This is a genomic window from Bradyrhizobium sp. AZCC 2289 (assembly GCF_036924615.1).
Lineage (GTDB): Bacteria > Pseudomonadota > Alphaproteobacteria > Rhizobiales > Xanthobacteraceae > Bradyrhizobium.
In genome coordinates this window covers 508,088-563,938 of sequence record NZ_JAZHRY010000001.1, presented here as the reverse complement: position 1 = coordinate 563,938, position 55,851 = coordinate 508,088, and the positions used below count along the sequence as shown (strand labels likewise).

General features: G+C 61.3%; 54 protein-coding genes, 1 tRNA gene and 3 pseudogenes (2 of these 58 only partly in view). 31 read left to right on the top strand and 27 right to left on the bottom strand.

The window, feature by feature from the left end:
* Together V1289_RS02960 and V1289_RS02955 are read right to left on the bottom strand one after the other, a co-directional pair.
* Positions 1-99: the 5' end (the start) of an alpha-E domain-containing protein gene (locus V1289_RS02960; RefSeq protein WP_334395559.1), read on the bottom strand. It extends 846 nt beyond the left edge of the window; 99 of the gene's 945 nt are visible here — the first part of the coding sequence; it begins with the start codon at positions 97-99; its stop codon lies beyond the left edge, outside the window.
* Positions 100-115: 16 nt separating this feature from the next.
* The gene (locus V1289_RS02955; RefSeq protein WP_334395558.1) at positions 116-1,534 is read right to left on the bottom strand and encodes a circularly permuted type 2 ATP-grasp protein; all 1,419 of its coding nucleotides are present in this window, start codon (positions 1,532-1,534) and stop codon (positions 116-118) included.
* 225 nt (positions 1,535-1,759) lie between these two features.
* On the opposite strand from V1289_RS02955, the gene V1289_RS02950 reads away from it, so the two are divergent.
* From V1289_RS02950 to V1289_RS02940, 3 genes are all read left to right on the top strand, one after another.
* Positions 1,760-2,497, top strand: coding sequence for a competence/damage-inducible protein A (locus tag V1289_RS02950; protein WP_334395557.1), 738 nt, complete (start codon positions 1,760-1,762; stop codon positions 2,495-2,497).
* 40 nt (positions 2,498-2,537) lie between these two features.
* Positions 2,538-3,068, top strand: a complete 531-nt coding sequence (gene gpt / locus V1289_RS02945) for a xanthine phosphoribosyltransferase (protein WP_334395556.1) — start codon at positions 2,538-2,540, stop codon at positions 3,066-3,068.
* Between the two features lie 146 nt (positions 3,069-3,214).
* Complete coding sequence (locus tag V1289_RS02940) at positions 3,215-3,832, top strand: hypothetical protein (RefSeq protein WP_334395555.1); 618 nt, start codon at positions 3,215-3,217, stop codon at positions 3,830-3,832.
* 201 nt (positions 3,833-4,033) lie between these two features.
* Here the strand turns inward: V1289_RS02940 and V1289_RS02935 are convergent, their stop codons facing one another.
* The 3 genes from V1289_RS02935 to V1289_RS02925 form a co-directional block, all read right to left on the bottom strand.
* Complete coding sequence (locus V1289_RS02935; protein ID WP_334395554.1) at positions 4,034-5,233, bottom strand: MBL fold metallo-hydrolase; 1,200 nt, start codon at positions 5,231-5,233, stop codon at positions 4,034-4,036.
* A gap of 104 nt (positions 5,234-5,337) precedes the next feature.
* Positions 5,338-5,859, bottom strand: coding sequence for a Cache 3/Cache 2 fusion domain-containing protein (locus V1289_RS02930; protein ID WP_334395553.1), 522 nt, complete (start codon positions 5,857-5,859; stop codon positions 5,338-5,340).
* Between the two features lie 1,028 nt (positions 5,860-6,887).
* Complete coding sequence (locus tag V1289_RS02925; protein WP_309177916.1) at positions 6,888-7,910, bottom strand: methionine synthase; 1,023 nt, start codon at positions 7,908-7,910, stop codon at positions 6,888-6,890.
* Between the two features lie 123 nt (positions 7,911-8,033).
* Between V1289_RS02925 and V1289_RS02920 the strand changes: the two genes are divergently transcribed.
* The 3 genes from V1289_RS02920 to V1289_RS02910 all read left to right on the top strand — a co-directional run bounded on the left by V1289_RS02920 (position 8,034) and on the right by V1289_RS02910 (position 10,467).
* Positions 8,034-8,735 carry a glutathione S-transferase N-terminal domain-containing protein gene (locus V1289_RS02920; protein ID WP_334395552.1) on the top strand — a complete coding sequence of 234 codons (702 nt, stop codon included), beginning with the start codon at positions 8,034-8,036 and terminating at the stop codon, positions 8,733-8,735.
* A gap of 143 nt (positions 8,736-8,878) precedes the next feature.
* Positions 8,879-9,493: a 2-hydroxychromene-2-carboxylate isomerase gene (locus V1289_RS02915; protein ID WP_334395551.1), complete on the top strand. Its 615-nt coding sequence runs from the start codon at positions 8,879-8,881 to the stop codon at positions 9,491-9,493.
* Positions 9,493-10,467: an NADPH:quinone oxidoreductase family protein gene (locus tag V1289_RS02910; RefSeq protein WP_334395550.1), complete on the top strand. Its 975-nt coding sequence runs from the start codon at positions 9,493-9,495 to the stop codon at positions 10,465-10,467. The genes V1289_RS02915 and V1289_RS02910 overlap by 1 nt, the downstream gene beginning before the upstream one ends.
* A gap of 120 nt (positions 10,468-10,587) precedes the next feature.
* Here the strand turns inward: V1289_RS02910 and V1289_RS02905 are convergent, their stop codons facing one another.
* The 8 genes from V1289_RS02905 to V1289_RS02870 form a co-directional block, all read right to left on the bottom strand.
* On the bottom strand, positions 10,588-11,478 hold the full coding sequence (locus tag V1289_RS02905; protein ID WP_334395549.1) for a crotonase/enoyl-CoA hydratase family protein: 891 nt from the start codon (positions 11,476-11,478) through the stop codon (positions 10,588-10,590).
* 156 nt (positions 11,479-11,634) lie between these two features.
* A complete protein-coding gene (locus V1289_RS02900; protein ID WP_334395548.1) occupies positions 11,635-13,056 on the bottom strand; it encodes an amidase in 1,422 nt (473 codons plus the stop codon).
* Complete coding sequence (locus tag V1289_RS02895; RefSeq protein ID WP_334395547.1) at positions 13,049-14,221, bottom strand: M20 aminoacylase family protein; 1,173 nt, start codon at positions 14,219-14,221, stop codon at positions 13,049-13,051. The genes V1289_RS02900 and V1289_RS02895 overlap by 8 nt, the downstream gene beginning before the upstream one ends.
* Positions 14,222-14,227: 6 nt before the next feature.
* Positions 14,228-15,751: a M81 family metallopeptidase gene (locus V1289_RS02890; RefSeq protein WP_334395546.1), complete on the bottom strand. Its 1,524-nt coding sequence runs from the start codon at positions 15,749-15,751 to the stop codon at positions 14,228-14,230.
* Positions 15,752-15,889: 138 nt separating this feature from the next.
* Positions 15,890-17,533, bottom strand: coding sequence for an ABC transporter ATP-binding protein (locus tag V1289_RS02885; protein WP_334395545.1), 1,644 nt, complete (start codon positions 17,531-17,533; stop codon positions 15,890-15,892).
* Positions 17,534-17,678: 145 nt separating this feature from the next.
* Positions 17,679-18,569 carry an ABC transporter permease gene (locus tag V1289_RS02880; protein WP_309177907.1) on the bottom strand — a complete coding sequence of 297 codons (891 nt, stop codon included), beginning with the start codon at positions 18,567-18,569 and terminating at the stop codon, positions 17,679-17,681.
* A 14-nt stretch (positions 18,570-18,583) separates the two neighbouring features.
* Positions 18,584-19,525, bottom strand: a complete 942-nt coding sequence (locus tag V1289_RS02875; RefSeq protein WP_074275140.1) for an ABC transporter permease — start codon at positions 19,523-19,525, stop codon at positions 18,584-18,586.
* Positions 19,526-19,777: 252 nt separating this feature from the next.
* Positions 19,778-20,911, bottom strand: coding sequence for a M20/M25/M40 family metallo-hydrolase (locus tag V1289_RS02870; protein ID WP_334395544.1), 1,134 nt, complete (start codon positions 20,909-20,911; stop codon positions 19,778-19,780).
* Positions 20,912-21,177: 266 nt separating this feature from the next.
* On the opposite strand from V1289_RS02870, the gene V1289_RS02865 reads away from it, so the two are divergent.
* The 4 genes from V1289_RS02865 to V1289_RS02850 all read left to right on the top strand — a co-directional run bounded on the left by V1289_RS02865 (position 21,178) and on the right by V1289_RS02850 (position 24,440).
* Positions 21,178-22,782 (top strand): ABC transporter substrate-binding protein, encoded by a 1,605-nt coding sequence (locus V1289_RS02865; protein WP_334395543.1) that lies wholly within the window; start codon positions 21,178-21,180, stop codon positions 22,780-22,782.
* A 163-nt stretch (positions 22,783-22,945) separates the two neighbouring features.
* Positions 22,946-23,269: an ArsR/SmtB family transcription factor gene (locus tag V1289_RS02860; RefSeq protein ID WP_309177904.1), complete on the top strand. Its 324-nt coding sequence runs from the start codon at positions 22,946-22,948 to the stop codon at positions 23,267-23,269.
* Positions 23,266-23,751: an SRPBCC family protein gene (locus V1289_RS02855; protein WP_334395542.1), complete on the top strand. Its 486-nt coding sequence runs from the start codon at positions 23,266-23,268 to the stop codon at positions 23,749-23,751. Before V1289_RS02860 ends, V1289_RS02855 begins: the two co-directional genes overlap by 4 nt.
* A 29-nt stretch (positions 23,752-23,780) precedes the next feature.
* Positions 23,781-24,440, top strand: coding sequence for a glutathione S-transferase family protein (locus tag V1289_RS02850; protein WP_334395541.1), 660 nt, complete (start codon positions 23,781-23,783; stop codon positions 24,438-24,440).
* Positions 24,441-24,487: 47 nt separating this feature from the next.
* Here the strand turns inward: V1289_RS02850 and V1289_RS02845 are convergent, their stop codons facing one another.
* The 3 genes from V1289_RS02845 to V1289_RS02835 form a co-directional block, all read right to left on the bottom strand.
* Positions 24,488-24,922 carry an alpha/beta fold hydrolase gene (locus V1289_RS02845; RefSeq protein WP_334395540.1) on the bottom strand — a complete coding sequence of 145 codons (435 nt, stop codon included), beginning with the start codon at positions 24,920-24,922 and terminating at the stop codon, positions 24,488-24,490.
* Positions 24,919-25,350, bottom strand: coding sequence for an alpha/beta fold hydrolase (locus V1289_RS02840; RefSeq protein WP_334395539.1), 432 nt, complete (start codon positions 25,348-25,350; stop codon positions 24,919-24,921). Before V1289_RS02840 ends, V1289_RS02845 begins: the two co-directional genes overlap by 4 nt.
* A 163-nt stretch (positions 25,351-25,513) precedes the next feature.
* Entirely contained in the window at positions 25,514-25,750 is a 237-nt protein-coding gene (locus V1289_RS02835; protein ID WP_334395538.1) for a PepSY domain-containing protein, read from the bottom strand.
* A gap of 799 nt (positions 25,751-26,549) precedes the next feature.
* Between V1289_RS02835 and V1289_RS02830 the strand changes: the two genes are divergently transcribed.
* Complete coding sequence (locus V1289_RS02830) at positions 26,550-28,817, top strand: family 16 glycoside hydrolase (RefSeq protein ID WP_334395537.1); 2,268 nt, start codon at positions 26,550-26,552, stop codon at positions 28,815-28,817.
* A complete protein-coding gene (locus V1289_RS02825; RefSeq protein ID WP_334395536.1) occupies positions 28,814-29,119 on the top strand; it encodes a hypothetical protein in 306 nt (101 codons plus the stop codon). The genes V1289_RS02830 and V1289_RS02825 overlap by 4 nt, the downstream gene beginning before the upstream one ends.
* Before the next feature lie 113 nt (positions 29,120-29,232).
* On the opposite strand, the gene V1289_RS02820 is transcribed toward V1289_RS02825, so the two are convergent.
* The 3 genes from V1289_RS02820 to V1289_RS02810 form a co-directional block, all read right to left on the bottom strand.
* Complete coding sequence (locus tag V1289_RS02820; RefSeq protein WP_334395535.1) at positions 29,233-29,406, bottom strand: hypothetical protein; 174 nt, start codon at positions 29,404-29,406, stop codon at positions 29,233-29,235.
* Between the two features lie 235 nt (positions 29,407-29,641).
* Complete coding sequence (locus tag V1289_RS02815) at positions 29,642-30,193, bottom strand: TMEM175 family protein (protein ID WP_334407241.1); 552 nt, start codon at positions 30,191-30,193, stop codon at positions 29,642-29,644.
* A 217-nt stretch (positions 30,194-30,410) separates the two neighbouring features.
* Positions 30,411-30,497 (bottom strand) — tRNA-Leu (locus tag V1289_RS02810).
* 667 nt (positions 30,498-31,164) lie between these two features.
* On the opposite strand from V1289_RS02810, the gene V1289_RS02805 reads away from it, so the two are divergent.
* Together V1289_RS02805 and V1289_RS02800 are read left to right on the top strand one after the other, a co-directional pair.
* Positions 31,165-31,380, top strand: a complete 216-nt coding sequence (locus tag V1289_RS02805) for a hypothetical protein (protein WP_334395534.1) — start codon at positions 31,165-31,167, stop codon at positions 31,378-31,380.
* A complete protein-coding gene (locus tag V1289_RS02800) occupies positions 31,370-33,445 on the top strand; it encodes a recombinase family protein (RefSeq protein ID WP_334395533.1) in 2,076 nt (691 codons plus the stop codon). Before V1289_RS02805 ends, V1289_RS02800 begins: the two co-directional genes overlap by 11 nt.
* A gap of 11 nt (positions 33,446-33,456) precedes the next feature.
* On the opposite strand, the gene V1289_RS02795 is transcribed toward V1289_RS02800, so the two are convergent.
* From V1289_RS02795 to V1289_RS02780, 4 genes are all read right to left on the bottom strand, one after another.
* The gene (locus V1289_RS02795; protein ID WP_334395532.1) at positions 33,457-34,023 is read right to left on the bottom strand and encodes an integrase core domain-containing protein; all 567 of its coding nucleotides are present in this window, start codon (positions 34,021-34,023) and stop codon (positions 33,457-33,459) included.
* Positions 34,024-34,580: 557 nt separating this feature from the next.
* Positions 34,581-35,321 (bottom strand): hypothetical protein, encoded by a 741-nt coding sequence (locus V1289_RS02790; protein WP_334395531.1) that lies wholly within the window; start codon positions 35,319-35,321, stop codon positions 34,581-34,583.
* 566 nt (positions 35,322-35,887) lie between these two features.
* On the bottom strand, positions 35,888-36,244 hold the full coding sequence (locus V1289_RS02785) for a hypothetical protein (RefSeq protein WP_334395530.1): 357 nt from the start codon (positions 36,242-36,244) through the stop codon (positions 35,888-35,890).
* 211 nt (positions 36,245-36,455) lie between these two features.
* Positions 36,456-36,599: a hypothetical protein gene (locus tag V1289_RS02780; RefSeq protein WP_334395529.1), complete on the bottom strand. Its 144-nt coding sequence runs from the start codon at positions 36,597-36,599 to the stop codon at positions 36,456-36,458.
* A 449-nt stretch (positions 36,600-37,048) separates the two neighbouring features.
* Here V1289_RS02780 and grxD point away from each other — a divergent pair, with 449 nt between their 5' ends.
* Both grxD and fabF read left to right on the top strand, forming a co-directional pair.
* A complete protein-coding gene (gene grxD / locus V1289_RS02775) occupies positions 37,049-37,384 on the top strand; it encodes a Grx4 family monothiol glutaredoxin (RefSeq protein WP_334395528.1) in 336 nt (111 codons plus the stop codon).
* A 182-nt stretch (positions 37,385-37,566) separates the two neighbouring features.
* On the top strand, positions 37,567-38,829 hold the full coding sequence (gene fabF, locus V1289_RS02770) for a beta-ketoacyl-ACP synthase II (RefSeq protein ID WP_334395527.1): 1,263 nt from the start codon (positions 37,567-37,569) through the stop codon (positions 38,827-38,829).
* Between the two features lie 61 nt (positions 38,830-38,890).
* Here fabF and V1289_RS02765 read toward each other — a convergent pair whose 3' ends face one another.
* Entirely contained in the window at positions 38,891-39,262 is a 372-nt protein-coding gene (locus V1289_RS02765; RefSeq protein ID WP_334395526.1) for a winged helix-turn-helix transcriptional regulator, read from the bottom strand.
* 356 nt (positions 39,263-39,618) lie between these two features.
* Between V1289_RS02765 and V1289_RS02760 the strand changes: the two genes are divergently transcribed.
* The 13 genes and pseudogenes from V1289_RS02760 (at position 39,619) to V1289_RS02705 (ending at position 53,027) form a co-directional block, all read left to right on the top strand.
* A complete protein-coding gene (locus V1289_RS02760) occupies positions 39,619-40,149 on the top strand; it encodes a TetR/AcrR family transcriptional regulator (protein WP_334395525.1) in 531 nt (176 codons plus the stop codon).
* 768 nt (positions 40,150-40,917) lie between these two features.
* Positions 40,918-41,331 (top strand): RrF2 family transcriptional regulator, encoded by a 414-nt coding sequence (locus tag V1289_RS02755; protein ID WP_334395524.1) that lies wholly within the window; start codon positions 40,918-40,920, stop codon positions 41,329-41,331.
* Between the two features lie 54 nt (positions 41,332-41,385).
* On the top strand, positions 41,386-42,147 hold the full coding sequence (locus tag V1289_RS02750) for an SDR family oxidoreductase (RefSeq protein WP_334407240.1): 762 nt from the start codon (positions 41,386-41,388) through the stop codon (positions 42,145-42,147).
* Between the two features lie 178 nt (positions 42,148-42,325).
* Positions 42,326-43,825, top strand: a complete 1,500-nt coding sequence (locus tag V1289_RS02745; RefSeq protein WP_334395523.1) for an MFS transporter — start codon at positions 42,326-42,328, stop codon at positions 43,823-43,825.
* Positions 43,826-44,031: 206 nt separating this feature from the next.
* Positions 44,032-45,054: a zinc-dependent alcohol dehydrogenase family protein gene (locus V1289_RS02740; RefSeq protein WP_334395522.1), complete on the top strand. Its 1,023-nt coding sequence runs from the start codon at positions 44,032-44,034 to the stop codon at positions 45,052-45,054.
* Positions 45,055-45,181: 127 nt separating this feature from the next.
* Positions 45,182-45,379: pseudogene (locus V1289_RS49485) on the top strand (NAD(P)(+) transhydrogenase (Re/Si-specific) subunit beta); the annotation flags it as partial.
* A gap of 56 nt (positions 45,380-45,435) precedes the next feature.
* The gene (locus V1289_RS49480) at positions 45,436-45,849 is read left to right on the top strand and encodes an Rrf2 family transcriptional regulator (RefSeq protein ID WP_442895939.1); all 414 of its coding nucleotides are present in this window, start codon (positions 45,436-45,438) and stop codon (positions 45,847-45,849) included.
* Between the two features lie 242 nt (positions 45,850-46,091).
* Positions 46,092-46,859, top strand: a complete 768-nt coding sequence (locus tag V1289_RS02730) for an enoyl-CoA hydratase/isomerase family protein (RefSeq protein WP_334395521.1) — start codon at positions 46,092-46,094, stop codon at positions 46,857-46,859.
* 2 nt (positions 46,860-46,861) lie between these two features.
* The gene (locus V1289_RS02725) at positions 46,862-47,884 is read left to right on the top strand and encodes a CaiB/BaiF CoA transferase family protein (protein ID WP_334395520.1); all 1,023 of its coding nucleotides are present in this window, start codon (positions 46,862-46,864) and stop codon (positions 47,882-47,884) included.
* Between the two features lie 378 nt (positions 47,885-48,262).
* Positions 48,263-49,252, top strand: a complete 990-nt coding sequence (locus V1289_RS02720; protein ID WP_334395519.1) for a zinc-dependent alcohol dehydrogenase family protein — start codon at positions 48,263-48,265, stop codon at positions 49,250-49,252.
* A 148-nt stretch (positions 49,253-49,400) separates the two neighbouring features.
* Positions 49,401-50,162 (top strand): glucose 1-dehydrogenase, encoded by a 762-nt coding sequence (locus V1289_RS02715; protein ID WP_334407239.1) that lies wholly within the window; start codon positions 49,401-49,403, stop codon positions 50,160-50,162.
* A 190-nt stretch (positions 50,163-50,352) separates the two neighbouring features.
* The gene (locus V1289_RS02710; protein ID WP_334395518.1) at positions 50,353-51,420 is read left to right on the top strand and encodes a glutathione S-transferase C-terminal domain-containing protein; all 1,068 of its coding nucleotides are present in this window, start codon (positions 50,353-50,355) and stop codon (positions 51,418-51,420) included.
* A 32-nt stretch (positions 51,421-51,452) separates the two neighbouring features.
* Positions 51,453-53,027 carry an AMP-binding protein gene (locus V1289_RS02705; protein ID WP_334395517.1) on the top strand — a complete coding sequence of 525 codons (1,575 nt, stop codon included), beginning with the start codon at positions 51,453-51,455 and terminating at the stop codon, positions 53,025-53,027.
* 554 nt (positions 53,028-53,581) lie between these two features.
* On the opposite strand, the pseudogene V1289_RS02700 reads toward V1289_RS02705, so the two are convergent.
* Positions 53,582-53,956, bottom strand: a pseudogene (locus tag V1289_RS02700) (transposase); the annotation flags it as partial.
* Here V1289_RS02700 and V1289_RS02695 point away from each other — a divergent pair.
* Positions 53,841-54,251 (top strand): annotated as a pseudogene (locus V1289_RS02695) (alpha/beta fold hydrolase); the annotation flags it as partial. The pseudogenes V1289_RS02700 and V1289_RS02695 overlap by 116 nt on opposite strands.
* A 328-nt stretch (positions 54,252-54,579) precedes the next feature.
* A complete protein-coding gene (locus tag V1289_RS02690) occupies positions 54,580-55,122 on the top strand; it encodes an adenylate/guanylate cyclase domain-containing protein (RefSeq protein ID WP_334395516.1) in 543 nt (180 codons plus the stop codon).
* Positions 55,123-55,202: 80 nt separating this feature from the next.
* On the opposite strand, the gene V1289_RS02685 is transcribed toward V1289_RS02690, so the two are convergent.
* Entirely contained in the window at positions 55,203-55,490 is a 288-nt protein-coding gene (locus tag V1289_RS02685) for a DUF1330 domain-containing protein (RefSeq protein ID WP_334395515.1), read from the bottom strand.
* A 171-nt stretch (positions 55,491-55,661) separates the two neighbouring features.
* A protein-coding gene (locus V1289_RS02680; RefSeq protein WP_334395514.1) for a hypothetical protein crosses the window boundary here: on the bottom strand, positions 55,662-55,851 show its 3' portion. The gene runs 80 nt beyond the window's last position; 190 of the gene's 270 nt are visible here — the last part of the coding sequence; the start codon falls outside the window, past its right edge; it ends in the stop codon at positions 55,662-55,664.

The window sequence follows — 55,851 nt, the reverse complement described above, 5'->3', positions numbered from 1 at the left end:
GGTGACGCGCAGGGTCGCGTCGATGGTGCGCGCCAGATATTCCGCCCGCTCGACATAGCGGGCCAGCCAGTACAGGTTTTCGGCGGTGCGCGACAGCATGCGAGGGTCTTGCTCTCTATTCGTCCAGAATCCAGGTGTCCTTGGTGCCGCCGCCCTGGCTGGAATTGACCACCAGCGAACCTTCCTTCAGCGCCACGCGGGTCAGCCCGCCCGGCACGATGGTGACGTGGTTGCTGCCGGTCAGGACGAACGGACGAAGGTCGACATGGCGCGGCGCGAGGCCCGACGCGGTGCAGGTCGGGCAGGTCGACAGCGCCAGCGTCGGCTGGGCGATGAATCCTTCCGGCTCGCGCTTCAATTTATCGCGGAACGCCTCGATCGTCGCCTTGGTGGCGGCCGGCCCGATCAGCATGCCGTAGCCGCCCGAGCCGTGCACTTCCTTGACCACGAGTTCGCTTAAGTTGTCGAGCACATAGGCGAGATCCTGCGGCTCGCGGCAGCGAAAGGTCTGCACGTTCTTCAGGATCGGTTCTTCGCCGAGATAGAATTTCACGACGTCCGGCATGTAGGAATAGATCGCCTTGTCGTCGGCGATGCCGGTGCCGACCGCGTTGGCGAGCGTGATATTGCCGGCCGCATAGGCCGACATCAGCCCGGGCACGCCGAGTGCGGAATCCGGGCGGAAGGTCAGTGGATCGAGGAAGTCGTCATCGACCCGGCGGTAGATGACGTCGACCCGTTTGAGGCCTTCGGTGGTCCGCATGAACACCTCATCGTTCTTGACCATGAGGTCGCGGCCCTCGACCAGCTCGATGCCGAGCTTGTCGGCCAAAAACGAGTGCTCGTAATAGGCGGAATTGTAGACGCCGGGCGTCATCAGCGCCACCGTCGGCTCGGCCGAGGCGCTGAGCGGCGCCACCGACCGCAATGCCGCCAGCAATTCATCCGGATATTTCTCCACCGGTGCGACGCGGTGGCGGGCGAACAGATCCGGAAACAGCCGCATCATGATTTCGCGGTTTTCCAGCATGTAGGACACGCCGGACGGCGTCCGCGCATTGTCCTCCAGCACGATGAAGTTGTCGGCGTCGACCCGGATGATGTCGATGCCGGCGATGTGGACATAGACGTCGTGCGGTACGTTCTGGCCGTTCATCTCCGGCCGGAACACCGGGTTCTGGAAGATCAGGTCTTCCGGGATGATATTGGCGCGCAGGATATCGCGGTCGTGGTAGATGTCGCGCAGGAACATGTTGAGCGCGCTGACCCGCTGCTTCAGGCCCTTCTCGAGCAGGGTCCATTCCTTCGCCGACAGGATCCTTGGGATTACGTCGAACGGGATCAGCCGTTCCTGGGCTTCGGCATCGCCATAGACGGCGAAGGTGATGCCGATCCGGCGGAACAGCAGCTCCGCTTCCTGGCGGCGATATTCGAGCGCGTCCGGCGGCGTCTCCTTCAGCCAGCGGGAGAGCTCCTGGTAGGCCGAGCGGAGGTCACCGCCGAGGCCGTTCATCTCATCGAACGCAACTGCCATAAATCCCGACTGCCCTTGGACGCCATACGACACAGTGCATGACTTAACGGGATGGTAGCAAGGCCCGGGCCAGCGGGATATGCATTGGCTAAGGGCATTTGCTATGGGTGTTTTGCGGTGCTGCCCGAAAAACCGGCTGCAGGGTGCTTGTTTCGGCAGCAAAACCCCGTGACTTCAAGGCGTTGGCCCGGCAAGGTCGCGTGCAAAGGGTGAGGAAAAGAAACTATGAGTGAGATCGTCACGGCGGGAATTCTGGTCATCGGTGACGAGATCCTGTCCGGCCGGACCAAGGACAAGAACATCGGTTTTATCGCCGAATATCTGACCAATATCGGGATCGACCTCAAGGAAGTCCGCGTCGTCGCCGACGACGAGGCCGATATCATCGCCGCCCTTGATGCGCTGCGGCATCGCTACAATTACGTCTTTACCACCGGCGGCATCGGGCCGACCCATGACGACATTACTGCCGACAGCGTCGCGAAAGCGTTCGGCGTCGGCATCGACCATCACCCCGAAGTGGTGGCGCGGTTTCGCGAGCGCTGGACCGAACAGGATTTGAACGAGGCGCGGCTGCGCATGGCCCGCGTTCCCGACGGTGCCGAGCTGATCCAGAGCGCGACCATTCTCGCGCCCGGCTTCAAGCTCGGCAATGTCATCGTCATGGCCGGTATCCCCTCGATCATGCAGGCGATGATGGATATCGTCGCGCCCCGGCTGAAGTCGGGGGTTCGGATGCTGTCGGAATCGGTCCGCGCCAATGCGCGGGAAGGCGACATCGGCGGGCCCTTGCGGGAAATCGCCAATGCGCATCCCGACACCATCATCGGCAGCTATCCGTTCCAGGACGAACACAAGAAACCGAACACCAATCTCGTCGTCCGCTCGCGCGATCCCGAAAAGCTCGCCGCCGCGATGGCGGCGGTGAAGGAGATGCTGGCGGGATTGAACGTTACCCGGTAACGGGGACGGCGACGGGGTTCTAAAAATGCAGGAGGAGATGATGGCGGCAGATGCTCCGGAACTGAGCGCGGAGGAGCGGGCGGGCAAGGCTTTCCCGGTCTCATGGGACCAGTTTCACCGGGATTGCCGGGCGCTGACCTGGCGGCTCAACGAGGTCGGACCGTTTCATGCGGTCATTGCCATCACCCGCGGTGGCCTCGTGCCGGCGGCGATCGTCGCGCGCGAACTCGGCGTGCGCATCATCGATACCGTCTGCATCGCGAGCTACGACCACACCAAGCAGGGCGACCTGAAGGTGCTGAAGGGCATTTCGGCCGACACCGCGTCGCTCGGCGGCGGCACCGGCAAGGGACTGTTGATCGTCGACGATCTCGTCGACACCGGCAAGACCGGGCGGCTGGTCCGCGACATGATGCCGGACGCGCATTTCGCCACCGTCTACGCCAAGCCGAAAGGCCGGCCGCTGGTCGACACCTTCATCACCGAAGTGTCGCAGGACACCTGGATCTTCTTCCCGTGGGATACCGCGCTCTCATTCCAGCCCCCGATCCGCGGCGACAGCGCGGCGTAGCCGTCATTGCGAGCCACCGGGTCGCGCGAATGCGCACCCGATGATAAACTCCGCGAAGCAATCCATCGCGCGGCAAAGAAAGTGTGGATTGCTTCGTCGCTGACGCTCCTCGCAATGACGCCTATTGCGAACAGTCAGGCTCGCACATGCCGCTGCAAAACCGGGTCACTCCCTCAGGCGACATCATCGCCACGCCACATCGCGGCCTGTTCACCGGCAATCGCGGCATCATCCATGACCCCGCGACCAAGACGCTACTGAAAAAGCGCTGGTCCACGCCAACGTGGATTACCTGCGTCTGCGAATTCAGGGGATGGCGGCGCAAGGTGATGGGCGGCCGAAGCTGGACCGAACTGTTCTTCCTCGACGAGGCGACCGCGTTTGCGGCCGGACACCGCCCCTGCTTCTTCTGCCGCCGCGCCGACGCCAACCGCTTTCGCGCGGCATGGGAGCAAGGCAACGGTGTTGCAAAGGTTCTCGCACGCGACATGGACGCCGTGCTGCATCGGGAGCGGCTGGATCGCGGCAGGAAGCGGCTGCATCCGCTGCCAATGCCGGTGAGGCAATTGCCTGAGGGGGCGATGGTGGAGGCGGGAGACGAGAGTTATCTGATCGTGCAGGGAAGGGCGCTGCAATGGTCACCGGCCGGCTATCGCGAGGTGGAGTGCGCGATCGAGCATGCGATGCTGCTGACGCCGCCATCGACATTGCGGGCACTGGCGGCAGGGTATCGGCCGGTGCTGCATCCGAGCGCGAGTCCATAGCGACAGGGTAGTCAGCGAGCACAATCTACCAAGCGGAAGCGGGAACGCATGGTCGCCCGCAGAGACCATGAGCCAGGGCCTAAACCGAATAAATTGAAAAGCGTCGGCGGACGTCCGTTCTGGAGCGTATTCCGGACTCACGCCGGACATCGCGCGAGGTCCGAAAAGTGCCAGCAACGGATATAAAAGTTGAGGCTCTGCTCACGCCTCGAAAACCAAGCGAGTTCCCGTGTACGAGCGTATGAGCTTCGTCGGCATCGCAGCGCGCGCGATTTCGTAGAAAGGTTCGCCCGTACAATGCAGCGGAACCACGTAAGTCGGATCGAGTTCCTGGAGTGCCTTGACCGTATCTCGAACGTATTCCTCTTGATAGGGCGCGAGATGGAAGCCCCCGATCACCGCATGAATTTTTTCCACGCCGGAGGCGGCTTGAGCCTGCCTGATCGCATTGACCACGCCGCGATGGCTGCACGAAGTCAGCACGACAAGCCCGCGTCCTTTCAGATTGAATGCCGTCGCGATCTCGTGCTGAAATTGATCCGGGACGACCGGCGCACTGCGTTCCGCCTCGCTGAGGCGCTCGGGATAACAGCCGACGCCCCGGTCGAAGCCGACGGTCATTGCACTCGGTGACAGTACTTTCTCGAAGCTCTTCTGGCCGATCTGCCCTGTCGTCACGGCGTGATCGACGACCAACGCTGGTCGCTCCGTGTAGGTGACGGCGATGTCGGCTTCTTCGAGCGCTTTGCGGTCGATAACGCCGAAGCTGCCGCGCACCGGCGGGCCAGTCCACTCGCGTGCGCAAAAGCATCCTTCGCCACCGACAAACAACGGCAGCTTGGGCTTTAGCTTGCCACTGTGCGCCTGCAAGAAACCAACGAGACCGCCAAAGTGGTCCTGGTGCCCGTGGCTCAGCACAAGTGCGTCGACGGCCGTGGGATCAACACCAAGCAGATTCGTGTTGTTGAGAAGGGCTTCCGGCGTGAAACCGAAATCAACCAGGATATTGCGCGCCTCGTTGCCGCGTTGCGACTCGACATGCATCGCAAGACCGAATTCGCTGACCAGCGTTCTGCGCGGCGGCTTCTCGCTGAGGCCCCAGCCAAAGTGCTGGACATCAAGGTTGGGCAGTTTCCTGCTCGGAGCGACAGCAAACTGATAGCTATCGATCACTATCCGAACCGCGACGCGGTCAAGCTCAGGCAATGATCCAGTGACGGCCTCGGCCCTCACCGGCTTCGAGCCTGCGAGGAGCGTAGCAAGCATCCCACTTAAGATACTGGCACCGCCGCCGCAGAGAAATTCTCGTCGTCCAACCTCGTCGCAGAAAAACTGCCGCCGAGGCACCCGAGGGCCTGCTTGCAACAGCGCAATTGAAGCAGAGGTCAAATCAATAGCCATTGTTAGCTCCCGTTCCTGTCAACAACGAGGCCATAAACAGAAGGTGCGGGACCGCTCCGGGCAGCAAACTCCGCGCCTTAGCGGTCATGCAAACTGTGACTCGGCTAGTTCTTCAAGTATCCGACGTAATAGACGCCGATGACGTTGCCGCTTGCATCGCGGATTGGTTCATAGCCGGTTACGTAAGGCTTCCCTAGGATATCGGCCTCTCCGTAATACCTTTCGCCCTTCAAAATAGCCGCGATGGCTTTACCCTTTGGGTCGAGAATGGTGCCTATTGCCCGCGACCCGTCATCCTTCCTGACATTGGTTGCCACACGAACGAACTCGTCGCCGCTCTTGACAAAGATAGTGGCCGTCCCACCGGCTTCCTTCTGCACCTCGTCGACCAGCACGAAGTTGTTATTCATCTTGGTCGCACCAAAATGTAAGGCAGGGACAATCTTCCCGACGACTTCCTCTTGCCCGTTGACAGTGGGCGTACCCAGTGTCGAAGCCTTCGACTTGAGGAGTTGCATCGCAACCTGGACATTCTCGGCGGCTTCAGCGAACACTCGCGCGGGGAACTGAATCGAAAAACCAGCAGCGAAGCCCAACAGTAACAGTGCGAGCAGGGACTTCTTCATGGTTACCTCCCATTGGCCTCACAGCATCTCGATGTGAAGACTATCGGGCGAGGAGGCCCATTTCGGCGATTGTAGTGGACGCCTCTTTTTTTCGCGTGCTTGTCAACGATCGCCGTCGAAGCACGCCGTCAAGAGGCTCCCGTAATGTCGGTCAGGGGTACTGCCGCGTTTCTTTATCCGATATGTCGCAGCCACTGTATGGATCACATCCGACCCACAAACGGAATGAGGCCCAATGTCTCAGTTGGGTCATTCGCGTCACTTTGACCTTGGACCAGCCACTTCCAGTCTACCCTGATCAACGGACGTCGTCAGATCGATCCTGCAGGTCTGGTTGGTACGGCAACTCGGTTGCGCGAAAACGTTGATTTTTTCAGCCGGATCAACGTGATTTGCCCTGTCCAGTCTGCCTTGAAAAAATATTCCGCTATGCGCGTCGGGCAAATCAAAACTATAAGCTGCGCCGTCCTGTCCCGGGAAGAGGGGCGTTGGCCATCGTCACGAACGTTGGGACGGGATGCGGTGGACGCAGCGGCGTCGTGTGTGAAGATCGATTGCAGGGCGGGGCTTCCCGTGAGCGATCGTCATCACGCCAGACGAGCGACGCCAAAGCGTACGGCAAAACCGTGTGGTCCTGGCACCCGTTGCTGGTGCTAAATTTGGGAGGCGTGTCGGCCCAACCGGGTGCGGACACGCCGTTAATCCTCCGATGACGGTGACAAGACGAATTCGTCGCCGGGGAGCGCGGCATAAGCCGTAAAACCATTGCGCAGGGACGCCGGAATGCTCCGACTGTACCTGTATGCTCGTGTGCGTTTTCCCTGTGCACTTTGCACGCGAGACCGCGGGTGCAGCAAGCACCCGGCGTTCCCTGCGCCCTCGATCGGGCGGAAGAATTTTCAACGACTCGGGCGCATTGCGCGGCGAGGGCGTGGACTCATATTTATGCACCGTCATTGCGAGCCACCGGGGCGGCGCTTTGCGCCGACCCGGTGGCTCGCAATGACGGTCTGATAAGTGCGGCGCCTTCACCCCAGCCTTTCGCGCGCCAGCTTCGCGCCGGCACCCAGCGCCATCAGCTTGGCTTCCGCGATATCCCGGCGCATCGGCGCCATGCCGCAATTCGTGGTCGCGACGATGTTGCTCTTCGGCACGAATTTGGACACCGCGTCGATCACCTTGACGACGTCTTCCGCGGTCTCGACCGTGTCGCTGGCGACGTCGATCACGCCGGCCTGGACGATCTTGCCGGGGAGCAGCGCGAGCAGATCGAGCGGGACGTGCGAATTGCGGCATTCGATCGCGACCTGCTGGATCGGGCTCTTCGCAATTGCCGGAAAGATATCTTCGTACTGCCGCCACTCGGCGCCCAGCGTTTGTTTCCAGTCGGTGTTTGCTTTGATGCCGTAGCCGTAGCAGATGTGCACGGCGGTGGCGCAGGTCAGCCCTTCCGCGGCGCGCTCCAGCGCCTTGATGCCCCAGTCCGAAACCTCGTCCATGTAGACGTTGAAGGCGGGCTCATCGAACTGGATCATGTCGACGCCGTCGGCCTGCAACGCCCTGGCTTCCTCGTTGAGCAATTCGGCAAAGGCGAACGCCATCTTGACCCGGTCGCCGTAATATTTGTCGGCGATGGTATCGATGATGGTCATCGGGCCGGGCAGGGTGAATTTCAGCTTGTGTGTGGTGTGGGTGCGGGCGATTCGAGCCTCGTCGGCATGGACGCGGCCCTTCAGCGTCAGGGGGGCGACCACCTGCGGCACCATCGCCTTGTAGCGATCCTTGCGGATGCCCATCTCGACCTTGTGGGCGAAATCGATGCCTTCGATCTTTTCCAGAAAGCCATGCACAAAGTGCTGGCGGGCCTGTTCGCCCTCGGTGACGATATCGACGCCGGCGTCTTCCTGCAGCTTGACCGCCAGCATGGTGGCATCGCGCTTGGCGCGGGCCAGTTCGGAGCCTGTGGACTTCCAAGGCGCCCAGAGCGTGTTGGGCTCGGCCAGCCATTCCGGCTTCGGCAGCGAGCCGGCGATCGTGGTTGGAAACAGCATTTTGGCCTCCCGGTCGGTTCTGATTGAGCGCCTGTCTGCCATGTCTTATGATCGAGGTACAGAACAACAAAAGTCGCCGTCGCCGGGCCTCGAGCCTGTCCCGGCGCGGCAGCAAGGGGAGCCATGATCAACCTGTATTACGCGCCGACGCCCAACGGCTGGAAAATCTCGATCATGCTGGAGGAACTCGGGCTTCCCTATACCGTCATCCCCGTCGATATCCGCGCCGGCGAACAATTTCGACCGGAATTTCTGGCGATCAGTCCGAATAATCGCATCCCGGCGATCGTGGATCGCGCGCCCGCCGATGGCGGCGAACCATTTTCGGTGTTCGAGACTGGCGCGATCCTGATTTACTTCGCCGAGAAGACCGGCCGGTTCCTGCCAAAGGACATGCGCGGGCGCTCGCAGGTCGTGCAATGGGTGATGTGGCAGATGGGCGGGCTCGGTCCGATGCTGGGCCAGCACGGCCATTTCGCGCTCTATGCGGCGGAAAAAATCCCCTACGCGATCGAGCGCTACCGCGACGAGGCGGCGCGACTCTACCGGGTGCTCGATACGCAATTGGGAAAAACCGGCGCTTACGTCGCCGGCGATTACTCGATCGCCGACATCGCCTGCTTCCCCTGGACCATGACGCACAAGGCGCAGGGCTTTACGCTGGACGGTTATCCGAACATCAAGCGCTGGTACGCCGTGGTCCGCGCCCGACATCAGGTGCAGGCGGGGCTGGCAATCGGGAAGTTCGTCAAGGAGCCGTTCGACGAGGAGGCGCGGAAGAACATGTTCGGACAGCGCGCGAAGGAGATGGCGAAGCAAAAATAACGGCTCGTCATTCCGGGACGCGCCACTTGGCGCGGGCCCGGAATCCATAACCACGATCGGGAGTATGGATTCCGGGCTCGCGCTGCGCGCGCCCCGGAATGACGAGAATCGCAAAGAGCAAAAGCCAAACAAAAGGAAACGCCATGATCGAATTCTTCTTCGACTGCTCCAGTCCCTGGACCTATCTCGCCTTCCACAACATCCAGCCGCTGGCCAAGGAGTTCGGCGCCGAGATGACCTGGCGGCCGATCCTGGTCGGCGGCATCTTCAACACCATCAATCCCAGCGTCTATGCCACGCGCGAAACGCCGGTGCCGGCGAAGCTGAACTACCAGAAAAAGGACATGGCGGATTGGGCGCGCTCCACTGGGCTAGCGATCAAAATGCGGCCGACCGTGTTTCCGGTGAACAGCGTCAAGGCGATGCGCGGATGCATTCATCTTGCGCCGGAGGGAAAGCTGGTCCCGTTCGCGCGTACGGTGTTCGAGATCTATTGGGGCGAGGACAAGGATATCTCGCAGGACGCGGTGCTGACGGAAGTTTGCCAGCGCGTCGGCGTCGATCCCCAAAAATTCTTCGCCGGGATTGGCGAGCAGGCGATCAAGGACCAGCTCAAGGCGAACACCGATGAAGTGATGGCGCGCGGCGGTTTTGGCTCGCCGACCATCTTCATCGACAAGACCGACATGTATTTCGGCAATGACCGCATGCCGCTGATCCGCGAGGCGCTCGCGCGGCGCAAAGAGCGGGCCGCCTGATGCCGAAGGCCGTCGTCTGCCGCGAGCTTGGGCCGCCCGAGCGTTTGCGACTGGAAAGCTTTGCCGCAGCGCCACTGGCGCCGGGGCAGGCGCGCGTCGCGATCCATGCCGCCGGGATCAACTTTCCCGACATCCTGATGGCCGCGGGCGAATATCAGCTCAAGCCGCCATTGCCGTTCACGCCGGGCGTGGAGGCCGCCGGCGACGTAGTCGAGGTTAACGACGCGAAGGGCGTCACTGTCGGTGACAGGGTCATCGTCAAGATGCGGCACGGCGCCTATGCCGACGAGGCTGTCGTGGTGCCATCGCAGCTCACGCCGCTGCCGTCGAGCTTCGACTACGCCGAGGGCGCGACGTTTCTGGCCGGCCACGGCACCGCCTATCACGCCCTGATCGATCGCGGCCAGCTTCAACCGGGCGAAGTGCTGCTGGTGCATGGCGCCGGTGGCGGTGTCGGGCTTGCGGCAGTGGAAATCGGCAAAATGCTCGGCGCCATTGTGATCGCGACGGCATCATCCGACGAGAAGTTGGCGGTCGCCAAGGCGAGGGGTGCCGATCATCTCGTGCGCTACGACCGGGAGCCGTTCCGCGATGCCGTCAAGCGCATCACCGACGGGCGCGGCGCGGATGTGGTGTTCGATCCCGTCGGCGGCGAGGTGTTCGAAAACTCGATGCGCTGCATCAACTGGGGCGCGCGGCTCCTGATCATCGGTTTTACCGGCGGCATCGGGCTGGCGCGCGCCAATCTGTTGATGATCAAGGGCGCCAGCGTGCTCGGCGTCCGCGCCGGCGAAGCCGTGCGGAAAAATCCGGCACTCGGGGAGGTGCGGATCAAGGCGCTGACGGAATGGGCGGAAGCCGGCAAGGTGCGGCCGAACATCTCGCACCGGCTGCCGCTGGAAGATTATGCGAAGGCGATGCGGCTGTTGCTGGAGCGCAAGGCAATCGGGCGGGTGGCGCTGGTGATGCGATGACTTCGTAGCGGTCATTCCGGGATGGTCCGAAGGACCAGACCCGGAATCTCGAGATTCTCAGGTGCGCAATTGCGCACCTAGTTCGATGCTTTGCATCGCTCCGGAATGACGGCTTCGCCGTCACTTATACCCGCGCTCTTTCCACCACGGGAAATAGTCCGGCATGTCGGCGGAAACCTTGTTCTTGAATTCGGCCGGGCGCTTTTCCAAAAACGACACCACGCCCTCCCTGACGTCCTCGGAGCGGCCGCGGGCGTAGATGCCGCGGCTGTCGACCTTGTGCGCTTCCATCGGATCGTCGGCGCCCAGCATGCGCCACATCATCTGACGGATCAGCGCTACCGAGACCGGCGCGGTCTTGGCGGCGATCTCCTTCGCCAGCGCACGCGCGGTCGGCAGCAATTCATCCGGCGGCACTACCTTGCTGACGAGACGGCCGGCCAGCGCCTCCTGCGCCGGGAAGACCCGGCCGGTGTAGCACCATTCCAGCGCCTGCGAGATGCCGACGATCCGTGGCAGGAACCAGCTCGAGGCCGCCTCCGGCACGATGCCGCGCTGGGAGAACACGAAGCCGAAGCGCGCCGCTTCGCTGGCGATGCGGATATCCATCGCCAGCTGCATGGTGACGCCGATGCCGACCGCCGGTCCGTTCACCGCCGCGATCACGGGCTTCAGGCATTTGAAGATGCGCAGCGTCACCTGGCCGCCGCCGTCGCGGACCTGGGGATCGCTGTAGTCGACAGCACCGCTGGCAAGCCGCTTCACCGGTCCGCGCCGCGCGTCGCGGTCGAACGTGTTGGCGCCGGAGGAAAGATCCGCGCCGGCGCAGAAACCGCGCCCGGCGCCGGTGACGATGATGGCGCGGACGTCGTCGTCCTTGTCGGCGGCATCGAAGGCGTCGATCAGTTCGGCCTGCATGGTGCCGTTGAAGGCGTTGAGCTTGTCGGGCCGGTTCAGCGTGATGGTCAGAATCTGCTCGGCGACCTCGTATTTGATCGTCTCATACGCCATGGGGTTGTTCCTCTGCGGTTATTGTTGATTTCACCTCGCCATTGCCGGGCAAAAGCGCGAAGCGCGTATTCGCATCAAATGACCCGGCAATCCATCTTTACAAAGAGGATGGATGCGCGGGTCAAGCCCGCGCATGACGAGCAGTGCGACGCCGCTCTACTTCTTCGGCGGCAACGGCCACGGCTTCTGCGGGCCCCGCAGGCCTTCGAACGTCTTCGCCATGCCGAGCACGCCGAGGTCGTCGAAACGGCGGCCGACGATCTGCACGCCGATCGGAAAGCCGCGTCTGTCGTAGCCGCCATTGATCGAGACGGCCGGGTTCTCCGACATGTTCCACGGCACGGTGTAGCAGATGTGCTCGAACGGCTTTGCGGGGTCGTTGATGGGGGCTGCGAATTCGGCGGGGAAATTCACCACCGGCGACACCGGCGACACGACGTAGTCGAGATCGCAGAACAGCTTTGCCGCCGCGGCCCGGATCGCCATCGTCATGTTGAAGCCCCGGATCACGTCGACGCCCGAAAGCTTCGCGCCGGCCTCGGCCCATTGGTAGATGTAGGGCAGCGCCTTGGCGCGCTGTTCCGGCGCGAGCCTGGACAGATCGTCCCACATCCGCGCGCGCCAGAAATTGTCGAGGCCGTCGAGCATCTCGCGCGTCAGTATGCCATCGACTTCGGTAATGACGGCGCCCGCCGACTCGAAGGCCTTGGCAGCCTTCACGGCGACGTCGCGGACTTCCTTCTCCAGCGGCTGGCCGACGCCGGGATCGAGCATCAACCCGATGCGCAGTTTGCGCGGCGACTTGTCCAGCGCCTTCCAGTTGATCTCATGCGCCGGCAGGCTCATGCCGTCGCGCCGGTCGGGCCGCGACAGCACACTCATCATCAGCGCCGCATCGTCGACGGTGCGGGTCATGGGGCCGGCGACGCGGCCGACATAAGGTGGATCGACCGGAACGCGCCCGAGGCTCGGCTTCAGCGCCACCAGGCCGCACCAGCAGGCCGGCAGCCGCACCGAGCCGCCGATATCGGTGCCGAGATGCAGCGGGCCGTAGCCGGCCGCACCCGCAGCACCCGCGCCGGAACTGGAGCCTCCGGGATTCTTGCTGACGTCCCAGGGATTGCGGGTGAGGGGATGGAAGCTCGACAGGCCGGATGACAACATGCCGTAATCCGGCATCGTGGTCTTGGAGAAGATCACAGCCCCTGCCTCGCGCAACCGCGCGGCCGGCGGCGCATCCCGCTCTGCGGGTACCAGCTTCACGCTGGCAGCGCCCAACGGCACCGGCTGGCCTTTGGTGGCGATATTGTCCTTGATCGTGACCGGCACGCCATCGAGCGTGCCCATCGGCTCGCCCTTCTGCCAGCGCTCGGTCGAGGCTTTTGCAGTGGCGCGGGCGCCCTCGGGATCGAACGCGTAGAGCGCCTTGATGTGCGGCTCCCACACCGCGATATGCGCCAGCACCTCTTCGAGCACTTCCGACGGCGAGAACTGCTTGGCGCGATAGCCCGCGATCAGGTCGACGGCGGAAAGGTCGTGCAGCGACGTGACGGCTTCTTCACGTTTCGTTTTATGCATGGGAACCTGCTGCCAGACGGGTTTCGATGATGCGGGCGAACATGCTGGCGCCGATCGGCAGGATCTTGTCGTCGAGCACGTAGCCGGGATTGTGCACCGGCACCGAACCGTCATGGCCGACCCAGAAATAGGCCCCGGGCACCCGCTGCATCATGTCGGCAAAATCCTCGCTGCCCATCTTCGGCTGCGTCCGGGTGATGACCTTTGCCGGGTCGACCACGGTGCGGGCCACGGCCTCGACCACCCTGGACTGCTCTTCCTGGTTGACCAGCACGCTGAACGTATCGCGGATATCGGCCACGATCTCGACCTGAAACGCCGCGGCCATGCCGGCGCAGATCGCGCGCATCCGCTCCCGGATCAGCGCGCGTACCTCGTCGGAGAAGGCGCGGACGGTGCCGCAGAGCTTCGCTTCGCCGGGAATGACATTATAGGCCGAGCCGGCATGGATCTGGGTTATCGACAACACGGCCGGTTCGTTGGGGCTGACGTTGCGGCTGACGATGGTCTGCAGCGCCTGGCCGAGCGTCATGGCAATGACGACCGCATCCTTGGAGCGCTCCGGCATCGCGCCGTGGGCGCCGTAGCCGTTGATGGTGATGTCGAAGAAGTCGGCGCCGGCCATTGCAGGGCCGGGCAGGATCCCGATTTCACCATGGTTCAGGTCGGGCGCGTTGTGCAGCCCGTAGATCTCGTCGCAGGGGAATTTATCGAACAGCCCGTCCTTGATCATGGCGCGGGCGCCGCCGAGGCCTTCTTCGGCGGGCTGGAAGATGAAATGCACGGTGCCGTCGAAATTTCTGGTCTCGGCGAGATAGCGCGCGGTGCCGAGCAGCATGGTGGTGTGGCCGTCATGGCCGCAGCCGTGGAAGCGGCCGGGAATGGTCGAACGCCAACGCAGGTTGGTGTTTTCCTCCATCGGCAGCGCGTCCATGTCGGCGCGCAGGCCGATGCGCTTAGCCCCACTGCCTTTGCCCTTGAGCACGCCGACCACGCCGGTGCCGCCGAGACCGCGATGCACCTCGATGCCCCATCCCTTCAGCTTGTCGGCGACGATGCCCGACGTGCGCACTTCCTCGAAACCGATCTCGGGATGCGCGTGCAGATCGCGGCGAATGGCGGTGAGTTCGTCGGCAAAGCCTTCGATGCGGTCGATATTGGGCATGTCTGTTTATCCGGTTGAGCTTGACTTGGCGGTGGGAACGAAGGGAGAGCCGTTCGGCTTGATGCGGATGCCCGGACGCAGCCGCGTCCAGGGAAGCGAGGCGGTATCGGCCGGCATCGCGCCCGGCGCGGCGCAGATCAGAAGCCGTTCGGCGATCGGTTCGAAATCGGCGCGGAAATGCACCGAGCTCTTGTTGACCAGGATCGATTGCTCAGTCGGTTCGATGCCGACATAGCGATACATCGACTGATCGGCGAGCTGCGCCTTGTGCGAACTCACGACCACCCTGACATCGCCGATCCGCAGGCAGGCCGATGGGCCCATGTCCATGTCGCGGCCGCCATAATAGGGACCGGGCGCCACGAATTGTCCGTCCGACAGCTTTTCGACGACGAAGGCATCCTTGTACGGCGCGTCGCCGGGAATGCCGGACTTGCCCCCGAGCGCCAGCGTCACCGTCGCGCCGACGCCCGCTGCATGCGCCGCTCTGGCCGATTGCGGATCGTAGATCACGCCGTGAGCCGCGCGCGTCGCCTTGTTGCGGACCAGCGCGCGGAGCATGCCGGTGGTGTCGGAATCGCCGCCGGCGCCGGGATTGTCCTGGGTGTCGGCGATGATGATCGGCTTGCTCGCGGTCCTGGCCAGCTCCATCGCGTGAAGCACGCCCTCGTCGGGCGTAAAGATACGGCCATCGAAATCGTCCTCATGGCCTTGGATCAGCGCGACCAGTTTGTCGGCAGCCGCATCGGCATCGGCCTGGGTCTTGCCATAGGCGAATATGCTCGGTCCGCAATCCCTGAAATCGGCGGCCGGAAAACCGGGCGCAAAGGACAGCGTCGGCACCGCGTCGTTCTCCAGTGCCGCCAGTTTTTCGTAAATGCCCTTGGTCGGCTGATCGTTGGTGCATTGCCAGCTGATCGGAATCAGGAAAGGCAATTGCCGGAAGGCCTTTGCGAAGCGCGCCTTCGTCTTCAGCATCAGCGCGAGATGCCTTGCGGAGGCGCGGCCGGTGTCGGCCATATCGACGTGCGGGTAGGTGCGATAGGCGATCAGTGCATCCGCATGTTCTACCATTTCGGGCGTCACATTGGCGTGCAAATCGAGACTGACGACCAGCGGCAGTTCCTTGCCGATTACCTTGCGCACGCGGGCGAGAATTTCGCCTTCGCCATCGTCGAGGTGCTCGGTCACCATCGCGCCGTGCAGGTCGAGATAGACCGCATCCAGCGGGCCGGCCGCCGCGATGCCGCCGACCATCTCCGCGACGATGCGCTCATAGGCATCTTTCGTGACATGGGCAGAGGGACTGGCGCCGCAGGAGATGGTCGGAACCAGTTCCCAGCCATTGGCCTCGGCGGCTTCGACAAAGCCAGCCAGTCCGACATTGATCTTGCGCATGACTTTGACGACATCGGGACCGTGCGCCATCGCCGGCCAGCCGCCACCATGGACGAAATCGTCATACGTCGCCTTCGTTGGCGCAAAAGTGTTGGTTTCGTGTAGAAAGCCGCCAACGGCGATGCGGGTCATCAATGAAGTCTCAGCCTGTGTTAGATGCGCGCGACGTTAGCCCCGTCATTGCGCGAAGCGCAAGCTGTGAAGCAATCCCGTTTTGCATGCCGCATGGGCGTCAGGATTAGTTCAGGCGGCGATAGCGGCGAGCGCTTCTCACTCCGCTGCAACCGCCGCCACCGGCCGGAAATTGGCAAAATCCCAGCCGCGACCGGGGGCGGCATCGAGCAGCGCGCGGGTGTAGGCCTGCTGCGGATGGGTCAGGACTTGCGCGGCCGGTCCCTGTTCCACGATGCGGCCGTGCTGCATCACGGCAACATCGTCGCAGATCTGCGCCGCGACGCGCAGGTCATGGGTGATGAACAACAGCGCGATGCCGAGCCGGATCTGGATTTCATCGAGCAGTTCGAGCACCTGCGCCTGCACGGAGACGTCGAGCGCGGAGACCGCTTCATCCGCCACCAGTACATGCGGGTCGAGCGCGAGTGCGCGCGCAATCGCAATGCGCTGGCGCTGGCCGCCGGAGAACTGGTGCGGGTAGCGCGAAACCGCGTCGGGCGGGAGATCGACCAGTTCGAGCAGCTCACGGGCTTTCGCCAGCGCGTCCGCGCGGGGCATGCCGTAATTGATCGGGCCTTCGGCGATGGTCTCGCCGATCGTGACGCGCGGATTGAGCGAGCGGTAGGGATCCTGAAAGATGATCTGGATGCGCTTGCGGTGCGGCTGCAACAGCCGGCGCGACAGGTCGGAGATTTCCCGTCCCGCAAGCCGCACGCCGCCGGAAGTCGGGTCGATCAGGCGGACGATGCAGCGCGCCACCGTCGATTTGCCGGAACCGCTTTCGCCGACGATGCCGAGCGTGCGGCCCTTGCGCAAGGTGAGCGTCACGTCCTTGGCGGCGGCGACCTCGCGCGCCTTGCCGAAGAAGGAGCGCTCGCGATAGACCTTGCCGAGCTCGTTGGCTTCCAGCACCACCGGTTCGGTGGTCTCCTCGCGCGGCGCGCGCGGCACCAGGCTCGGCACCGCCGACAACAGATTGCGGGTATATTCCATCGTGGGCGCCCGCAGGATGGCGTCGAGCGCGCCGGTTTCGACGAGCCGGCCGTGGCGCATCACCGCGACCCGATCGGCGATCTCCGCGACCACCCCCATGTCGTGGGTGATGAACAGCACCGCGGTGCCGTGTTCGCGTTGCAGGTCGCGGATCAGGGTCAGGATCTGCTTTTGCGTCGTGACGTCGAGCGCGGTGGTCGGCTCGTCCGCGATCAACAGTTTCGGCTCCAGCACCAGTGCCATCGCGATCATGATGCGCTGGCGCTGGCCGCCGGAAAGCCGATGCGGGTAGGAGGCAAAGATGCGCTCGACCTCGGGCAGCCGCACCTGTTCCATCATCGCCAGGATCTTCTGGCGCCGTGCCCGCGCGTCGAGATCGGTATGGACGCGCAACACCTCGTCGATCTGGAGGCCGACCGGAACGACCGGGTTGAGCGCGGTCATCGGCTCCTGAAAGATCATCGCCATGGTCGTGGCGCGCAGTTGCCGCAAGCGCCGGTCGCTGGCGCCAAGCAGCTGTTCGCCGACCAGCTTGACGCTGCCGCCGGAGGGGGCCAGCGCACCCTTCTGCAACAGCCCCATCACCGTCAGCGAGGTCACGGACTTGCCCGAGCCGCTTTCGCCGACCAGGCACAGCGTTTCGCCCTCGCTCACCCTGAGCGAGAGGCCGTCGATGATGCGGCTGCCGCCGGGTTTCTTGCCGAGGCCAACGACGAGATTGTCGATGTCGAGAACGATGTTGGTCATTCAGATCTCTCCGCCGTCATTGCGAGCCAATGGGTCGGCGCAAAGCGCCGCCCGATGAAAGGCTCCGCGAAGCAATCCATAGCGCCGCAGAACGGACAGATGGATTGCTTCGTCGCTGCGCTCCTCGCAATGACGGAGTAAATATTCACTTGCCGCTCTCCCGCTGTTTCATGCGGGGATCGAGCGCGTCGCGCGCGGCGTCGCCGATCAGATTGACGCTGAGGATCGCGATCGACAGCAGCAGGCCCGGCCAGAAAATCAGCGAAGGCTTGATCTGAAAATAGGCGCGTCCCTCGGCCATGATGTTGCCCCAGGTCGGCGTCTCTGGATTAATGCCGGCGCCGAGGAACGACAGGATCGCCTCGGTAAGAATGGCCGACGCGGCTACATAGGTGCCTTGCACGATCAATGGTGCGATCGTGTTCGGCATCAGATGCCGCCACATGATTTTTGGCAGGCTGGAGCCGACCGAGATCGCGGCCTCCACATAAGGCTCCTCGCGCGCCGACAGCACCACCGAGCGCACCAGCCGCGCGACGCGCGGGATTTCGGGAATGGTGATGGCGACCAGCACCGTCATCAGGCTCGCGCCTGACAGCGACACCACGGCAATGGCAAGCAGGATGCTCGGCATCGCCATCAACCCGTCCATCACGCGCATCATCACGGCATCGATCCATTTGAAGAAGCCGGAGACGAGGCCGATCACAAGCCCGATGCCGATCGAGAACACGGCGGCGCCAAGGCCGATCAGCAGCGAAATCCGCCCGCCATAGAGAATTCGCGACAACACGTCGCGGCCATAGCCGTCGGTGCCGAGCAGGAACTGGGCACTGGACGGCTTCAGCCGCAGCGAAGGTGCCAGCAACTGAGGATCGTGCGGCGACAGCCACGGCGCCAGAACCGACGCTGCGATGACGAGCGCCAAACAGATCGTCGCGACCGCGATGATCGGCGTCGCCGTCAGAAATCCGAGCTTTGGCCGGAACGGCGTCGTAATCGGAATCGACGGTTCGGGGAGGGTTTCGATCGCCATCAGTATCTAAAGCCTCAGTAGCGGATTCTGGGATCAAGCAGGGTGTAGGCGAGGTCGATCAGAAGATTGACGGCGACATAGATGCCCGACGTCAGCAGGATCATCGCTTGGATGACCGGATAGTCGCGCGCCAACACGGCATCGACGGTGAGGCGGCCGATGCCCGGCAGGTTGAATACGCTCTCGGTGACGACGACGCCCGAGATCAACAGCGCGAAGCCTGTCCCGATCACGGTGATCACGGGCACGGCGGCATTGCGCAGCGCGTGGCGCAGCAGCACGCCGGTCTCGTTGATGCCCTTGGCGCGGGCGGTGCGGACGTAATCCTCGCCGAGCACGTCGAGCATCGAGGCGCGTGTCATGCGCGCGATCAGCGCGACATAGATAAAGGACAGCGTACAGGTTGGCAGGATGATGCGCTCGAAGAACGGACCGAAGCCTGCCGAGATACTCTTGAAGCCCTGCACCGGAACCCAGTGCAGGTCGATCGCAAATATCTGGATCAGCACATAGCCGATCACGAACACCGGGACGGAAAAGCCGATCACCGACAATCCCATCACGAAACGGTCGATCCAGGTGCCGTGTTTCCACGCCGCGATGACGCCGAGCGGGACGGCAACCAGGATCGAAAGGATGATGGTCGACAGCGCGATCGAGATCGACGGTTCGACGCGCTGGCTGATCATCTTCAGCACCGGCACGTTCGAGATCAGGGATACGCCGAGATCGCCATGCAGCAGCTTGCCGATCCAGGTGAAGAACTGGGTGTACAACGGCTCATTGAGGCCGAGCGAGGTGCGGATGCGCTCGAGCTGTTCGGGGGTCGCATTGTCGCCGGCCAGGATCGCGGCGGGATCGCCGGGCGTCAGCCGCAGCAGGAGAAACACAAACAGCGCGACCACGCCCATCACGGGGACGGCGGCGAGGATGCGGCGAAGCAGATATCCGAGCATTCTTATCCGTTAGATTGTGGGCGATTTGGGCAGCGTCGCTCTTGGACCCGGGTTCCGCCGCCAGCATAGCATTTCAGCAAGTCCCGTGCCATCGGGGCCCAGGATGGGCACATACCCGTCATGCCCGGGCTTCGTCCCGGGCATCCACGTCCTTATCACCGCAAGCAAGACGTGGATGGCCGGGCATAGGCGAGCGGAAGCGACGCCGTCCTTCGGACGGCTACGGCCCGGCCATGACGGATAGTTTGAGTCCTATCCATCCAGCGTCGCCAGCAGCCCGGCCATCAGCCGGCCGCGCTCGGCCAGGCTATCGACCTCGATATGCTCGTTGAGCGTATGCGCATCGGCCCCGCGGACGCCGAGCCCGTCGAGCGTGGGTATCCCCATCGCGCCGGTGAAATTGCCGTCGGAGCCGCCGCCGGCGCTGCCATGGGGAAGATCAAAGCCCATGTCCCTGGCCAGCCCGCGCGCCTTTTCATACAGCGCCAGGGTGCCGGCATCCGGCTCCCATACCGGCCGGGTGACGCCGCGCGTCACCTTGAACGTCACGTCATTGGCGCTGCCGGACAGCGCCAGCATGCGCTCGACGCCGCGGTCGAGATCGGCCTGCCGCTTGGCCATGCTCAGCGCTTCGCCGGTGCAGGTGGTGGCGACACAATTGACCCATTGGCCGCCATGCACGATGCCGACCGAGAAGGTGCAGTCCTCGGTCGTCATGCCGTCGATGGCGATGATTTGCCGCGCCATTTCGCGGATCGCCGAGCGGCCCGAGGAAAGCGTGGCGCCGGCATGGCTCGGCTTGCCGACGGCTTCGAGATTAAAGCGCGCGATCGCGTAACGCCCGGTGACGACGCCGTTGTTGGGCCGCCCCGGTTCGGGCACCAGCACATATTTGTTGCGCGCCGCCTCCGCCTCGATGATGTCGCGGGTGGAGGGCGTGCCGACTTCTTCGTCGGGGGTGAACAGCACGGTGATCGGCAGCGGCGTCGTGAAGGCGGCACGGGCCAATTGCCGGATCGCCTCCAGGGTGAGGTAATTGCCGCCCTTCATGTCGAAGATGCCGGGGCCGAAACATTTGCCGCCTTCGCGCCGCCATTTCAGCTTCTCGATGGTGCCGACGGGATGCACGGTATCGAGATGGCCCGCGATCAGGATGCCGGGCTCGCCTTGTTTGGGATGCGGAAAGCGGGCGCGAACGCAGCCGGCAAAACCCTGGCGTCCAGCGATGCGCTCGATGGTCGCACCCATGATCGCCATGTCGCGCGCGGCGAGATCGAGCATGCGCTCGACCGCGGCGGCATCCCAGGTCGGGCTTTCACATTCCACCCAGCCGCGCAGCCCCTGCAGCATGGTCTCGGAATCAAACGGAAGATTGGCGGGATTCATGGATGTCTCTCTTCGTTGCAGCAGGCGACGTCAGCTTTGCGCGGAGTTACGAAAGTCGCCGGCGGCGAATTTGTAAAGTCAAATAGCCGAGCCCGCACCATTCGTTTGTGTACGTCTGATCTCGATGAAAACCGGATTGACGCGCCACACGCTTGATGCAAGTCTCGAATATGCAAGCCTTACAGCATGTTAGTTCGCCTAAATAACGAACCTCATGCATAATCAGTAAGCGGGCTTTGACCAGTTTCACGTCAGGAGAGACACGAATGTTCCAAACCTTTAGTTGGAAACGTACCGCGCTAGCGTCGGTGTTATCCATTGCCGCGCTTTCGGCGGCGCTGACGTCGCAGGCCTTTGCCGCCGGCAGGACCATCACCGCCGTGATGCATTCCGATCTGCGCGTCATCGATCCCTTGTTCACCACCGCCTACATCACGCGCGATCACGGCTACATGGTCTACGACACGCTGCTCGCCACTGACGCCAACTTCAAGATCCAGCCGCAGATGGCGGACTGGAAGGTCAGCGATGACAAGCTCACCTACACGTTCACCTTGCGAGACGGATTGAAGTGGCATGACGGCACGCCGGTGACGGCGGAAGATTGCGCGGCCTCGCTCAAGCGCTGGGGCCGGGTCGATAATATGGGCCAGAAGCTGATGGATTTTACCGCCAGCATCGAGGCCACCGATGCCAAGACCATCACGCTGAAGCTGAAAGAACCCTACGGCCTGGTGCTGGAGTCGATCGGAAAACCGTCATCCTACACCCCTTTCATGATGCCCAAGCGGCTGGCCGAGACGCCTGCCGGCCAGCAGATCAAGGAGCAGATCGGATCCGGTCCCTTCAAGTTCGTGCAGGCTGAATTCCAGCCGGGCGTGAAGGCGGTCTATGAAAAGAACACCGACTATGTGCCGCGCAAGGAACCGGCGAGCTGGACCGCCGGCGGCAAGGTGGTGAAGGTCGACCGTGTCGAATGGATCACGATGGCGGATGCGCAGACCGCGGTGAACGCGCTGCAATCCGGCGATATCGACTTCATGGAGGCTCCCCCTTTCGATCTGCTACCGGTGCTCTCGGCCAGCAAGGACTTGAAGATCGAAACGCTGAACAAGTTCGGCTTTCAGACGCTGGGCCGGATGAATTTCCTCTATCCGCCGTTCGATAACGTCAAGGTTCGCCGCGCTGCGCTCCTGGCGATCAATCAGAAGGATGTGCTGGATGCGCTGGTCGGCAATCCCGACTATTACAAGATCTGCGGTGCGTTCTTCGTCTGCGGCACGCCGCTGGCGACCGAGGAAGGCTCGGAGACGCTGGTGAAGGGCAACGGCATGGCGGCAGCGAAAAAGGCGCTGGCCGAATCCGGCTATGACGGCACGCCGATCGTCATCATGGCGCCCGGCGATGTCGTGACGCTGAAAGCGCAGCCGGTGGTGGCGGCGCAGCAGCTGCGCGACGCCGGCTTCAAGGTGGATCTGCAGGCCACCGACTGGCAGACCGTGGTGACCCGCCGCGCCAGCCAGAAGCCGCCGAAGGAAGGTGGCTGGAACATGTTCTTCACCAACTGGGTTGCTGCCGACGTGTTGAACCCGATCGCCAACTTCTCGATCGGCGGCCGCGGCAAGAATGGCGGCTGGTTCGGCTGGGCGGAGGACGCCAAGATCGAACAGCTGAAGGACGCCTTTGCACGCTCGTCCTCGCCGGACGAACAGAAGAAGATCGCCGCCGACATCCAGAAGGAAGCCTATGAGCAAGTGATCTACATCCCGCTCGGGCAATATCTGGCGCCGAGCGTGTGGCGGAAGTCGCTGACCGGCGTGCTCGATGGTCCGGCGACGCCGATCTTCTGGAACATCGACAAGTCGGAGTGAGGTGAGGACGCACAACGCTCCTGCACCTGATCAGCCGCGATCGTGGCCCACCTCTATGCAAGAATTTCGAACGGCGCCGCCATTGCAAGCGGCGCCGTTTTCGTTTGCTGAACCGAAATCAACGTGTGCTTGACATTGCGTAAGCTATAGCTTACCGTTAGTCATGGCTTACGGAAGCGCGCTCATGGTATTGGCGGACCCGACGCGGCGGGAGGTATTCGAGCGCCTCCGCGCCGGACCGCGTCCGGTGAATGCGATTGCCGCCGGGTTGCCAGTGTCGCGGCCGGCGGTGTCGCAACATCTAAAGGTCCTGAAGGGTGCGGGCCTGGTCGACGAGCGCAGTGAGGGCGTCCGCCGGATCTACTCGCTTCGGCGCGAGGGCCTGGTGGAATTGCGCGAATGGCTGGACAGTTTCTGGAGCAATGCACTCGACGCATTCAAGGCGGAAGTGGAAAAGTCCCACATCGACGCCAAGAGAAAGAAATGACTCAGGTGACCATCATCGCGCCCGTCCGCAAAACCATTCGCGTCAAGGCGCCGATCGAACATGCGTTCGAGGTCTTCACCAGCGGCCTGACGCGCTGGTGGCCGTACGATCACGGCGTCGGCAAGAAGCCGATTCAGAAGGTGTTGATGGAGCCGCAACTCGGCGGCCGCTGGCTGGAAATAGCCGAGGACGGCACCGAGACCAGCGTCGCCACGATCACGCTGTGGGAGCCGCCGCATCGGCTAGTGATGCTGTGGCAGGTCAACGCCCAGTGGAAGCCTGACGCCGCGATGAAATCGGAGGTCGACGTTCGCTTTGCCGCCGACGGGCCGGACGCGACCCATGTCGAGCTGCTTCACCACAAGTTCGAGACGATGGGGGCGGACGCCGGGGCTTCGATGCGCAGGGACGTCGACGGCGGCTGGCCTGGCCTGATGCAGCGATTCGCGCAGCAGGCCGAACTCGGCAAAACCGAGGCTTGAAAGTGAACAGTCCAGAAGAGGAGACAGTCATGTCGGAATTTACAGTACATTCCATACCCGGCAGTCCATTCGGACGCGCGGTGTTGATGACGCTGGAGGAGAAAGGCGCGTCGTATCGCCTCGCGCCGGTGGCGCCGGGCACGTTCCGTTCGCCCGAACATCTGGCGCGGCATCCGTTCGGCCGGGTGCCGGTGCTGGAACATGACGGCTTTCTCCTGTACGAGACCCAGGCCATCCTGCGTTATCTCGACCGCGTGCTGCCGACGCCGTTGCTTACGCCCGCCGATCCCAGGCGCGCCGCGCGGATGGACCAGGCGATGAATGTCAACGACTGGTATCTGTTTCACGGTGTCGGCAATGTCATCATTTTTCATCGAGTGGTAGGCCCGCGCGTGATGGGATTGACACCGGACGAAGCGGCAATCGAAGCCGCGATGCCGAAGGCGCACGCGGTATTTGATGAACTGGCGCGGCTTCTCGCCGGGCAAGACTACTTTGCGGGCGATAGCATATCGCTGGCGGATCTCATGCTCGTTCCGGCGGTGGAATTTTTCACGGGCACGCCGGAATGGTCTGACCTCGGCGCACCGCATGCCAATCTCGTCGCCTGGCTGGCGCGGATGGCGGCACGGCCAAGCATGAAGGCAACCACCTGGGAGCGCGTGGCCGGGATGGCCCGGGCGGCCTGACAAAGCAGGCGGGGATCGTCGTGGGCTGCTCAGCTTTGGATTGATCGTCAGGCCGGATGTTCCGCCACATGCTCCAGCAATAATTCGCAGACCCGATCGGGCGCCTGATCCGCCGCGAAATGCCCAACACCGGGCAGAACCTCGAAGCGATAGGGCGCCGCGATGAAGTCCACCGTGCCTTCGGCGGCGACACGCCCGACGGTATCGTCGGCATCGCCCCAGATGAAGAGCGTGGGAACGCGGATCGGTCCGAGGGGACCGCGGATCGCGCCGCGCGCGCGATACCAGGCCAGTACGGCTTCCATCGCGTCCTTGTTGCCGAGCACGGCGAGGTGCGCCTCGATCGCGGCAGCGGGAACGCCATTGGCCGTCAGGCGCTCGCGCAGCCATTTGGCATCGTCGGCGAGCACGATATCGGCGGCGTCCGGCTCGAGAAACGCCTTGTGATGCCGCGAGCGCTGCGCCTGATCGCCGTCGATCATCTGCAGCGCGCGCGATTGAACGCGTTGGGGTGCGGGCGTGAGAGAATGGTGAGCGACGCCACGCGCCCGTGATGGCGATCGGCCAGCGCCCACGCGATGCTGCCGCCCCAGTCGTGGCCGACGAGATGAAAGCGCGCATCGCCGTAGCCGGCGGCCGCCGTGATCGCCATCGCGTCGTCCATCAGGCGGTCGATATGATAGTTGGCGGTGTCGTTCGAATCCGGCCGCGCGCCCGGCGAATAGCCGCGTTGGCTCGGCGCGATCGCGCGATAGCCCATATCACCGAGGGCGCCAATCTGCGCGCGCCAGCAATGCATCGATTCTGCAAAGCCGTGCAGCAGCAACACCAGCGGTGCGCCAGGCTCGCCGGCGGTGAGGGCGTCGAAGGTCAGGCCGGGAGCGATGGTGATCTGTTCGAGCGACGGCATCGATACATCTTAGATAGGCTCACCCGGCTGGTCCATCGCAGAAATGAGGTCGCTACCTGTTGCAGCGAGATACTCGAACGAGAGCACCGCAAAAAGATCTACGCCCAGAACGCTGGGGACTTCGATCCACGACCATGCGCGAGCTGATGAACTCGCGCATGGTCTACTTCCGCTCCTTGACTTGGCCGCTGCTGTCGACGACGAGAGAAATGTCCTTACCGTCTTTCGTCGCCTTGACGGAGATACCTTCGGCCGTGGATTTGATGTCCCGGACTTGCGAATAGCCCGCGGCTTCAAGTTTGGCTACAAGCTCCTCCTGGGTCAGGGCATGGGCAGGCGAGAAGATGCCAAATATCATCAGACACCAAAGGACCATTTGAAAGATTGCTCGCGTCGACATGATCCGTCCTCCTGGTTAAGCGAACTGCGACATCACGCTCCGGCACCAACTGCCCTTCGAGACAACGGTTCCGCCGTTTGCGAGGCGGCCCTGTCACGTGCTGATTACCTAGTCGCCAACGTTCGCCGCCACGGTGAAAGTAAGTTAGCAAGAGCTGGATCCTCGATCCGTTGCACGAAGGCGTCGCGTGCGACGTAAAATCGTCGATTCCGGGCGGGATGTCAGGCCAATAGGTAGGCTCGCAGTCCCAAAATAGGCCAACCGACGTTCGCGGAGCAGGCCAGCCGCAGCGGACGTATCCGTCTCCTATCAATATTGATTTGGGGACCTCGTGTACGCCATTGCGTCACCCCCAAAGTAAGAGCATTCTGTGAACTAGATCATTTTAGGTTGAGGAAGATCGTGATGTCATTCCGCAAGGCACACGGATAGCTTCTTCGAATTGGTTTCTCTGGGAAGAAGCGTCTCTCTGCATCGCCGTTGCTAATCGGGTCTGATCCAAGCCTTTTGAAAGATGGGTTGAAATTTTTGGATCACGGTCCCGGACCTGAATTCTTTTTCTTGGCTGAGCTCTGGCTAGAGAATTGTATCAGGAGGACGGACCATGCCTACCACTACGGAGAGGACCTCGTTCACCAAAGACGTCCAAGGCCGCTATCTGTGCAACAACCTCACGGAGGTCGATGCGTGGAAGTCCGCAGGCGGGCGTCCGTTCGACTTCATCATCGTGGGCGGGGGAACCTTCGGCTCCGCGATCGCGGAACACCTTTGGTTCCGTCAGAAACAAGCGGGTGGTGGATTGCGCACGCTGGTCGTCGAAGCTGGCCTGTTCACGGTCCCGGAGCACGTACAAAACACCGGGATCCAGGGTTTTACCGATCCGCAAAACCCGTTTTTTCTGAATGAAAACGCGCCGCAACCGGAGAAGCCGCAGAACGAAGTCTGGGGCATTCCCTGGAAGTCGGCTATCCCGTTCAAGGGGCTCGCCTACACGCTCGGAGGTAGATCTCTTTTTTGGGGAGGGTGGTCCCCTCAGCTGTTGAACGAGGAGATGGCGACTTGGCCCGCGACCACGGTCGCCGATTTGAACGGGAGATATTTCGACGAAAGCTCAAGGCAGATCGGTGTCGATGAGGCGAACGATTTCATTTCAGGTGAGCTACAGAACGGCTTGCGACGCCAGCTCTTCGACAATCTTGCCAGCGTCCCAAATGTGTTTTCCCTGAATGCCCTCCCGCCGTCCCCACTTCTCAAGCCGGGCTCCGATCCGGCGCAATTGCTCGGTCTAACCTCGACCGGTGGCCTTTCTCAAGCCGACCTGTTGAATCTTCTGAAGCTCGAGGCACCACTCGCGGTCCAGGCGCGGCCTCCTCACGCGGGTTTTTTCCCGCTGAACAAATTCAGCGTGGTGCCGCTCTTGACGAAGGCCGCCCGAACCGCTGCAAGCGATTCGAACGGCAACGATACCGCCAAGGAATTCATGATTCTGCCGGACACTCATGTGCTGTCGCTACGGACCGTTCCGACTGCCGCCGGCACGTGGCGGGTCACGGGCATCGATACAAGCCAGGGGCCTGTCGACCTTGCACCCGGCGGCACCGTCGTCGTCGCTCTCGGTACCATCGAAAACGCGAGACTGGCTCTGGCCTCGTTTGAAGGGACCGGTCTTCCCACCTTGCCGCTCATCGGCAAGAACTTGATAGCGCATCTTCGCTCGAACCTCGTCATCCGCGTGCCCCGGGCGGCGATATCGGGCCTCTCGGCCGCGGCGAACGACCTACAAACGGCGGCGCTGTTCGTAAAGGGGCGCGCTACGCGGCAAAACGGTGATTTGCTCGGCCGATTCCACCTTCAGATCTCGGCGAGCGGAGGCGGTAACACCGTCGGTGCCGAGGACGAACTCTACCGCAAAGTTCCCGATGTCGACTTCTACGACCAACTGCGCACCTCGACGGATACTCACGTGGCGATCGCGATCCGCGGCCTTGGGGAAATGGAGCCCGCCGATCCCGCGAACGCCGGCGCACATCCAAGTCGTGTCGAGTTGAGTACCCGAACGGACGAATACGGAGTCCGTCGCGCATCCGTCTTGCTCACACAGACCCCACGCGATCAGGAACTCTGGAACGCCATGGATGCGGCCATGCAGAAGGTGGCGGCAATATTCGCCAACGGGCAGCCCATGCAGGTCATCCAAACCAATCGCGACGGATTGGGAACCACGCATCATGAAGCCGGAACGCTCTGGATGGGAACTGATCCGACGCGAAGCGTTACGGATCATCAGGGTCGTTTCCATCATACCGATAATCTGTACGCGGCCGGGCCCGCGCTTTTCCCGAGCATCGGCTCACCCAACCCGATGCTCACCGGCATCGCGCTGTCGCGGCGCACCGGTGACTTCATCATGGCCCCGCCGGCCTTCACGGCAGACGCGGGTTTCGAAAGCTTGTTCGACGGCATCTCGCTCGGCGACTGGACGATGTCGACGATCAGCAACCAACCTGGGCGAGACGACCCCGGCTCCTTTTGGGTTCGACGGGGGGTGTTGGAGGGACGGGTCGGGACGGATCTCGGCCTTCTCTGGCTTACGCGACCGACGCCCGCCAGCTATGTATTGCGGCTGCAGTGGATGATGACGGCACCCGACGACAATTCGGGAGCATTTATCGGCTTCCCGGACCCGAGGCACGAAGGCTACGACAACACCGCCTACGTCGGCGTCAACTTCGGCTTCGAGATACAGATCGACCAGTTGGCCCGTCCAGACAATGCGCCGATCCACAGAACCGGTGCCATCTACTCCTTCAAGGGCCCGACTGACGGTCCGCTGATCGTGTATCCGGTAGGAGAATGGAATGACTATGAGATCACCGTCGATGGCGCTGACGTCAGGGTTGCTCTGAACGGACAGACGGTAAATCTTTTCCATTTCACGGGCGATCCGCAGTCTCCGCGTCGCGGACTTCCGTCAAGTCCCCAGGACCCTCGATTCATCGGACTACAGACGCATACCGGCCGTGTTCTCTTCCGCAACATTCAATGGAAAGGCATCGTGACCTCATGAACCTGATGCCGCTCGGATTGCTGGGCGCCGTCGAGACGAACGGCACCGTTACATTCGGGCTCTGGCTTCCGTGGATCTCGGCTACCGATGGCAATGCCTTGACTGTGAAGATCATTCATGAGGCCGATCAGTTTCTCCAGGGGCTGCCGGCTCGGGAGTTTCGGCTCACGGCTTCAGGAAAGAGCGCTTCAACAGCGATGTCTTTGACCACTGGCCCAATCCGCAGGTCGCCGGTAATGGCGGCGGTGTTGTTGCGGAGGGCAGGGCGCTGCACGGATTTGCGACGTCGGCGCCGATCGTGATACCGGCGAACGGGGCCGTGGTGTTGTCAAAGGTCAGAGCGCTGCGCCCGGCCGGGCCAGCACCCGATCGGAAGCAAAATCGAGCTCCGCCGCGTGGGCGGCCGGCAACTGCGCTACGGAAAGGCGACCATCGAGGCGAAATCGCCGGAAGCTGTTCCGGGCGACATCGATGCTGAATACAGCGCGACCAGGAAAATGATCGACAAGATCAGGTAGCCCAGAACGATCGATGCGTCACGATTCCGGATTTTTTCGATTGCAAAATGATTGTGCTCTGCAATTGCCATCGTCTCATCTCCAACAGGCAGATCTTGGGATTTGACGGCCGCAAAAACGCCGTCGTGGTTTCAGGCGGGCACAGATTATGTCTCAGCACCGTCGCAGATTGTGAACTCGGCTACATTCGCGAAAATGTGAGGCAACCCCGCAAGCGGGCAGCAACGGTCGGCGCCGGCGTCGTTACACCGCGCTTCGCTGCGCGCCGCGGCGCCGACCGGCGGAGGTTGTTACCTGCGGGAGCCGCTAACGGCGCGCCGCCAGCCAGCCGGCCAAGGGCGCGCCAAATGCCAGGCACCATATGAATTGCGCAACGAGTGGAGCGATGGTGGCGACAACCGTACCCAGCACGAATACGAACACGGGAAAGATCGCGGTTGCCAGCAATTCGGGATGGCCGCGGCCTCGGAGGGCGAGAAGCCACAGCAGCGCGTTCAGGGCAGCGATGACCGTCAGATGGCCGCCGTAAATCACGGCGACGACGCCGTCGAGCCGATAGGCTCCGTAAAGGCCATTCGTGACGGGAAGGATGATGATCGACACCAGAAAGATCAGGTTGAGGAAGACTTCGCCCCGGCTGCCTTCGGGCGCCACCGCGAGCCGCCGGTGATGGCTGAACCAGAACAGGCCCGCGACGATGAAGCTTATCATCAGCGCGATGAGAGGTTGCGCGTAGGCACGGACCAGGTCGATCCAGGCGGGCGCTTTGGTGAACACACTCGCCTTCGGCAGATCATAGGCCAGCAGCGTCATCGCTACGCCGAAGATGGTGTTGCTCAACGCCTCCAGCCGGCGCATTTCAAAAAGACCGATCTGCTGCAAGCTCGCTCCTTCGCTTCGCGCCATCCGTCTTCGCTGCGCCCAAGCTGCGCCGGAAGAGCGCCTCGGTCTGGCGTGGCTGCGCCACGCGTAGCCGGTGAGGGCGATGTGGCTTGCCAGCCGTAGCTCGCAGACACAAGCCCGCCTCCGCCAACAGGCTTCGGCGCGGCAGCCTTGTTCGCACGTGAGCGAAGGCTGGTGCGGGCGGTGGGACTCGAACCCACACGACGTTGCCATCGAGGGATTTTAAGTCCCTTGCGTCTACCAGTTCCGCCACGTCCGCGCCGTTGTTTCATAACGGTTTTTCGCCATCAGGCAACCGATGTTTTCCGAGAGTCGGAACCGGTTTTCCAAAATCGTGCAAAACAGGTTCACGCCTTGTCCTTTATCCGTGTGAAGGCGCGGATGACGTTGTTCTCGGCGTCGACGTGCCGGGTGTAGTGCGCGCTGTGTGTACCGAAAACTTAAACACGGGCGTAGCGGTGATGAAGTCCGCCAAGGACGGCGCGTGAACTGATCACACCGGTTCGCTGAACCGGGCGAGACACTGGTGCATCCTTGTTCAAGGATCGATGAGTTCTGAAGCGGTTGTACAACACGACGACGGAACGCCCACGGGATCGCGGAGTACGAGCTTCTTTATCCGTGGCATCCTTGGGCCGGCTGCCTGGTCCATATTCATGAGGTGGTTGAGAAGGCTGGCAGAGAGGTTTTCCGTTGCAGCCTCTCTGGTCGGGCATCTGCGCGATGGCTGGAGATTCCGGCCTGGATGTTCGATCGGGCGGCTCGCGCGACCTGGCGTGTTGGCGCCACTCCCTATGTTGAGCTTGCGGTGCTCACCGCCTTGGCAACGCTGCTGCAGGATGTGACGTCGGTTTCTGGCGCACCATCGCAATTGCGGGATTCAAGCGCAGCATTGGGCTCTCACGACGCGAATCGGGGAGATGTCCATGCGCCCGCCTACCGCTCACCGCCATCCTCACAGCAATGCACGTCAGTTCGATCTGTTCTGCGATCCGCCCACCGCCGCGGCGCAGACGCCGCAATGGCAGGCGTTGCCCGCCGAGACGCGCCATACGCTGACGAAGCTGATGGTCCGCCTGATCTTCGGCCACGCCGACGGCGACCTCGCTCGGGGACGGGAGGAGATGGGTCATGATGTCTGAGAAGATCAGGCCGCATCATCTGGAGCGAAAGGCGATCCTGTATGTACGGCAGTCCTCCGCCCATCAGGTTCTCCACAATCGCGAGAGCAGCGCCTTGCAATATGCGATGCGCGATCGTCTGACGGCGCTGGGCTGGTCTCGCATCGAAACGGTCGATGACGATCTCGGGCGCTCGGCGGCAGGCGGCGTCGCGCGCGCCGGCTTTGATCGAATGGTGGCCGAGGTCTGCCTGGGCAAGGTCGGTGCGGTCGCGGCGCGGGAAGTCTCGCGTTTCGCCCGCAACAGCCGTGACTGGCAGCAGCTGATCGAGATGTGCCGCGTCGTCGATACCGTGCTGATCGATCAGGAGACGGTCTATGCGCCGCGTCAGGGCAACGACCGGCTGTTGCTGGGATTGAAGGGCAGCCTCAACGAGTACGAGCTCGATCTTCTGCGCCAGCGTTCGCTGTCGGCCCGCTATGAGAAGGCCCGGCGCGGCGAACTCATCGTCGCTGCCCCGGTCGGCTTCGTGAAGGTCGGCGACAGGCTCGAGAAGGATCCCGATCGCCGTGTCCAGGAGGCCATCATCCTCGTCTTCGACAAGGTGGCCGAACTCGGCAGTGTCCGGCAAGCCCTGCTCTGGTTCATCGAGCATGGGCTGGACTTGCCCGCCAAGCGCCATAATGGTGACGTGGTCTGGCGCAGGCCGCACTATACCACCATCCACCGGATGATCGAGAACCCGATCTACGGCGGCGCCTACGCCTATGGTAAGAGTCGTGTCGCGACAGGATATGATGCAGCCGCAGGCGTGATCCGACCCAGGAGCCGTCGTAAGGCGCGAGCCGAATGGCTGGCGCTGATCCCAGGCGTCCATGAGGGTTACGTCAGCTGGGAGCGGTCGGAGGCGATCCGCAAGATGGTGAGCGACAACTTGCCCACAGGCCGACATCACGGAGCGCCGAAGCACGGCGACGCTTTGCTCGCCGGCCTTGTCCGCTGCCGGCGTTGCGGACGCAAGCTGATGGTCCGCTACACAGGCACCAAGCATAACATTCCGCGCTATTCCTGTTGGCGGGGTTCGCTCGACAATGGCGAGCCACGCTGCATCGCATTCGGAGGATTGCGTGTCGACGACGCCGTCGAGGAAGCTCTTCTGCGGGTTGTCGAACCGGCAGCGATAGCTGCGGCCGTCGAGGCCGAAGCCCAAGCGGCCAGCCGCCGCGATCAGGTTCGTGATGCGCTGGCGCGCGACCTCGAGGCGGCGCGCTACCGCGCCGATCGGGCATTCCGACAGTATGACGCCATCGATCCGCAGAACCGGCTGATCGCGGCGGAACTGGAGTTGCGATGGAACAGCGCGCTCACACGTGTAGGCGAGATCGAGACCAGGATTGCCGCGCATGATGCCTCGACATCGGAACCATCACGCTCGCCAGGACACGTCGCCGCGCTGGCCGCTGATCTCAAGGCTGTCTGGTCGGCGCCGCCGACCGACGCGAGGCTCAAGAAGCGAATCGTGCGCACCGTCATCCACGAGGTGGTCGCCGATATCGATGACGAAGCGTCAGAGATCGTTCTCCTGATCCATTGGATGGGCGGCGTTCATACCGAACTGCGCCTGCCGAGGCGTCGCCGCGGACAGCGCAACAGCATCTCCGCCGACATGCTCGCCGCCATCCGCCAGCTGGTTCTCATCGCCAATGATGATCTGATTGCCGGCATCCTCAACCGGAACGGCCTGGTGACCGGCCACGGCAATCGCTGGACACGGGAGCGGGTCACCGCGCTCAGGTCGCATCATAAGATCCCGGTCTTTCGACCGGTGCCGGATGGGAACGAGCCATGGCTCAATCTGAACAAGGCGGCGGGTTTGCTCGGAATTGCACCGAAGACGCTCAGGCTCGCCGCCGAAGCGGGCGAAATCGAAGCGGGGCATCCCCTGCCGGATGGTCCGTGGCTCTTCCGCCGATCAACCCTCGGCGAACCGGCCGCTCAGCGCATCGTTCATCGCGCGAGGCAGAACCCCAATCACCCCACGGGATCGCATCCAGATCGGCAAAACCTCTTCTCTTCAATCGCGTAGACGGATGGGTGTTATGAAACAGGATTGTAATAGTCCGCATAAGATTTCAGGATCCGGCGCAGATGTGTCTCGCCTAGGACAATGATGTGGTCCAAACACTCGCGCTGGATCGATCCGATCAGCCGTTCGGCAAAGCCGTTCTGCCACGGCGAGGCTGGTGCGGTAGGCTTGTCCCGGATGCCCATGGCGCGCAATCGGCGCGTGACGACGCTGCCATAGATCCGGTCCCGATCGCGGATGAGGTAGCTCGGAGCCTCATCCCAAGGAAACGCCTCCGTTATCTGACGTGCAACCCATTCTGCCGTCGGATTTGCTGTGACGTTGATCCAGACGAGGTCTCTGCGGCCGAGCCGGACAATGACGAAGGCATAGAGCAGGTCGAAACCGATGGTTGGAACGACGAACAGGTCGATGGCGGCAATGTCCGGCGCGTGGTTCCGCAAGAAGGTTCGCCATTCCTGGCTGGGTGGCCCCCGTCGTTTGACCATGTACTTGGCGACGCTCGACTGTGCGATCTCAAACCCGAGCTTGAGCAGTTCGCCGTGGATGCGTGGCGCGCCCCAAAGCGGATTTTCCATGCTCATCCGCCGGATCAATCCGCGCAACTCCGTGTCGATCCGCGGTCGCCCTCCCTGTGGACGCGACTTCCAACGCCAGTAGCAGCGAAAGCCGGCCCGATGCCAACGCACGAGCGTATCGGGTCGGATGATCGTGAGGACCTGCAGGATCGACGGAACCCAGCGGTAGAGCTGGATAAAGAACCAGCAATCATTGTTCGTAAGCCGGACGCGACCATGGAGCCTACGCGTCAAGACCATTAACTGATGTCGAAGTACCGCGTTCTCAGCTTCAAGCCGTAACTTCGACTTGAACGGCGAGGCCAGCACGGTCAGAGCGAAACAGAACAGCCCGATCATTCCACCAGCTTAGGCGATTCCAATACGTCATCAACTCGGATAAGGTTCTCGGTACACAGGTTTGGCTTCGTATGCCCAAATCACCCGCAACCAACCTGCTATCATCGCACGTTGGAGAAGTGACGACGAAAACAGGGCACCTCTTCGGAAATATGGCTGGTGCTTAAGCTCGCGCCGTAGGTCTTTCGTTCGCCGACAGGCTTTGTGCGGACCGTACGTCAGTGAAGGGTCAAACGTGACGAAGGACGCTCGGCCGAGCCCCAGGCGCGAAAGACCGTTTCTGCTATCTCGCTGACGGAGATATCGAGCGTCCGGGTCCCGTCGCGCTTGGCAGGGTAGAAATCGCGCACCGGAGTGCTGATCACGAACGGCAGAACCGCCAGTCCAAGATAGCGTCCCGACGAAAGGATGGTCGTCGGGTCGGCGCGTAGTGCACCAGGTGTCGCCAAACCCCACTCTGACGTCCTCTGCCATCCGAGGAGTCTTATTTCCCAATCGGAATCGTTCAATTTGAAATCAGGTTCCGAGATCGTCTCTATCGCTCCCGAGAACGCGGCCTCGATCAAGGGCAGGTGTTCGAGATATCGGCGCTTCAACGCGTCCCTGAGCGAACGGAGTTCGGCAAGGACGGTTCTGGCTGCATCCGCGTCCTCCAGGGCTATCGCGGAAAGTCCGTATAAGGCGTCGAACACTCTGACCGGGTGCGTCGCGTGGGAGACCACCCGCAGATACTTTTCCACGACGTCAATTCCGAACGCTATCGCCGAACGGGCGGCGCAGGCCGCCAGCCACAGCGTCCGTTCGCGCAGCAGAGGGAACGTGGGCGTCCACGAGACCCACTGTATGCGCTTCGCCATATCCGACAGCCAAGGGTTGGCCTCCGGCGCCGACGACAGAAGTATCGTGTTGCCCATGGCGTGCATCGCCATCCAATATTGGGCAAATCTGGCCTCGTTCATTTTGGACCCGAGTATGTCGTACCTGATCGTGTCCACTAGGCTACTCATCCTAGTCGCACATCGATAGGCGAGATGCTCAAGCACGGGAGACCATTCGATCAAACGGCCGAACTGCTGCCGCGACGGCAAACCCCATCCGTGGACCAAGGGCTCCATCAGCTTCCACGCCCTTCTGAGGGCCCTCGTTTCCGCCGATGCCGCGTAAACCGCATCGCCGAGCGCCGGTTCGCGCGTCACCGCTTGCCCAAGGTCGATCGAAGGCAACCCTTCAGGCTTTTGGCGGCGCACGGCAACCGATCCCTTAGGATCGATCTCGATCCATGCACTTGTCTGCATGTGGCGCACGAAGATCGGTTGACTTTCCGATGCACCGGCGAGCGCTCTCAAACGGCTCCGAAGGGATCGGTTCAGTCCGATTCCGATCGAGAAGGCGATCGACGATTCCATTGCCGCATAATCGGAGGAAATCGAAGATGCCAGCGATTGTGCATCCGAGTTCGACTGTATGTTCAACCCGAGCCTCCCGCGTTATCAATCTCGATCTCGTCATTGAACTATGGAAATCTCTAGGTCATGCTCCCCGGCATGAAGCAGAGAATTTGAGGGTGCCCGTCCAACCAGGTAGGCCAAACCATTGTCCGCCCCGCACGATTTGGCTCTGTTACAACGGCATCCTCGGGGACGTTTACCCATTCGCCATCGATCTGAACGCGATAGTGACCGTCATGTGATTCCCAATCGAGGTCCGAGAGCGCCCGACCATCGGCGTCCGAACAGCATCGGCCCTTTTTGCTGGCCAGTTGTTCAAACCATTCGTGAAGTGGCGAATTGGTATATTTGCCGTCGCGATCACGGGCGTGCGCTGACTGAAAGGCCAGCAAGATGGCCGCAAAGACGGCTAACGATCTGATCCACACAACCATCGATTACCTTTCGCGCTGCTGTAGAGAAAGGCGCCGCCTACATCACCTTCATTCGGCTCGGATCGCGAAAATGGAAATTCGGGATCCTTAGGAGGCGCGGAAGCGAAGTCGAAGCGGTGTCCCAGGATTCCGATAAGCTGGTGCACGATGAAGACGCCTATCCGAAGACCGTCGCGCCGCGCTGCTGCAGTTATTGCTGGCTCCAGTCGATTCACTCGTGGCCTACAGAGCCGATCAGCAAATTGCGCTTGAGCGCAGACACTTCCTGTTCAAGTTGCAAGACCCGATCATAGAGAATCTCCATGGGAGACGTCTCAACCGCCGCGATCGTTCGGTAAAGTTGGCTCAGGGTCATTCGCCATCCTGTGCCGATGGCCGATGGCGTCTCCACTGTTCGCATGTTCGCTCCCGTAAGCTGAGTAGAAACGGCGTCCTGGCGCGGACAGACGAACGCGATTCGCACGAGAACTGTCCGTAGCGTACCCACCGTATTTGGCGATTGCATCGATTAGATGATGATCAACATCTATATCTCAAGCAAGAACGGACGGACAAGCGAAACCAATCCCCTCACACACGAAAGTGGATAGGCGCCCCCAAAGCTGATGAGGAGGGATCGAATAAGATGTCGATTGACATAATTAGTGGGTTCCAGCCAATTGCAATTGTATTATATTATGACTATCATCTATGTAGATGGAGGCAACACCGATTGTTGGCCTCCACTGCGAAAGCGTTTTCGGGTCCAGGCTCTGGTAATTAGAGGGGCCGTTGCGTCCCGCAACACAAGGACGAGATGAGATCATGCGCATCGAACAATTCATCGAGAACGAAGTAAGGTCGAACGGCGTCGTGCTCTTCATGAAAGGAACGCCGCAATTTCCACAGTGCGGATTTTCGAGTCGACTGGTCCAGATTCTCGAATATGTCGGGGTCGCTTACAAGGCGCTCAATGTTTACGACTCGGCCGAACTGCGGGATGGCATCAAGATCTACTCCAACTGGCCCACGATCCCGCAACTCTACGTCAAGGGCGAATTCGTCGGCGGATGCGACATCGTGCGCGAAATGTTCCAGGCCGGTGAGCTTCAGCAGCTTTTTATCAAAAAAGGACTTTCCGTCCTTCAGCCTGCGGACTGATAGTCCAATTTTATTGAGGACTGCCGTCAACGGCATCACCAGTGGTGATGTCGTTCATTAGCGACCCCGATGCCGCCCGTTTTGCGAGAATCCGGGCAGATGCGGTGACAAGGAAGTTCGCCAATCCTAGTTGGCGCTGCCACGTCAGACACGTTAGCGCACAGATCGAGACTGGATAGAAGATGCGCCGAATAGTTGTGACGGGGATGGGAGCGGTGTCGCCGCTGGGCTGCGGGGTGGAGACCAATTGGTCGCGCCTGCTCGCGGGGCGGTCCGGCATTCGCACGCTGCCCGAGGCGATAACGGCCGACCTGAGTGCAAAGGTCGGCGGCCAGGTCCCCGACGTCGCGGTGGATCCCGAAGGCGGCTTCGATCCGGATCGTGTCGGCCCGCGCAAGGACCAACGCAAAATGGATCGCTTCATCTTATTTGCGCTCCTGGCGGCGGATGAAGCGATCGCGCAAGCCAATTGGAAGCCGGAGGACGTGCGATCGCGCCAGCGCACCGCAACTGTGATCGCGTCGGGTATCGGCGGATTTCCGGCGATCGCAGACGCCGTCCGCACGACCGACATCAAAGGCATTCGTCGGCTCTCCCCCTTCACAGTGCCGTCGTTTCTCGTCAACCTTGCCGCCGGTCATATTTCCATCCGCTACGGATTCGAGGGCGCGATCGGCGCGCCGGTGACCGCTTGCGCCGCGAGCGTACAGGCGATCGGCGACGCCGCGCGTCTAATCCGTGCGGGTGAGGCCGACATCGCGATCTGCGGCGGCGCAGAAGCCTGCATTGATCGGGTCAGCCTTGGTGGCTTCGCGGCAGCGCGCGCACTTTCGTCGGGCTTCAACGACATGCCGGAGCGCGCGTCGCGGCCGTTCGACCGCGACCGCGACGGATTCGTAATGGGCGAAGGCGCCGGCGTCGTAGTGATCGAGGCGCTCGATCACGCGCAGGCGCGGGGTGCGGGGCCGATCGCAGAAGTGATCGGCTACGGCACCACATCAGACGCGTTTCACATGACCGCCGGGCGCGAAGACGGGGATGGCGCTAAGCGGGCGATGCAAATGGCCTTGCAGCAGGCGGGAATTTCCGCGCGCGACATCCAGCATCTCAACGCGCACGCGACTTCGACCCCCGTCGGCGATCACGGCGAGCTGGAAGCGATCAAGACCATCTTCGGCACCAATGGCGGCGTCGCCGTCAGCTCAACCAAGTCCGCCACCGGCCATCTGCTTGGCGCCGCCGGCGGCCTGGAGGCAATCTTCGCGATCCTCGCGCTACGCGATCAGATTGCGCCGGAAACGCTCAACCTCGACAATCCCGATCCCTCCTCGGAGGGCATCGATCTAGTCCGCGGCAGCGCCCGCGCGATGAAAATCGATCACGTGCTTTCAAACGGATTCGGCTTCGGCGGCGTCAACGCGAGCGTGGTGTTGCGGAAGATGTAAGAACGTCAATTCTTTGGAAAACGGAGTAGGGGATACATATGCCTCAGCGGTATGAGCGCGGTCACTCGCGCTGCCGGCCGCATGGAACGTGCTCGTGGATCGAGGGCTGGGCTTCCTCTTCGGCCAAGGCATTTCCCCATTTTACGAGGGCCAGCAGGACGGGATAGAGCTGGCGGCCTTTTTCGGTCAGGAGATATTCGTGAACTCGCGCCGACTTCCGCGAAGACACTTTCTTCAGCACCCCAAGGCGGACCATTTTCTTCAGCCTCGCGGCGAGCAGCGGTTTCGACAAGCCCAGCGAAGACTGGATTTCTCCATATCTGCGAAGCCGGAGGAAACACTGATTCAGTATCAGGAGGGTCCAACGGTCCCCGATCACCGACAATGCTTTGCACAGTGACGAGGATTGCCCGGCCAAGGCGTTCCACTTCATCGGCCCTCTCCCCGCGTCGTTGCCTCTCGTTGGAACCGGTCGGCGGCAGCTCTGACTAACCGCTGCCGGGCTTCGGCAGCTTCGGTTCTTGATCTTTTCATCTTGCGGCCCCCGAGCGGGGCAAGTCCGGGAAGAACAGCCACATCGCTCTTGACTTGTTAGATAATAGTCTGTTTTAGATGTCGATTGTACTCCAAATATCGAACACGTCCAGCGAGGATGACGCGGCCAAACCGCGCTCGGCGATAATTAGTGGATCCGACTAAAATGCGTGGGCAGGATGCGTTCAGGCGTCCTGCAGGAGACTATTCATGAGAAGGTCGAGAGAGGAAACGGCGGAGACGCGACGGAACATCGTGAAGGCCGCCGGAATTCGTTTCCGTCAGAACGGGATCTGCGAAACGGGCTTGGCCGATCTGATGGAAAGTGCCGGCCTGACGCACGGCGGGTTCTACCGGCACTTCGACTCGAAGGACCAACTCGTCTCCGAAGCTTCGGCGGGCGCGTTCGCGGCCAAAATCGGCGAGATGCAAGCTTCCGCCTCCACGGCCAGGGGCCACAAAGCGCTTGAAGCAATCGTCAATGACTATCTTTCGCCTGGGCACAGGAAGGATCGGGCTCACGGATGCCCTCTAGCCGCGCTCGGGAGCGAACTCGCGAGGTCGGACAAGTCGACACGGTCCGCGGCCACCAAGGGGATCCTCAAGATGATCGCCGAAGTCGCCGAACGGATGAAGGATCCGGGCACGGAGCGGGCGAAGAAATCCGCCAGTGTGTTCCTGGCGACGATGCTTGGCGCGCTGACGATCTCCAGAATTGTTGCTGATCCGAAGGTCTCGAACGAGATTTTGGCCGCCGCACGGGCCAAGTTGTCGTCTTGGGAGTGACGGTTTTTCGGCGCATGCCCCATCACCTGGCCCGACGTGCCGGTCTCCCCGTCTGACGGGCATACGCCGGCGACTCGGCACAAGGGCCCGATCTCGACGCTTCGAGGATCTCCGACAAGAAGGTGTCGTCGTGGACGGCGCGCATAAGACCGCACCGACAACTTCGGTCGTCAACGAGTGCAGAAAGCCGAATCCCTATCGCAAATTTGTAGTTCAGCGGGGCGTCGCTGGAGGGGGCGCCAAACCAGTAGTTAACGAGCTTGGAGCCATTTCCTTCACGCTACGCGGCCGTGGCGACAGAACCGCGATCTGATGCGGGGACGCCGGCATTCCGTAGAGCATGAGCGTCTGCGTCGGTGATCTCTCTCGGACGCCAGCAGAACCCAACACAGCAACCTGGGTCTGCGTGATTGGAAATCCGAATCTTTCGAAAGCTGGACGTTCTTCAGCCTTCGCGTTGATTCCACCAAGCACGACGACTGTTGCGCCGATAATCAAAAAAAGCTTGCTCACGCACACCTCCGTTCAAAGTTTGCGACGACTATCCAGCAAGGCGCGAGATCAGTTTCGGCTATGCTGCGCCAGACCCCCTTAATATGTCGATCGACATCGAATTCAATCCCTCCTCGTCAGATTTGACGCATTATCACTTTCCTGTGTGGCGATCGATTTCGCTTTGTCCGTCCGCTCTTATTATAGAGGTCAGTGATCATCTAATATAACGGACCGAGCTTGACAGCCTGAAATGTAACTGATACGGCTCCATTTATGACCGCGAATAGTCGCATGGCGAGTGCTGTCCACATCATGAGTTTCGTCGCTTACGCCGGCGACGAGGGGACGACTTCGGAGGCAATCGCGAAAAGCCTTCAGACCAACCCGGTCGTGGTGCGGAAGATCCTCAAGCTCCTCGAGCGAGAGGGGCTCGTCGCTCTTCGCCAAGGCCGCCAAGGCGGCGTCGGTCTCCGACGCGCGGCATCTCGCATTACCCTTGGTCAGATCTACAAGGCGGTTGAAAGCGAGAGCGGCGTTTTTGCCATGCGCGGCCAGGTGCATGAGGGATGCGCGGTGGCCTGTGCGATGAAACGGAGGCTTGGCCCAATCTTCGACGCTGCGAACGACGCCGTTGAGCAGGCTCTCAGCAAAACGAGTTTGGCGGAGCTGGTACGCGGCGTCCGCTAAATTTGCCCAAAAATGTAACCGATACGGATATGTTTAATCCAAGGAGTGACGGCAATGGGTAGACTAGCGGACAAGAATATCCTTATCACTGGCGGTAACAGCGGGATCGGGCTGGCTGCAGCCCAGGAATTCGACCGAGAGGGCGCGCGCGTCGCCATCTGTGGCTTGGAAGAGGGGACGCTGCAGGCGGCTAGGCGGACACTGGGGGCCGGAAGTCTCGCCATTCGCGCGGACGTCAGCAAACTCGCCGACCTCGATACGATGTTCGCCACGATCGAGCGAGAGTTCGGGCACTTGGACGGCATCTTCGCAAATGCAGGTTACAGCGAGTTCCTGCCGTTCGAAGAGGTAACAGAGCATAGCTTCGACAAGGTGATAGGCTCCAATTTCAAAGGGGCTTACTTCACGATTCAAAAGGCCTTGCCGCTGCTCAGGCGAGGCTCATCTGTCATCATCAATGCGTCCGTTGGCGCGCGCAAGGGGTGGCCGACGACCTCGACCGTCTCGACCTGCAAGGCCGCGGTCGTCCATCTCGCGCGAATCCTCAGCGCCGAACTCGTGGACCGCGGGATTCGCGTGAATACCCTAAGCCCAGGCCCGACGGACACGGCGATGTTCGGTCGCTTCGCCGGTGAAGAGCAGGGCGATGCGGTCAAGGGCGTCCTTGCAACCAACAATCCCAGCAAGCGCATGGCTGATCCGTCGGAAATCGCGAAGCTGGCGGTTTACCTCGCGTCCGACGATTCCGCGTACGTCGTCGGGGCAGACTTCCTGATCGACGGCGGGGTCTCGGCCATTTCGCCCGTGGGCGCTTGAGCTTTGTTGCAGAGAGGCCGTTCCCGCTCAGGCAAGGGACGGCTTGCACCGCCAATCCCCGTCACGCCAGAAAACTGGCGGCCAAGACGTTTCTGCCGTCTGCGGTAGTGGACTTGAGCTGGAAAATCGTCGGTTACGCGGCTGACGAAGTACGAACAGGGTGGGACAAGGAGATCACATGATGGAGTCCACGGCCGAGCAGAACAGGGCGATTGATACCCAACACGTCGGCGGCTCTGCCTCGCCAGCTGAACTCGATGCCACTCCGACCGCGCGACGATCTGGCGATTTCTCTTCAGCAACCTCTCCGAATCGGGTGCTGGCCATCGTTTCCGTCGGGATGATCCTGGCTAATCTCGATCTCTTCGTTGTGAATGTCGGCCTACCCAACATTGCCCTGGATTTCGCCAATCCTAGCCTGGAGAGGCTTTCCTGGATACTTAACGGGTACACGATAACGTATGCGGCCCTTTTGGTATTCTTTGGACGCTTGTCAGAGCGCTATCCACGCAATCTAAGCTTCCTCGTCGGGATCGGGGCCTTTACCGCAGCGTCAGCTGCGTGCGCCGCTGCCAGCAGTACCGAGATGCTCATCGTTTTTCGCGTCGTGCAGGCGGCCGCCGCCGCACTCATGACGCCGACATCGCTTGGGCTCCTGTTATCCGCCTTCCCCCCTGAGGGCCGGAGCGGCGCCGTGCGAACGTGGACCGCTGTCGGCGGCCTTGCGGCGGCGCTCGGGCCGCTCATCGGCGGGGTTCTGGTCACGGCGAGCTGGCGCTGGATCTTCCTCGTCAATCTCCCGCTCGGGCTAATCACCCTGGTCGTCGGTTGGCGAAAACTCCCGAGAGTACCTGGCCACAACAGTTCACACCCCCATTTCGGGGCAGCGCTACTGGTGACCGCCGGTGTGGCGTCCTTGGTTTTCGCGATCGTCAAGATAAACGACTGGGGTTGGCATTCTCCGGGCATCATTGCTGCCTGCGCCGCGACTGTCATTTTCCTCGGGTGGTTCGTTGCGCACTGTCTTCGGTCGTCCGACCCTTTTATCGATCCGCACCTGTTCCGCATCCGTCCGTTCACGGGAGCCGCGCTGGCTATCGCTCCGTTTTCGGCGGCCTTTGGCTCGCTTTTGCTGTCGATGGTGTTGTGGGATCAGATGATCTGGGGCTGGTCGGCTCTGAAGATCGGTCTCGCGATGGCGTCCGGCCCGCTGCTGATACCCGTCGTCTCACTTCTATTTTCGCGCCAGCTCATAGCCCGATTCGGCACCGCCGCGGTTTGCGCCGCGGGGATGATTTCATTCGCTCTCGGACAGGTCTGGTGGTCCGTTGTGCCCGGTCTTGAGCCGAGCTTTCTCGCCGCGACTTTTGGCATGCTTCCGATCGGCCTCGGTGTCGGATTAGCGCTGCCGACCTTGATGGGGGTTAGTACGTCATCGCTGCCTCCCTCATCGTTCGCGACAGGTTCCGGAGCAATCAACATGATCCGCCAGACTGGAATCGCAATCGGAGTCGCTCTGCTGGTCGCCATCGTCGGCGTGCCTCATGAGGTCGCGGAGTGGGTACAGGCCTTCCGAGTGGCCTGGTGGGTTATGGCGGCGATCACCCTCATTGGCCTCGTTCCGACCTTGCTTTTCATCAGGCCCAGACCCGCCCGAGCGCCAGTTGTGTTGGAGTAAGGCTGGCCGGCCGCATGGCGGAGATCTCGTTGAACTCCCGTTCGACGACGTCTCGATTGAGCCCCCAATTCACGGATTGTTTGATCCAATCTCAACACTATCACTCACGCAAAGCCAGAAACGAAAGGGTCGATACAATGCATCCATTCCGTAAACTTCGAGCGGTTTGATCATCGTAGCGACACGACGACAGAAGGACTGCATTTATGAAAGCATTTGTTTTTGAACACACCGGCAACCCCAACGATGTCCTCGCCGTTCGAGAATTGCCCGAACCGAAACCCGGCTCAGGTGAAATTCTCGTCCGCGCGCGACTTTCGCCGGTTCATCCTAGCGACATGCACATCATGCGCGGCCGCTTCGGTCGTCAGCCGACGCTGCCAGCCAGTTCCGGCATCGAGTGTGTCGGTGTCGTCGAGGCGCTTGGATCGGGCGTTGCAGGTCCTGCACCTGGCACGCGCGTCGTTCTTCTGAACGTCTGGGGTTCGTGGCGTGAACTCATCGTGAGCCCAGCGGAACGGGTCATACCGGTACCTGACGATCTCTCGGACGAGGACGCCGCGCAAGCTTTGGTGAATCCAGTTACAGCCTGGGTGATGACCATGGTCGAGCACGATCTTAAGCCGGGCGACTGGTTGGCCCAGACTGCCGCCGGTTCGACGGTGGGCCAGCTTGTGCTGCAACTCGCTCGTTCGGAACGCTTCCGCACGGTGAATATCGTGCGCCGTCGCGCGCAGGTTCCAGACATCAAAGCACTTGGTGGTAACGTAGTGATCACCAGCGAGGACAATGATTGGGGCACGCAACTCGCGACAGCAAGCGAGGGAAAGGCACTATCCCGGGCGATCGATTGCGTCGCCGGCAGGACTGGAGCGACGGTTGCGCGGCATCTCGCGCCTGGTGGCCGTATGCTGGTCTATGGGGCATTGTCGTCGCACAGGCAAACCGACCCTTCTGCGTTTGAGATGCCAGTCTTTGCACCGAGGCTGATTTACAGTGCGGCGACTGTGCAAGGCTGGTACCTCCTCCATTGGCTCGAAGTGACACCGCTCGCTGACTGTGGCGCCATCTTTGCCAAGGTCCTCGACCGTCTGGCGTCCGGGGCGCTGCGCCTCCCGCCGGCGAAACGTCATCGGCCACAGAACATTGCGGATGCCCTGCGCGACGCGGATGGGAGACCACGCGAAGGCAAGCCATTGCTTGATCTTAGCAGCTGGGCTGCAGACTAAAGGATCGTGCTGTGACCGATTCGGCGCACCTTAAAAGCGGAGAGCTTCAAGTAACCAATAGCGACATTAAGCGGTTCGCGACCGACTTCGATCCAGAGCCGTTCCATTTGGGCGAAGCCGCCGCGGCGGCATGGCGGTGGCCCAGGCCTGGCACGCGGTGCGCGAAACGGCCGACACCTTGAAGAAGGAAGGCGTCGAGGTGTTCATCAAGCGTTCGCTGGCCTGTGGCTTTGCCGGTATCGACAATCCCCTGTTCTGTCGCGACAACACCGCGATGTTGCCCGGCGACGCCAAGAAGGTGACCGAGAAGATCGTCAAGGCGATGTGCGGATATGCCGGAGCGCTATTGACTCTTCATAACAGAACTACTATTGTTCGGTTATGGCAGCAAACAGTCGAATGGCCAGCGCAGTTCAGGTACTGTGTTTCCTGGCTCGCGCGGGAAAAGACGGAACCAACTCCGAGAGAATCGCTGAGAGTCTCCGTACCAATCCTGTTGTTGTCAGACGCCTTCTCAAGCATCTCGAACAGAATGGAATGGTCGAGGTTCGTCAAGGGAAGGACGGCGGCGTTCGATTGCAGCGGTCCCCGAAGGAGATAACTCTGGATCAGATTTATGACGCGGTCGAAGGCAGTGGTGAAATCTTCGCTCTACGTTCGGGGGGTAATCCTAATTGCGCCGTTAACCGGAGCATGGAAGGTGTTCTGAGGCCGGTCTTCGACGCGGCCAATTCGGCGCTGCGAACGACGCTGAGCAAGACAAGGCTATCAAGCTTGATGAGCAGGATTCAGTAGTGTTTTTTTGGCGCAGAACAAAACAGAACAGGTTATGTTTTGTTAGGGTACAACGATGGTTGGCAGACTTGAAGGCAAGCATGTTCTCATTACGGGTGGCGGCTCACCGAAGCCGCGGCTGCGGCGAACAAACGGGACCGGGGCATCGAGGCGCGAACGCGGAAGCCGATCGCCGCAGCGTAGACGTCGGTCGCATTGATTCTCCAACATGACTACGGAGAAAGAACTATGAGAGAGAACCTATGACAACAGTCACGCATGAAATTGACGGCGGTGTGGGTATCGTGACCCTGGCTAAGCCACCTCACAATCTGATCGACGGAGTGATGATCGACGATCTTATGGGCGCTTACGAGAAAGTCGTCGCCGATGGCTGCAGGGCCATTTTGCTGCGCAGTTCGATGCGCCATTTTAGTGCGGGTGCGCAGCTGGACTCATTCGGTACCACGACAGTGCTGCATAAGGATCAAGCGCGCCTTACGAAATTTTGGGACGCGCTCGATGATGTGCCTGTTCCAACGGTGGCGGCTGTCCACGGTGGCGTTTTGGGGGGCGGTTTGGAATTGGCGCTTACCTGCGACATGATTATCGCTGCCGACACCGCTTTTCTCGGTCAGGTCGAAATGATTGTCGGGTTGCTGCCGTTGCTTGGAGGCACGCAGCGCCTCGCGCAACGCTGCGGATATGCCCGTGCTAAAGAGATTGCCTTGCTTGGGCGCAGGCACACGCCGGAGGCTTTTGAGCGATGGGGGATTGTCAATTTGGTCGTGCCGGAAGCCGAATTGCTGACGGCGTCGATGGCGATGGCTCGCCAGTTGGCGGCGGGTCCGACCCTCGCACTCAAGGGCATAAAAAGGCAGGCTAATCTGGCGGCTCGCGGTGGCCTGTCACTCGCGGACTCGAAGCAGGTCGAACTCAATGAAGCTGCTTGGAATACGGCTGACCGGGAACGCGGCATATGCGCGTTTTTCGCGACAGGTCCGGCGTCCGCCCTTTTTAAGGGGGACTAGCAATGTCGGCTCCCTTGGACGGATTGCGGGTAGTCGATTTTACCCGGGTACTTGCCGGGCCCCATTGCACCAAAGCCCTTCGGGATTTGGGCGCCCAGGTCATCAAAATTGAACCGCCTTCCGGCGACATCGTTCGAATCGGACTTCCTCACGTCGGCGACATGGGCATGTACTTTGCCCAGCAAAATGCGGGCAAGCGTAGCCTCAGTCTCGATCTGAACTGGTCCGAGGCGCGCGAGGTTGCCGTCGAGATATGCAGGACCGCGGACGTAATCGTCGAAAATTTCCGACCTGGCACGCTGAAACGCTTCGGTCTTTCTTACGAGGATGTTCGCCAATTTAATCCGAAAGTCGTCTACGCCTCGCTTAGTGGCTATGGACAATCGACATCGTGGAGTAATCGTCCGGCCTTCGCGGTCACTGTCCAAGCGGAAACCGGGTTGACCTCAATCGTCGAGGACCATTTCGGTGGTGCGCTGTCGGAACCGATGAATGACGCTTGCAGCCATGCAGATATCTACACCGGGCTTCAGGGTGTTATCGGAATTCTTGCGGCCCTCCAGCATCGCAATCGGACCGGTGAGGGGCAGCATATAGACGTCTCGATGGCGGCAACCATGCTGTCGGTGAACGAGCGTGCCGGTTCTCAGTTGTCCGGTATCGACACCAACGGCGAGCCGATTGCGCTGTCGGCGAATGAATCTCATATTTTCAAGTTGCCGGACGGCAATCGGCTAACGATTGCGGCAAGCCCGATCTTTTCGCCGATGTTCGCGCGCTATTGCGCCATGATGAGACGAAATGATCTGTTGAGCGATCCTCGTTACGCGACGGCTAATCTCCGACGCGAGCATTTGAGTTCCCTGCTGGAAGAGGTGCGCGTTTGGTTGTTGACCTTCACAGACTTGCAGGAATTGCAAGCTCAAGTCAGCGAAGCCGGCCTTGCCTGCGGCATGATCCGAACCGTGAACGAGTTCGCCAAATCGGAATGGGTCAAGGAAATGGGGGGCGGTTGTCGACGTTGACGACAGGGCGGGCGGCACGGCTCGTATGCCTGGCAATCCGTGGCACTTCAGCCGATCGACGCTTCCGCCGCCCGGCATTCCTGCCTTTCAGGGGGAGCATAACGAAGAGATTCTCGCGGAAAACAATGTGCCAGCCGATCGCATCAAGGATCTGCAGGCGCGCAAAATCCTTCTGAGCCGTCGCAATCCGCTCGGAGGGTACGACTAAAAGTGGAGCGAACGAGGGCGAGTGGTTAGTCCTCGTCCTCGTTTAAGCCAGAATGGCGGCCAGAGCCAAATGGATCTGCAGCGAGGAAATTCCGGGCGGTCTTGTCGTAATGCGTTTCACTCGCGCCGATGTGATCGTGGCTAAATTGTATGTCCCCTGAGGACGGTTGAATGAAGCGCGTGGAAATAACTTCATACGGCGTGCCAGAGCACGTGGCACATTGCGTCGAGGCGCCGGACGTGGGGACGCCGGCGGCCGGAGAAGTTACCTTTGAGGTCTTGGCAACTCCAATCAATCCGGCGGACGTGATGTTCTGCGCTGGCGGATACCGACTGAAGCCACCTTTGCCTGCCACGCCAGGCGCTGAATGCGTCGGAAGAGTTCTGGCAATCGGCGACGGTGTGTCTCACGTCGCGCCGGGTGATTTGGTCATCAACTTGCAGCGTGAGAACTGGGCTCAGCGGCGCCGCGTCAAGGGCGACGATGTGATTTGTCTGCCGACCGGCATCGACGTGAAACAGGCAGCGATGATCCGCATCAACCCGCCCACTGCTCACCTCATGTTGACCGACTTGGTCAACCTGCGGCCAGGAGAATGGGTGCTGCAGAACGCGGCCAACTCCGCCGTTGGAAGGTTGCTGATCCGCTTTGCCCGGGCGCGCGGACTGCGCACAGTCAACGTTGTCCGTCGTGAAGCTCTGTTCGCGGAGCTCAAGACTCTGGGTGCCGACGTCTGCCTGATCGATGGGCCTGACCTGCCCTCTCAGGTGTCGTCGGCCGTCGACGGAGCGCCAATCAGGCTGGCTCTCGACGCGGTTGCCGGCCAGGCCACACAGCGTTTGGCCGCTTCCGTTGCCGACGGAGGGACGGTTTGCAACTATGGGGCGATGACGGAGGCGGAAGTCACCGTAGCATATTCGGATCTGATTTTCCGTGGTGTCAGTGTGGTCGGCTTCATGCTCGGGCGAGCGCTCGCCAGGCGCTCGTTGGCGGAAGTGCGTGCGCTCTATGCCGAGATCGCCGGCCAGGTGCGGACTGATGGCTTGCAGGCCCCTGTTGAAGCTATCTACCCAATCGAGGAAATCGGCGCCGCACTGGCGCACGCTCAGCGTCCTGGGCGAGGCGGAAAAGTCCTGGTCGCCCCCAATGACGTCATCTGATCGAACGCGAGCTTCCAACGAGGACCAGGCCGTCATCGGCAGCCGACCGAGGTCCGCACGAAGGGTAGGCGGCGGACTTGCCCGCATCGCTAGACTTCTACGTTAAGCTGCCGATGCTGCATGGAAAATGAAACAGGGGTATCTGGTGATGCGACTAAAGGGAAAGAATGCGCTCATAACGGGCGGCAACAGCGGCATCGGTCTCGCTACCGCTAAACGATTTGTCGACGAGGGCGCAAGGGTGCTGATCACAGGGCGAGATGAGAAAACGCTCGCCCTTGCGGAATCCTCGCTCGGGTCTTCCGCAATTTCGATCCGAGCTGACGTCGTTGATGCGGACGCTCGCGCTCGCGTCATTGCCGCGGCCAAGGAGAACTTCGGAAACCTCGATATCGTTTTTGCCAATGCTGGCATAGCCAAATCGACTACGTCGTCGATCGTGGATACGTCCGAAGATATCTACGATGAGGTCTTGAAAACAAATGTGACTGCTGTCTTCCTGACGATACAGGGCGCGCTCCCTTTGCTTAGAGACCGCGCATCGATCATTCTGAACAGTTCGATCGCCGCAACCGTCGGTTTTCCTGGTTCAGGGGCCTACCCCGCGAGCAAGGCCGCGGTTAAAGCTATGGCACACGCGCTTGCGTCCGAACTCGCTCCTCGACGGATCCGGGTCAACTGCGTCGTTCCTGGAGTCATCCGCACTCCGGTCTGGAATCGAGGGCGCTCTCCAGAGCAAGGAGAGGCGCGACTGAAACAGATGCTGAAGAAGGTGCCGTTCGGAGAAATTGGCGAGGCCGAGGATGTCGCGAACGCGGTATTATTTCTCGCCTCCGACGAGTCGCGGTACATCACGTCGACGGAAATAACTATCGATGGCGGGTTCTCCGGATCGCACGGTGCGGTCTGAAAGTCATACCCCATTGCTTGCTTGGGTCACGGACGACGCTTATCCGAAGGCAACCGAAACGTAATGTGAACGGCGCGCGCTCGTTATCGGCCGGTTATCGGTTTGACCCTCATAGCGACACCACGACAAACAAATGGACTGCATTTATGAAAGCGTTTGAAAGCCGCCCTCCCGGAGCAGGAGCTATCGAATGACCGTTTCCTTCGAACCCAACATCAAGAATGCGTCGGCTCGAGATTCCGAGACTGTACGTTGCGAGCTTATAGGAACGCCGGGATCACCCTATTCGGTCAAGCTGAGGGCAATCCTTCGGTACAGGAGGATTCCTTTCGACTGGATCATTCGAGCTCCGCAATTCGAAGCGGATCCACCTCCTGTCAGGCCGCTCCTAGTTCCGCTTCTTCGATTTCCAGGCGAGGCGACCTACCATATTGACACGTCTCCAATCGCGCACGCGCTGGAGGTCCGCTATCCGGGCGGACGTTCGATCATTCCAGAAGATCCGGCATTGGCGTTCTTAAATTCCCTCTTTGAGGACTTGGCCGACGAGTGGATCACAAAGATGATGTACCACTACCGATGGTCGTATGCCGACAATATCGCCTATTGCAAATCCTGGATAGCAAGCGACCTTCATCCCGAGGATGATGCAAAAAAAAGAGCGCAAGTCGCGGAGATGCTGGCAATTCGGCAAATCGGTCGCATGGAGATGGTCGGCTGCACACCTGAGAACGGCCCGGTGATCGAACAGGATTTTGGCCGGGTGATCGCGGCTCTGACGTCACACATCGCGGAGGGAGGACCTAACTATCTGTTTGGCACCCGTCCGGCCCTCGCGGACTTTGCGATGTTCGGTCAACTGCTGCAACTCGCGACCGATCCGGTGTCAGCGGCGATCATGCGACGGGATGCGCAGGATCTATTTGATTGGCTTCGCCGCCTCGACGATGCTTCCGGCGTCAACGGCGCCTGGGCGCCGTCGCGAGACGTCCTCGATTGGCCGGTCGTTCGAAGCCTCGCGCAGATCGCGGGCGACAGCTACCTTCCATATCTGAGCGCCAACAGTGCTGCATTCGAGGTAGGCCAACCGTCGTTCGAGGTCCAGCTTGGTGGCCAGAGGTTCGCGCAGCCCGTTTTCGGATATCAGGTCAAGCGTTTTAGGCGCCTACGCGACGCGTTCTCCGCCTTGCAGCGTGATGCCCGGGGCCGGGTCGAACCTCTGTTGCGTGATACGGACTGTCTCCAACACATCGTTTAAGGAAAAGCGGCCATACTTCTGAGGGTGAGACGATGCTTCTCTGCGATTTTGTGACCAATCATTCTCGACGCAAGCCCAGCGAGGTCTTCGCGCGTCAGGGATCGCGGCAAATAACGCTTGAAGAAGCGGCGGAACGGATTGATCGGTTTGCGGGAGCGTTGATCGGAGAGGGGGCGGTCGTCGGCGACCGTATAGGCTATCTTTCAAAAAACGATATAGACATGGCCATCATGTTCCTGGCCGCAGGGCGCGTCGGGGTAGTGGCTGTGCCTCTGAACTACAGACTGTCCGCCGCCGAATTGAGCGCAATCGTGAGCGACGCCAAAATCAAACTGTTCTTTGCCCATTCGGCATTCCTGTCGGTCGCCGACGCTTTCCGGTCCGAGCAGCCTAAGGTAGCACGTTGGATCGCGACAGACACAAAGGGCCGCTCAGGCTGGACCGATCTGGAATCATGGTTCGATTCTCATCCCCCACTGTCTAGCGATCATCCCAGGCCTGATGTCAGCGACGTCGCGTGCCAGATGTACACGAGCGGAACGACGGGGCGAGCAAAGGGCGTGATGATCACGCACGCCAACTATCACGCGAGTGTTTCGCAAGTCGTTTCCTGCCTGGAGCACAGGCCATCCCTGGGCGAAGCCACGCTGCTTGCCATGCCGCTCTTCCACGCCGGCGGGATGCAAGTGTTGACGTTGGCCACGTACCTAGGTCTTACATTGGTGATACACGCGGACTTCGACTCCCGGATTGTGGTCGAGAGTCTCGTCGAGAATCGAATTGCGATTGCTCTGTTCGCTCCGACGATGATTAGCTTCCTTTTGAATGAGATCGGTGACGTCGCAGAGCGTGACTGGAGCGCTCTAAAGACGATCATGTATGGGGCATCTCCGATAGACAAGCCGCTCCTTCTCCGCGCGATGGAAGTTTTCGGTTGCGATTTCTATCAATCCTACGGGCTGACAGAAACAACAGCGACGGTAACCATGCTCGATGCGTCGGCACACGCTCGGGGCTTGCGCGACAAGGCTTCCGAACGTCAGTTGGCTTCGGCCGGACTTCCGGTCTTTGGAACGGAATTGCGTGTCACGGATCGGAACGGCGTCCCCGTTTCGTCCGGAATGTCAGGAGAGGTCAGAGTTCGTGGTGCGCAGATCATGCTGGGTTACTGGAAAATGCCCGATGAGACTGCCGCAGTCTTGGCGGACGGCTGGTTTCGAACCGGCGATATCGGCCGGATCGACGAGCATGGTTACCTGTTCATCGAAGATCGGCTGAAGGATGTCATCGTGTCGGGTGGGGAAAACATTTCCTCCAAGGAAATCGAGTCGGTTCTGATCGAGCATCCGGCAATATCGGATGTTGCGGTCGTCGGCATACCGGACTCACGGTTCGGCGAAGCGGCTTTAGGCTGCATTGTCCTTGCCGCAGGTGCGTCAACACCGTCTCTGGACGATCTTGTCTCGTTCTGCCGGCAGAAGCTTGGCGGCTACAAAATTCCGCGTCGATTTGTGGTCGTGCCGGACCTCCCGCGAAATGCGACGGGCAAAGTGTTGAAGAGAGAATTGAGATCCAAGTTTCGAGATACTCACGACAACTTGAAGTGACGTCGCCGCATGAATCGGATCCCCACCGGGAACGAACCCGGCCGACGCGTGACTCTATAAAGGCGTCTTTAAATCGATTGCACGTTTTCTGTGAAGATTTGATGCCGGACTCCCGAACCGAGCGGTCATTTTGTGACACGCACGTGTCACGCAGCGACGGATGCGTGTTGCGCCTACTTCTTGTTCGAGGTCAAGAAGCCAGAGGAGTCAACAGGGCTTTACCACTATTGCAAACTCGTCGACTCGGTTCCGGCGGAAGACGCACTTCGTCCCCTGAACGAAGGCGGATGCTACCTCGCGAATTAGCCGCTCGGATGCCGTCCTCGTGCGGCCTCAGGACGGGAAGCACATCAGTTCCAGATTGTATACCACGGTAACACGCACCGGTCGGTGACACTGCAAGTTATGTGCGTCAAGTTCAGCAAAATCGATCACGGGGTCCGGTAGAGCCATCCCCTCTGAGCCGCCGTCGCTCGCTTGCCCGAAGCGCAGCGCTGGCGAGCGACGGCGGCGGAGAGGGGTGGCGTCCAACCCTTTGGTGGGCCTGAGCATCGTCAGGCGGCAGCCTTGAGCATCTCCTTCTTGTGCTCCTTCAACAGATCCATGTTCGGATAGCGGTGGTCTTCGAGCCAGGCCTCGTGGCGCTCGACGGTGAGCGCCCTGACGAGTCTCAGGCAGCTCTCCCCATTGGGGAAGATGCGGACCACATAGGTACGCCGCCTAATCTCCTCGTTGAGGCGTTCCAGCATGTTGGTCGACTTCATGTGCTTTCTATGTGCCAGCGGCAGGCGGAAGTAGGTCAGCGTCTCCTCGATGTTGTCCTCGACCCAGCCGGTGAGCTTGGGATGTTTGCCGCTCCATTTACCGAGCCAGGCCGCCAGGTCGCGCCGCACCTCTGAGAGATCGCGCCGGTCGTACATCCGTCGGATGGCCAAGTTCTTGAGGATCGTCACATTTGACAAGAGAGGACAAGGCTTGTCCGACCGGCTGGCGGATGTGCCTTCGCTCGAGGAACGCATCGACGACGTCCGCGCAGTCATGGACGCGATCGGATCCCAGCGGGCCGTGCTGGTCGGATTCTCCGAAGGCGCTTCCATGAGCGTGCTGTTCGCGACCACCTATTCCGACCGCGTATCCCACCTGGTCCTCTTCGGCGGCCTCGCTCGCGTGGCCGACCTGTTTCCGCCAAACCTGTCGCCGTCAGCCGCCGAAGAAAGGTTGGCGAACCTGGTGAAACGTTGGGGCAGCGGAAGCTTTCTGGCGAACGTATTCGCAAGCGACGCCTCCAATCCGGACGCGGTCGCGCGCATTGCGAAATTTGAAAAGCTGGCGAGCAGTCCGGGTGCGATCAAGTCCTACATTATTTCGAACCGCCGGATAGACATCACTGCCATTCTCCCGTGCGTCCGCCCCGACGCTGGTGCTGCACCGCGCGACCGACGCGCAAGTGCCCGTTGCACTGGGGCGTCGGCTGGCCACCGGAATCCCCGGTGCGAGGTACATCGAGTATTCATCGGGGGACCACGCATTCTGGACGGGCGACATCGAGACGTTGGTCGGCGACATCGAGGAGTTCGTGACAGGTCACCGGGATGCGCGAGACGCGGATCTGGAGCGGATTCTCGCCACGGTCATGTTCACGGACATCGTCGAATCGACGCGGCGGGCCGCCGAGATCGGTGACCAACGATGGCGGAGCCGCCTTGACCAGCACGACGCGCTCGCGCGTCAGTTCATCGAACGACATCGGGGCAATCTGGTGAAGACCACCGGCGACGGCGTTCTCGCAACCTTCGACGGACCAGGTCGCGCAATCCGCTGCGCGCTATCGTTCAGCAGCGCTGCGCGTCAGATCGGCTTGCCGGTGCGTGCTGGTCTGCATACCGGCGAGATCGAGGTGCGGGGTAGCGACATCGGCGGCATCGCGGTCCACGCGGCGGCCCGCGTCATGTCGCAATCCGCGCCCGACGAGGTGCTGGTTTCGCGTGTGGTGACCGATCTCGTCGCGGGCGCGGGGCTGCGTTTCAGCGAACGCGGTTCGTACGAACTGAAGGGGCTACCGGGCAAATGGGATCTGTTCGCGGCCAGCGGATAGCTCTCGGTCGCTGCCGCGGAGTTCTGACGATTGCCCGGGTTGATCGGGGTCCTACGCCGCCCGCACCTGTCGTGAGCCGATCAGGCGTCCGGAAAAGCCCAGATGTTCATGGTGGCTATGCCCTCGCGCAGCTTCTTGATCGGAACGTAGTCTGGCGAATTCCAGAATGCGTGGATCGCCTCCATGTTGGGAAACTCGAACATGACGACGGGTCGCTGGTCATGTTCGCCTTCCAGCACCTCCACTTTCGCGCGTCTGGCCACAAGTCTTCCGCCAAAGCTGGCTATGAACGGCACGACGGCCTGGACGTATTTCTGATACTGCGCTTCGTCCTTGACGGTGTTTTGGACAATGAAATAGGCGGGCATAATCAACCTCTCGCGGCAATGATCTGAGAGCAGAAGACATGCAGCCTAGCATGCTTCTTGGGGCGCGTCCCAGTTGCGCGCCCGTTATCGCAGATTGCCGGGATTGCGGTCGGCGAAGCTCACTCCGGGAAGTCGCGTGACGGCTCGACCTCCGAAGGTACGGCGCGCTTGCTATCCGTCGTCGGCCGGACATTCCGGGCAGGTGTCGCCGATCGAATCCAGGACGTCGGTGACCGCGGCGACGGCCTCGTCCGGAGAGACGCCGTCGGGCGGATCCCGTCGGGCGATTTCGGTGGCGGGCTCGCGGGCGTGCGGGTCTGCCCGGTCCTGCATCCAGCCGTGCTCCTCGCATTCGCGGATG

Bases quoted from the DNA above. Each gene is read 5' to 3' on its own strand.
- V1289_RS02955 (WP_334395558.1), bottom strand. From the start codon at position 1,534: ATGGCAGTTGCGTTCGATGAGATGAACGGCCTCGGCGGTGACCTCCGC.
- V1289_RS02950 (WP_334395557.1), top strand. From the start codon at position 1,760: ATGAGTGAGATCGTCACGGCGGGAATTCTGGTCATCGGTGACGAGATC.
- gpt (WP_334395556.1), top strand. From the start codon at position 2,538: ATGGCGGCAGATGCTCCGGAACTGAGCGCGGAGGAGCGGGCGGGCAAG.
- V1289_RS02940 (WP_334395555.1), top strand. From the start codon at position 3,215: ATGCCGCTGCAAAACCGGGTCACTCCCTCAGGCGACATCATCGCCACG.
- V1289_RS02935 (WP_334395554.1), bottom strand. From the start codon at position 5,233: ATGGCTATTGATTTGACCTCTGCTTCAATTGCGCTGTTGCAAGCAGGC.
- V1289_RS02930 (WP_334395553.1), bottom strand. From the start codon at position 5,859: ATGAAGAAGTCCCTGCTCGCACTGTTACTGTTGGGCTTCGCTGCTGGT.
- V1289_RS02925 (WP_309177916.1), bottom strand. From the start codon at position 7,910: ATGCTGTTTCCAACCACGATCGCCGGCTCGCTGCCGAAGCCGGAATGG.
- V1289_RS02920 (WP_334395552.1), top strand. From the start codon at position 8,034: ATGATCAACCTGTATTACGCGCCGACGCCCAACGGCTGGAAAATCTCG.
- V1289_RS02915 (WP_334395551.1), top strand. From the start codon at position 8,879: ATGATCGAATTCTTCTTCGACTGCTCCAGTCCCTGGACCTATCTCGCC.
- V1289_RS02910 (WP_334395550.1), top strand. From the start codon at position 9,493: ATGCCGAAGGCCGTCGTCTGCCGCGAGCTTGGGCCGCCCGAGCGTTTG.
- V1289_RS02905 (WP_334395549.1), bottom strand. From the start codon at position 11,478: ATGGCGTATGAGACGATCAAATACGAGGTCGCCGAGCAGATTCTGACC.
- V1289_RS02900 (WP_334395548.1), bottom strand. From the start codon at position 13,056: ATGCATAAAACGAAACGTGAAGAAGCCGTCACGTCGCTGCACGACCTT.
- V1289_RS02895 (WP_334395547.1), bottom strand. From the start codon at position 14,221: ATGCCCAATATCGACCGCATCGAAGGCTTTGCCGACGAACTCACCGCC.
- V1289_RS02890 (WP_334395546.1), bottom strand. From the start codon at position 15,751: ATGACCCGCATCGCCGTTGGCGGCTTTCTACACGAAACCAACACTTTT.
- V1289_RS02885 (WP_334395545.1), bottom strand. From the start codon at position 17,533: ATGACCAACATCGTTCTCGACATCGACAATCTCGTCGTTGGCCTCGGC.
- V1289_RS02880 (WP_309177907.1), bottom strand. From the start codon at position 18,569: ATGGCGATCGAAACCCTCCCCGAACCGTCGATTCCGATTACGACGCCG.
- V1289_RS02875 (WP_074275140.1), bottom strand. From the start codon at position 19,525: ATGCTCGGATATCTGCTTCGCCGCATCCTCGCCGCCGTCCCCGTGATG.
- V1289_RS02870 (WP_334395544.1), bottom strand. From the start codon at position 20,911: ATGAATCCCGCCAATCTTCCGTTTGATTCCGAGACCATGCTGCAGGGG.
- V1289_RS02865 (WP_334395543.1), top strand. From the start codon at position 21,178: ATGTTCCAAACCTTTAGTTGGAAACGTACCGCGCTAGCGTCGGTGTTA.
- V1289_RS02860 (WP_309177904.1), top strand. From the start codon at position 22,946: ATGGCTTACGGAAGCGCGCTCATGGTATTGGCGGACCCGACGCGGCGG.
- V1289_RS02855 (WP_334395542.1), top strand. From the start codon at position 23,266: ATGACTCAGGTGACCATCATCGCGCCCGTCCGCAAAACCATTCGCGTC.
- V1289_RS02850 (WP_334395541.1), top strand. From the start codon at position 23,781: ATGTCGGAATTTACAGTACATTCCATACCCGGCAGTCCATTCGGACGC.
- V1289_RS02845 (WP_334395540.1), bottom strand. From the start codon at position 24,922: ATGATCGACGGCGATCAGGCGCAGCGCTCGCGGCATCACAAGGCGTTT.
- V1289_RS02840 (WP_334395539.1), bottom strand. From the start codon at position 25,350: ATGCCGTCGCTCGAACAGATCACCATCGCTCCCGGCCTGACCTTCGAC.
- V1289_RS02835 (WP_334395538.1), bottom strand. From the start codon at position 25,750: ATGTCGACGCGAGCAATCTTTCAAATGGTCCTTTGGTGTCTGATGATA.
- V1289_RS02825 (WP_334395536.1), top strand. From the start codon at position 28,814: ATGAACCTGATGCCGCTCGGATTGCTGGGCGCCGTCGAGACGAACGGC.
- V1289_RS02820 (WP_334395535.1), bottom strand. From the start codon at position 29,406: ATGGCAATTGCAGAGCACAATCATTTTGCAATCGAAAAAATCCGGAAT.
- V1289_RS02815 (WP_334407241.1), bottom strand. From the start codon at position 30,193: ATGCGCCGGCTGGAGGCGTTGAGCAACACCATCTTCGGCGTAGCGATG.
- V1289_RS02805 (WP_334395534.1), top strand. From the start codon at position 31,165: ATGCGCCCGCCTACCGCTCACCGCCATCCTCACAGCAATGCACGTCAG.
- V1289_RS02800 (WP_334395533.1), top strand. From the start codon at position 31,370: ATGATGTCTGAGAAGATCAGGCCGCATCATCTGGAGCGAAAGGCGATC.
- V1289_RS02795 (WP_334395532.1), bottom strand. From the start codon at position 34,023: ATGGAAAATCCGCTTTGGGGCGCGCCACGCATCCACGGCGAACTGCTC.
- V1289_RS02790 (WP_334395531.1), bottom strand. From the start codon at position 35,321: ATGAACGAGGCCAGATTTGCCCAATATTGGATGGCGATGCACGCCATG.
- V1289_RS02785 (WP_334395530.1), bottom strand. From the start codon at position 36,244: ATGGTTGTGTGGATCAGATCGTTAGCCGTCTTTGCGGCCATCTTGCTG.
- V1289_RS02780 (WP_334395529.1), bottom strand. From the start codon at position 36,599: ATGACCCTGAGCCAACTTTACCGAACGATCGCGGCGGTTGAGACGTCT.
- grxD (WP_334395528.1), top strand. From the start codon at position 37,049: ATGCGCATCGAACAATTCATCGAGAACGAAGTAAGGTCGAACGGCGTC.
- fabF (WP_334395527.1), top strand. From the start codon at position 37,567: ATGCGCCGAATAGTTGTGACGGGGATGGGAGCGGTGTCGCCGCTGGGC.
- V1289_RS02765 (WP_334395526.1), bottom strand. From the start codon at position 39,262: ATGAAGTGGAACGCCTTGGCCGGGCAATCCTCGTCACTGTGCAAAGCA.
- V1289_RS02755 (WP_334395524.1), top strand. From the start codon at position 40,918: ATGACCGCGAATAGTCGCATGGCGAGTGCTGTCCACATCATGAGTTTC.
- V1289_RS02750 (WP_334407240.1), top strand. From the start codon at position 41,386: ATGGGTAGACTAGCGGACAAGAATATCCTTATCACTGGCGGTAACAGC.
- V1289_RS02745 (WP_334395523.1), top strand. From the start codon at position 42,326: ATGATGGAGTCCACGGCCGAGCAGAACAGGGCGATTGATACCCAACAC.
- V1289_RS02740 (WP_334395522.1), top strand. From the start codon at position 44,032: ATGAAAGCATTTGTTTTTGAACACACCGGCAACCCCAACGATGTCCTC.
- V1289_RS49480 (WP_442895939.1), top strand. From the start codon at position 45,436: ATGGCAGCAAACAGTCGAATGGCCAGCGCAGTTCAGGTACTGTGTTTC.
- V1289_RS02730 (WP_334395521.1), top strand. From the start codon at position 46,092: ATGACAACAGTCACGCATGAAATTGACGGCGGTGTGGGTATCGTGACC.
- V1289_RS02725 (WP_334395520.1), top strand. From the start codon at position 46,862: ATGTCGGCTCCCTTGGACGGATTGCGGGTAGTCGATTTTACCCGGGTA.
- V1289_RS02720 (WP_334395519.1), top strand. From the start codon at position 48,263: ATGAAGCGCGTGGAAATAACTTCATACGGCGTGCCAGAGCACGTGGCA.
- V1289_RS02715 (WP_334407239.1), top strand. From the start codon at position 49,401: ATGCGACTAAAGGGAAAGAATGCGCTCATAACGGGCGGCAACAGCGGC.
- V1289_RS02710 (WP_334395518.1), top strand. From the start codon at position 50,353: ATGACCGTTTCCTTCGAACCCAACATCAAGAATGCGTCGGCTCGAGAT.
- V1289_RS02705 (WP_334395517.1), top strand. From the start codon at position 51,453: ATGCTTCTCTGCGATTTTGTGACCAATCATTCTCGACGCAAGCCCAGC.
- V1289_RS02685 (WP_334395515.1), bottom strand. From the start codon at position 55,490: ATGCCCGCCTATTTCATTGTCCAAAACACCGTCAAGGACGAAGCGCAG.